This is a genomic window from Streptomyces sp. NPDC032822 (genome assembly GCF_055578825.1).
This window is the reverse complement of record NZ_JBVIOL010000014.1, coordinates 169,458-210,137: the sequence shown is the minus strand read 5'-3', so window position 1 is coordinate 210,137 and position 40,680 is coordinate 169,458. Positions and strand designations below refer to the sequence as shown.

General features: G+C 72.8%; 21 protein-coding genes and 1 pseudogene (1 of these 22 cut by a window edge). 14 read left to right on the top strand and 8 right to left on the bottom strand.

Annotated elements, in window-relative coordinates; translation table 11 throughout:
• Positions 1-161, top strand: a pseudogene (locus ACZ5VD_RS32840) (IS5/IS1182 family transposase); the annotation flags it as partial.
• A gap of 50 nt (positions 162-211) precedes the next feature.
• On the opposite strand, the gene ACZ5VD_RS32835 reads toward ACZ5VD_RS32840, so the two are convergent.
• Together ACZ5VD_RS32835 and ACZ5VD_RS32830 are read right to left on the bottom strand one after the other, a co-directional pair.
• Positions 212-436, bottom strand: a complete 225-nt coding sequence (locus ACZ5VD_RS32835) for a twin-arginine translocase TatA/TatE family subunit (protein WP_468551566.1) — start codon at positions 434-436, stop codon at positions 212-214.
• Between the two features lie 306 nt (positions 437-742).
• Positions 743-1,723, bottom strand: a complete 981-nt coding sequence (locus tag ACZ5VD_RS32830) for a Clp protease N-terminal domain-containing protein (RefSeq protein WP_468684265.1) — start codon at positions 1,721-1,723, stop codon at positions 743-745.
• Positions 1,724-1,791: 68 nt separating this feature from the next.
• On the opposite strand from ACZ5VD_RS32830, the gene ACZ5VD_RS32825 reads away from it, so the two are divergent.
• The 5 genes from ACZ5VD_RS32825 to ACZ5VD_RS32805 all read left to right on the top strand — a co-directional run bounded on the left by ACZ5VD_RS32825 (position 1,792) and on the right by ACZ5VD_RS32805 (position 6,473).
• Complete coding sequence (locus tag ACZ5VD_RS32825) at positions 1,792-2,151, top strand: excisionase (protein WP_468551564.1); 360 nt, start codon at positions 1,792-1,794, stop codon at positions 2,149-2,151.
• Positions 2,152-2,342: 191 nt separating this feature from the next.
• Entirely contained in the window at positions 2,343-2,789 is a 447-nt protein-coding gene (locus ACZ5VD_RS32820; RefSeq protein WP_468551563.1) for a nitroreductase family deazaflavin-dependent oxidoreductase, read from the top strand.
• Between the two features lie 194 nt (positions 2,790-2,983).
• A complete protein-coding gene (locus ACZ5VD_RS32815) occupies positions 2,984-3,238 on the top strand; it encodes an EF-hand domain-containing protein (RefSeq protein ID WP_468551562.1) in 255 nt (84 codons plus the stop codon).
• Positions 3,239-3,316: 78 nt separating this feature from the next.
• Positions 3,317-4,795: a glutamate-cysteine ligase family protein gene (locus ACZ5VD_RS32810; protein ID WP_468551561.1), complete on the top strand. Its 1,479-nt coding sequence runs from the start codon at positions 3,317-3,319 to the stop codon at positions 4,793-4,795.
• 145 nt (positions 4,796-4,940) lie between these two features.
• Positions 4,941-6,473: a carboxylesterase/lipase family protein gene (locus ACZ5VD_RS32805; RefSeq protein ID WP_468551560.1), complete on the top strand. Its 1,533-nt coding sequence runs from the start codon at positions 4,941-4,943 to the stop codon at positions 6,471-6,473.
• Positions 6,474-6,492: 19 nt separating this feature from the next.
• Here the strand turns inward: ACZ5VD_RS32805 and ACZ5VD_RS32800 are convergent, their stop codons facing one another.
• Positions 6,493-8,058: an amidohydrolase gene (locus ACZ5VD_RS32800; protein WP_468551559.1), complete on the bottom strand. Its 1,566-nt coding sequence runs from the start codon at positions 8,056-8,058 to the stop codon at positions 6,493-6,495.
• A 225-nt stretch (positions 8,059-8,283) separates the two neighbouring features.
• Between ACZ5VD_RS32800 and ACZ5VD_RS32795 the strand changes: the two genes are divergently transcribed.
• From ACZ5VD_RS32795 to ACZ5VD_RS32785, 3 genes are read left to right on the top strand one after another with little or no spacing between them, the layout of a single operon-like run.
• Positions 8,284-10,005 carry an ABC transporter ATP-binding protein gene (locus ACZ5VD_RS32795; RefSeq protein ID WP_468551558.1) on the top strand — a complete coding sequence of 574 codons (1,722 nt, stop codon included), beginning with the start codon at positions 8,284-8,286 and terminating at the stop codon, positions 10,003-10,005.
• On the top strand, positions 10,002-11,885 hold the full coding sequence (locus ACZ5VD_RS32790) for an ABC transporter ATP-binding protein (RefSeq protein WP_468551557.1): 1,884 nt from the start codon (positions 10,002-10,004) through the stop codon (positions 11,883-11,885). Before ACZ5VD_RS32795 ends, ACZ5VD_RS32790 begins: the two co-directional genes overlap by 4 nt.
• Before the next feature lie 13 nt (positions 11,886-11,898).
• Positions 11,899-12,972 (top strand): iron-siderophore ABC transporter substrate-binding protein, encoded by a 1,074-nt coding sequence (locus ACZ5VD_RS32785; RefSeq protein ID WP_468551556.1) that lies wholly within the window; start codon positions 11,899-11,901, stop codon positions 12,970-12,972.
• 59 nt (positions 12,973-13,031) lie between these two features.
• On the opposite strand, the gene ACZ5VD_RS32780 is transcribed toward ACZ5VD_RS32785, so the two are convergent.
• Both ACZ5VD_RS32780 and ACZ5VD_RS32775 read right to left on the bottom strand, forming a co-directional pair.
• Positions 13,032-13,241 (bottom strand): MbtH family protein, encoded by a 210-nt coding sequence (locus ACZ5VD_RS32780; RefSeq protein ID WP_468551555.1) that lies wholly within the window; start codon positions 13,239-13,241, stop codon positions 13,032-13,034.
• Between the two features lie 14 nt (positions 13,242-13,255).
• Complete coding sequence (locus ACZ5VD_RS32775; RefSeq protein WP_468551554.1) at positions 13,256-32,275, bottom strand: amino acid adenylation domain-containing protein; 19,020 nt, start codon at positions 32,273-32,275, stop codon at positions 13,256-13,258.
• Between the two features lie 180 nt (positions 32,276-32,455).
• Here ACZ5VD_RS32775 and ACZ5VD_RS32770 point away from each other — a divergent pair, with 180 nt between their 5' ends.
• From ACZ5VD_RS32770 to ACZ5VD_RS32760, 3 genes are all read left to right on the top strand, one after another.
• Complete coding sequence (locus tag ACZ5VD_RS32770) at positions 32,456-33,496, top strand: FecCD family ABC transporter permease (protein WP_468551553.1); 1,041 nt, start codon at positions 32,456-32,458, stop codon at positions 33,494-33,496.
• Between the two features lie 122 nt (positions 33,497-33,618).
• The gene (locus ACZ5VD_RS32765) at positions 33,619-34,728 is read left to right on the top strand and encodes a FecCD family ABC transporter permease (RefSeq protein ID WP_468551552.1); all 1,110 of its coding nucleotides are present in this window, start codon (positions 33,619-33,621) and stop codon (positions 34,726-34,728) included.
• Positions 34,729-34,732: 4 nt separating this feature from the next.
• Positions 34,733-35,599 (top strand): ABC transporter ATP-binding protein, encoded by an 867-nt coding sequence (locus tag ACZ5VD_RS32760; protein WP_468551551.1) that lies wholly within the window; start codon positions 34,733-34,735, stop codon positions 35,597-35,599.
• Between the two features lie 56 nt (positions 35,600-35,655).
• On the opposite strand, the gene ACZ5VD_RS32755 is transcribed toward ACZ5VD_RS32760, so the two are convergent.
• A complete protein-coding gene (locus tag ACZ5VD_RS32755) occupies positions 35,656-36,603 on the bottom strand; it encodes a methionyl-tRNA formyltransferase (RefSeq protein ID WP_468551550.1) in 948 nt (315 codons plus the stop codon).
• Positions 36,604-36,722: 119 nt separating this feature from the next.
• Here ACZ5VD_RS32755 and ACZ5VD_RS32750 point away from each other — a divergent pair, with 119 nt between their 5' ends.
• Complete coding sequence (locus ACZ5VD_RS32750) at positions 36,723-38,111, top strand: lysine N(6)-hydroxylase/L-ornithine N(5)-oxygenase family protein (protein WP_468684264.1); 1,389 nt, start codon at positions 36,723-36,725, stop codon at positions 38,109-38,111.
• Positions 38,112-38,120: 9 nt separating this feature from the next.
• Positions 38,121-38,903, top strand: a complete 783-nt coding sequence (locus ACZ5VD_RS32745; RefSeq protein WP_468551548.1) for an ABC transporter permease — start codon at positions 38,121-38,123, stop codon at positions 38,901-38,903.
• A gap of 17 nt (positions 38,904-38,920) precedes the next feature.
• On the opposite strand, the gene ACZ5VD_RS32740 is transcribed toward ACZ5VD_RS32745, so the two are convergent.
• Together ACZ5VD_RS32740 and ACZ5VD_RS32735 are read right to left on the bottom strand one after the other, a co-directional pair.
• Positions 38,921-39,916, bottom strand: a complete 996-nt coding sequence (locus tag ACZ5VD_RS32740; RefSeq protein ID WP_468551547.1) for an ABC transporter substrate-binding protein — start codon at positions 39,914-39,916, stop codon at positions 38,921-38,923.
• An 8-nt stretch (positions 39,917-39,924) separates the two neighbouring features.
• On the bottom strand, positions 39,925-40,680 hold the 3' portion of the coding sequence (locus tag ACZ5VD_RS32735; protein WP_468551546.1) for an ABC transporter ATP-binding protein. Its footprint extends 15 nt past the window's final position; 756 of the gene's 771 nt are visible here — the last part of the coding sequence; its start codon lies off the right edge, out of view — the gene reads right to left on this strand; its stop codon occupies positions 39,925-39,927.

Below are 40,680 nucleotides of genomic sequence, written 5' to 3'. Positions count from 1 at the left end.
TTTACCAGGAGCGGAACACGGTCGAGCGGCTCATCAACAAGCTGAAGGCCTGGCGGGGCATCGCCACTCGATACGACAAGTCGCCCGAGAGCTACCTCGCCGGCCTCCACCTCCGTGCCTCAATGATCTGGATCAACGACCTGCTGGAGGCAACTGGCTGATCACAACGTCACACAGGCCCTAGAACGAGCGCGGGTGCGGACGCAGCACCTCAGGAACGCGCGGTCGGGTCGTTCCGCTCGACGACCGTGCCCTGGACGACGTGCCCCGGCCCGGTCGGCGTGTCGGAGGCGTCCTGTTCCTTCAGCGCCTTGGCCTCGCTCTTGAAGATCCGGGCCGCCTTGCCCGCCGAACGCGTCAACTCGGGCAGCTTCTTGATGCCGAGCACCACGATGACGACAACTAGGATCAAGGCCACTTCACTCAAGCCGAACATCGTGCCTGCTCTCTCCCGGTGGCGGACGGCCACCGATACGGCGGACCGGCGGCACATTCGCATCTACAGTGCTGTAGAAGTGTCTCCTGAAACGTGATCGCGCAACAAGCCCGCCCGGCCATCTCGCCCCGCGGCGGCGTGGGTCCGCAGGTCGGACCGGGCGCGCCGCGGGGCGCGTGGTGCCTTCGATGTGCCGTGTCGCCTGTGCGTGGGAGGTCGATCCGTGGTGCGTGCGGGTCGGCACCGCCACCCGCAGCCGGACCGATCCCCGGTGTCACCGGCCGCACCTTCGCGACCGCCCGCTGATCAGCCGGTCCGTCGGCGGAGCCGGGGCGCGAGGATCGTGCGCACGACCTTGGCCACGTTGCCCGCGGCGGATCCACCCTCTTCTTCGGGTTCCGGTTCCAGCACCCGCTGGATCTGCAGCAGCAGTTGGTTGGTCGACCGCCAGAGCGGGACGAACATGCCGGCGACCGGCCCGACGCCCTGGATCGGGCCGCTGGACAGTTCGGTGACCTTCTTGGCGAGCGTGACCGTTGCCGGATCCCGCAGGATCAGGTGCACCTCGTCGTCGACCAGCCGGATTTCCATCCTGCGCGCGGCGGCCTCCTCCGGGCTCGCGTCCGTGGTCGTCTCCGGATCCAGTTCGTCGATCTTGGCGGCGACCGCGTCCGGGTCGACCCCGAGTTCGCGCAGCACCCGGGCCGCCATGCTGTTCTCCGCCCGCAGCATCGCCTCCAGCAGGTGATGGCTGCCGACCGGTGCGCCACCGGCCAGCGCGCTGGCGGCCGACACGGTGTCCTCGGTGGCCGGTGTGCCGGCCGGCCAGGAGCCGGCCGCGACGTCCTGCGATCCCTCCGATGCCGCCAGCACCGCGGCACGGATGTCGCCGATCGGGTCGATCCGCTCGGCGAGCACCTGCGCGCCGATGCCCTCACCCTCCCTGACCAGGGCGAGCAGGATGTGCTCGGTGCCGATGTAGGTGTGGTGCAGCTGCTGCGCCTCGCGCAGGGCGAGTTCCAGCGTCTTCTTCGCGCTCGGCGCGAACGGGATGTGCCCGCTCAGCTCCTGCGTGCCGGGCTTGGCCAGCGCGATGACGTCGGCCTGCGCCGTCTCCTTGTCGTACCCGAGCTGCTGCAGGACCTTCGCCGCCATCGTGTCCGAGGCGTCGAGCAGCCCCAACAGGATGTGCTCCGTGCCGATGTAGTGGTGCCTGAGCAGCCTCGCCTCCTCCTGAGCCGTCACGACCACCTTGCGGGCTTCCACCGTGAACCGTTCAAAAGTCATGCTTCCATGCTCCCAACCCTGTCAATACACTGCTATTGACAGGGTCACTGTGCTGAAGGGAGGGTGCGATGGAGACACCGTCGGACTGGGAGGACCGCCTCGCGCGCTGGCAGAGCGAGCTGGAGCTGTTCGAGCAGCTGGACGAGACGCCCTGGGTCACGCTGGCCAAGGCGGAGGCCGAGACCGGCGTCTCCCGCTCGGCCCTGCGGTCCTGGTACCGCAACGGCGAGATCCGGTCCCGGCTGGTGGACGGGCCGAACGGGCCGCAGCGCCTGGTCCAGCTGAACGCGGTGATCGAGCGCGCCGCCGCGTCACCGCGCATCCAGCGCCGGGCGGAACGGGAGGTCAGCCTGGAAGCCCAGGTCACCCTGTTGCGGCACCGGGTCGACCAGCTTGAGCTGCGGCTGGCCGCACTGGAGCGAAAGTGACCGCCCTCACCGACATGGCGGTGTCGAGAACGTCGCGTCGGCTCCGTCCCAGGGGTACGAGCGGCCACGACGGGCCGCGCGACACAGGAGGACTGGATCACGTGGGCGGCGCGGCCGGGGAACTCAACCGAGGCTGATCGCCGGACAGCGCGTTCCGTACCAGGTTTCCGTTCCCGAAAGGACCGTCCGTCATGGCTGTCGCCGATGACCTCGACCACGCCACCGACTCGCAATGGGACTGGGTCGCCGAGCAGACCCGTACGTATCTGGCCTCGGGTGGCACCGAGGGACACGAGTCGAACGGCGTGTTCACGCTCGTGCTCGCCACGACCGGGCGCAGGACCGGCATCGCGCGCCGCACCTGCCTGATCTACGGCACCGCGGGCGAGGACTTCGTCGTCGTCGCCTCCAAAGGGGGTGCCGACGAGCATCCGGCGTGGTTCGAGAACCTCAAGGCGGACCCGAGCGTCGGGGTGCAGGTCGGCGCCCGTCGGTTCACCGCTCGCGCCCGGGTCGCGTCCCCGGCCGAACGGGAGTCCCTCTGGCTCCTCATGGCGAGCATCTTCCCGCTGTACGACGAGTACGCGCGCAAGACCGCCCGCGAGATCCCGATCGTCCTGCTCACCCCGCAGGACTGACCCCGGCAACCGACCCGAGCGCACGCGTCGGAGCCCGGTGATCGTGTGGTGGTGGTCGGGGTCGTCAGCGGTGGCGCCGGGCGGGGCCGACGGAGGTGTCGGGGGCGGGGAACCGGGGCCGGGGCGGACGCGTTGTGGTCTGGGAGCGGGGTGGGCCGGCCCACCCCGCCGGCAACGGGGAACGAGGGCGACACATGAGCGACAAGGCGCGGAAGCTGTTCGAGGCGCTGGATCTCGACCACGACGGGACACTCACCCGCGAAGAGGTGATCAGCGCCCTGCGGACGAAGGGGCCGTCCCTGGCCGCGTCGGGGGATCTGCCGTTCTGGGGTGTGGGTGACGCCGACGCCTCCTCCGCGCTGTTCGACGCCGCCGACCAGAACGGGGACGCCGTCCTGACCCTGGAGGAGTTCACGGTGGTGGTGGACCGCCGTTTCGGCTGGCGCTGACATCCCGCCTGGTCGGGCGCGCCGCGTGGTGCGACGCTGGAGGGGAGAGGTGTCGAGGAGCCGCACCCTGGAGGACCGATGGGACGAGACGTCCCGGCGCTGGTCTTCACCCGCGAGGACCGCCGCCGGTACCGGACCAAGATGCAGGAGTGCCTCGACGCCTTCGCGCAGATGCTGCGCGAGTCACGGTTCGAGTCCGAGCGGCCGCAGGTCGGGCTGGAGATCGAACTGAACCTGGTCGACGACGAGGCGGAGCCGGCCATGCGCAACGTCGATGTGCTGGAGTCCATCGCGGACCCCGCCTGGTCGACCGAGCTGGGCCGGTTCAACCTGGAGATCAATGTGCCGCCCCGCCGTCTGACGGAGGGCGGCCCCGATGCGTGGGAGTCGGAGATCCGTGCCGCGCTGAATCACGCCGAAGAGCGCGCCAGGGCCGTCGGTGGGCATCTGATCATGATCGGCATCCTTCCCACGCTGCGGCAGGAGGACATCGGCGAGGCGGCGCTGTCGGAGAACCCGCGCTACCGGCTGCTCAACGACCAGGTGTTCGCCGCCCGGGGCGAGGATCTGCGGATCGAGGTGGACGGCGTGGACCGGCTGCGGATCTACGCGGACACGATCACTCCGGAAGCCGCCTGCACCAGCACGCAGTTCCATCTCCAGGTCTCCCCCGAGGAGTTCCCCGCCTACTGGAACGCGGCGCAGGCCATCGCCGGAGTCCAGGTCGCGCTGGCGGCGAACTCGCCGTTCCTGTTCGACAGGGAACTGTGGCACGAGACCCGTATCCCGCTGTTCGAGCAGGCGACCGACACCCGCCCGCAGGAGATCAAGGAGCAGGGCGTCCGGCCGCGGGTGTGGTTCGGGGAGCGGTGGATCACCAGTGTCTTCGACCTGTTCGAGGAGAACCTGCGCTACTTCCCCGCGATGCTGCCCCTGTGCGACGAGCAGGACCCGGTGGAGACCCTGGACCAGGGCGGCATCCCCGAACTCGCCGAACTCACCCTGCACAACGGCACGATCTACCGCTGGAACCGCCCGGTCTACGCCGTCGCCCACGATCTGCCGCACGTGCGGGTCGAGAACCGGGTGCTGCCCGCCGGCCCGACCGCCGCCGACACCCTGGCCAACGGCGCCTTCTACTACGGTCTGACCCGCGCCCTGGTGGACGAGGAGCGGCCGGTGTGGTCCCGGATGTCCTTCTCGGCCGCCGAGGAGAACCTGCACACCGCGGCCCGGCACGGCATCGACGCGCCCCTGTACTGGCCGGGGATGGGCGAGGTGCCGGTGCCCGAACTCGTCCTGCGGCGGCTGTTGCCGCTGGCGCACGAGGGGCTGGAGCGCTCGGGCATGGACGCGGCCTGGCGCGAGCCGCTGCTCGGCATCATCGAGCAGCGGTGCGTCACGGGCCGCAACGGGGCGGTGTGGCAGAAGGAGATGTTCCGCCATCTCACCGCCACCACACGGGCCGGCCGCCACGAGGCCCTGCGGCAGATGACTCAGCTGTACAGCGCGTACATGCATCTCAACGCCCCGGTCCACACCTGGCCGGTGGACTGACCCGTTAATCGTTGGCGTGCGTCCGGACGCGGCGGGATGATCCGGGGGTCCGGGCGGACACCCGCCTGTGTGATCACGTGACGCCTGCCCGGATCCGCCGGCGCAGATCCACGGGGCCGGATCCATCTGTCCAGGGGGAGCTGTGATGCCCGAAGTGCGTACGGCGGCCGGCGTGTTGCGCGGCGACCGGGAGGAGGGTGTCGCGGTCTTCCGTGGCATCCCGTTCGCGGAGCCGCCGGTCGGGCCGCTGCGGTTCGCCGCACCGCGGCCGGTGCGGGGATGGGACGGGGTACGAGAGGCGCTGTCGTACGGTCCGCCACCCCCTCAGGGCGGTCATTTCGGCATGGACGTGCTGGCGCGGGACGCGGTGGACGACGACTGGCTGACCCTCAACGTCTGGTCCCCCGAGTACGAGCCCGAGCCAGGGTCGGGGTCGAGGTCGGCGCCGGGCACGGGGCTGCCGGTGATGGTCTGGATCCAGGGTGGCGCGTACACGATCGGTATGTCCGGTCTTCCCGAGTACGACGGCGCTCGCCTCGCGCGGGACGGCGGTGTCGTCGTGGTGACGTTCAACTACCGGGTGGGTCTGGAGGGTTTCGGGCAGATCGAGGGGGCTCCGGCCAACCGGGGTCTGCTCGACCAGGTCGCCGCGCTGGAGTGGGTGCGGGACAACATCCGGGATTTCGGCGGCGATCCGGGCCGGGTCACGGTGTTCGGGCAGTCGGCGGGCGGCGGATCGGTCGCCGCGCTGTTGGCGATGCCACGGGCGGCGGGGCTCTTCGGCCGGGCGGTCGCGCAGAGTGCGCAGGGCACGTTCTTCTCTGAGGAGCTCGCCTCCGACATCGCCGTCGCCTGCGCCGACGAGCTGGGGCTGAGGCCCACGGCGGCCGACCTGTCCACGGTGGAGCCGGCCCTGCTGTCCGCCGCCGGTGACGCGGTCGGCGCCAAGGTGGGCCGGTGGGCGGAGCGGTGGGGTCCGGTCGCGCACCGGTCGGTCCTGTTCTCGCCGGTCGTCGAGGGTGACGTCCTCCCGGTCACGCCCTGGCAGGCTCTGGCCGACGGCGCCGGCCGGGACGTGGAACTCCTCGTCGGCCACACACGGGACGAACAGCGGCTGCTCACCGCGCTCGACGGACTGCTCGGCCAGGTGACGCGGGAGCAGGCGGCGACCGCCCTGCGCGTCTTCGCACCGGGTCCGGACGGCGCACGCCGGTACAGGGAGGGCTTTCCGGCCGCGGGGCCGGACGAGCTGTACGAACTGGTCCAGTCCGACTGGGTGTTCCGCATGCCCACCCTCCACCTCGCCGAGGCCCAGAGCGCCGCGGGCGGCCTGGCCCACGTCTACGAGCTGACCTGGGCCGCTCCGGGCATGGGCGGTGCCCTCGGCGCCTGCCACGGCCTCGACGTGCCGCTCGTCTTCGGCAATCTGGACCGCGGTCAGCCCGCCATGCTGATCGGCGAGGACCCGTCCCCGGAGGCGGCGGCACTGTCCGCCCGGATCCGCGCCGCGTGGACGGCGTTCGCCACCCACGGTGACCCCGGCTGGCCCGCGTACGACACCGGACAGCGCCTCGTCCAGCTCTTCGACACCGCCCCGGAGGTCACCCCGTACCCGGAGGAGACCTCGCGTCTCATCTGGCAGGACCACGCCTTTCCCGTGCTGCCGCTGCTCGGTTGAGCCGGGCGGCGGGGCCCGGTCAGGGCTGCTCGTCGTCGCCCTCCAGGAACGTCCCCACGACCTCGATGTCACCGATCCGGGACGGATCCACGCGGGTCGGGTCGTCCCCGAGCAGGACCAGGTCCGCCCGCTTGCCGGGGGTGAGGCTACCGGCGTCGGACTCCCAGTGGCAGGCGTGCGCGGCGTCGACGGTGTAGGCGCGCAGGGCGGCCTCCACGTCGATCGCCTCGCCCGCGCCGATGGCCCGGCCCGACAGGGAGGTGCGTTCGGCCATGAACTGGATGGCGCGCAGGGGTGCGCCGTCGGCGACGGGACGGTCGGAGCTGCCGACGAGGCGTACGCCGTGGTCGAGGAAGGCGCGGCCCCGGTAGAGCCAGTCCGCCCGCTCCTCCCCCATGATCGTGGCGTAGTCGTCCCCGTAGTGGCGCAGGAAGTTCGGCTGGACGACGACCGTCACGCCGAGGGCCGCGAGGCGGGGCAGCTGGTCGGGGCGGACCAGGCCCGCGTGCTCGATACGGTGCCGTGCCCGGGGGCGCGGGCGGATCTTCTGCGCCTTCTCCAGGGCGTCGAGGGCGACGTCGACGGCACGGTCGCCGATGGCGTGGACCGCGAGCTGCCAGCCCGCGAGGTGCCCTTCGACGATGGCGTCCTCCAACACCTTGGGTTCGTCCTGGAGTTGGCCGAGTGTGTCGGTTCCCGCGTAGGGGCTGGTGAGTGCCGCGGTGCGGGCCATCATGCCGCCGTCGGTGAAGATCTTCAGGGCGCCCAGCGAGAGGGCGCCGTCGCCGAATCCCGTGCGCAGGCCCAGGCTCAGCGCCCGGTCGGTGGTGTCCTCGGGGGCGGCGCGTACGGGGTCGAGGGCGTCGGCCGCGGCCATGAGCTGGACGCGGACCGGCAACCGGCCGGACTCGTGGGCGAGTTGGTATGCGGCGGCCTCGACGGGGGTGCGTCCGAAGAGCCGGCCGCCCACGCCGGCCTCGGCACAGGCCGTCACGCCTTCGGAGCGGCAGACGCGGCCCGCGCGTTCGATGGCCGCGGCCAGTTCGTCGAGCGAGTGCGGAGGCCTGACCTTGAGCGCCTCGCCCATCGCCTGTTCGACGAGGAAGCCGTCGACGTGGGGCGTGCCGGCGGGCAGGCGTTCCAGCACGGCCGAGTTCACCAGGCAGGCGTGGCCGGAGATGTGGCCCAGGTACACCGTGCGGCCGTCGCTGACGGTGTCGAGGTCCCGCGCGGTCAACGGGCGGTCCAGGGTGCGCTGGTCGTAGCCGCCGAAGTCCACCCAGGTGCCGGCGGGCACGCGGGCCACCGCGTCCGCGACGACCCGCAGCACGTCGTCCGCACGGGTGCTCGGGGCGACATCGGGTGCCGCGGCCTTGAGCCCCGTCCAGGTGAGGTGCACATGGGCGTCGATGAAGCCGGGGAGCACCACGGCCCCGCCCAGGTCACGGGTCCGCCGTGCGGGAAGCCCCGCCACGTCCTCGTCGAGGCCGACGACACGTCCCCGCCAGATGCCGAGTTCGCGGGCGACGGGACGGGACGGATCCATCGTGATGATGTGGGCGTTGGTGATCCGCGTGGAGAGCAAGAACGGCTCCTTCAGGTCCTCCCGGGCGAACGGCCGTTCCCCGGGCCCGGGATACGCAGGTTAGGGTCACCTTATAAGCAGGTCGCGAAGGCGTCCTGCCGGTGGGCCCGGGCACCTGTGGACGGCTCACCAAAGGGCTAGCCGAGCAGGGAAATGGAAGTTAGCCTTACCTAAGTCTGTGATCAGAATGCTCGAACACGGTGAGTCATCGGTGCAGGGGGACGAGTGGGCAAGGCGGATCCGCCCGGCCGGAAGGTGCTGTGGCGCTCCGTGCGCGAGCAGCGCCGTGATGTGGTCGTCGGTGCGGTGCTGGGCATGGGACATCAGACCGGCGAGGCCCTCGTCCCGGTCTTCATCGGGCTCGCGATCGACGAGGGTGTCGTGGACGGCGACATTCCCGGGCTGTTGTCGTGGCTCGGGATCCTCGCCGTCGTCTACGTGGGCCTCTCCTTCAGCTTCCGCTTCAGCGCGCGGGCCGGCGAACGTGCCTCGCTGACCGCCGCCCACCGGCTCCGGTCCGAGGTCGTCGGCCGCGTCCTCGCGCCTGAGGGCGGGGCGGAGGAAGGCCGGTTGTCCGGCGAGCTGGCGAACATCGCGACGGAGGACGCCAAGCGGGTCGGTGCCGTCACCATGGCCCTCATCGTCGGTATCGCGGCCGCGACGGGCATCGTCGTCGGAGCCGTCGTGCTGCTGCGCGTGTCGCTGCCGCTCGGTCTGCTCGTGCTGCTGGGCACCCCGCTGCTGCTGTGGCTCGTCCATCTGCTGAGCAAGCCCCTGGAGCGGCGCAGCGAGACCGAGCAGGAACAGGCCGCGCGGGCCTCGGGTGTGGCCGCGGACCTCGTGGCGGGACTGCGGGTCCTCAAGGGCATCGGCGCCGAGCCCGCGGCCGTCTCCCGCTACCGGCGCATCAGCCGGCGGTCGCTGACGGCCACGTTGCGCGCGGCGCGCGCCGAGGCCTGGCAGAGCGCGGTCGTGACCATTCTGACCGGCACGTTCCTGGCCGTGATCGCACTCGTGGGCGGGCGGCTCGCGGCACGCGGTGACATCGGCATCGGCGAACTCGTCTCGTCCGTCGCGCTCGCCCTCTTCCTCATCGGCCCGCTCTCCGAGTTCTCGTGGGTCAACGCCGAGCTGGCCCAGGGCCGGGCCTCCGCCGCCCGGATCGCCGGCGTCCTGGAGGCCCCCCGGTCCGTGTCCCCGGGCACCTCGTCCGACAACGCCGCGGAACCGCGGTCCGACGACCGTCCCGGGCTGCCGCTGCGACTGCGCGGCCTGGGGTACGGCACACTGCGCAACCTCGATCTCGACATCGCCGCCGGGGAGACGGTCGGCGTCGTCACCACCGACCCGGCCGACGCGTCGGCGCTGCTGCGCTGCCTCGGCCGGCGCGGCGATCCCGACGCCGGGACCGTCGAACTGGACGGGACCGAACTGGCCGCGCTGGGCCTGGCCCGGCTGCGCGGCACACTGCTGGTCGCGGAGCACGACGCGGACCTGTTCGAGGGCACCCTCCTGGAGAACGTCACCGCCGCCGCGCCCGCCGGACCGGGTTCGCGGGTCGCCGCCGTGCTCACCGCCTCCGCGACGGACGAGGTGGTGCGCACCCTGCCGGACGGCGCCGACACCGCCGTCACCGCGCGCGGACACTCGCTCTCCGGCGGACAGCGGCAGCGGGTGGCCCTGGCGAGGGCTCTCGCCACCGACGCGCCGGTCCTCGTCCTGCATGAACCGACCACGGCCGTCGACGCCGTCACGGAGGTCCGTATCGCCGCCGGGATCAAGGACGTCCGCGAGGGCCGCACCACCGTGTTGGTGACGAACAGCCCCGCGCTGCTCGCCGTCACCGACCGGGTCGTCCTCCTCGACGGCGGCCGGCTCACCGCGACCGGCGCCCACGAACAGCTCGTCCACGACTGTGCGACGTACCGGACGGCGGTCCTGGCATGACCGAGTCCCCAGGCCGCCCTCCGGCCACCGAACCTCAAGGGCCGCTCCAGGTCGACACCGAGCTGCGGGGCGCGCCCACGCTGCTGCCCGTCGCCACGCCCGCCCGCACCCGCGCCGCGGTCGCCGAACTGGTGCGCCCGCAGCGGCGGTTGGCCCTGACGGCGTTCACCGTGATGGTCGTCTCGACCGCCGTGGGGCTGCTCGTGCAGCCGCTGCTGGGGCGGATCGTCGACCTGGCCGCCGACCGCGGGTCCGTCGACGCCGTCACCACGACCGCCGCGCTGCTGGTCGCCGTCGCCGTCGCGCAGGGCGTCACCTCCGGGCTCGGGCTGTCGCTGATCTCCCGGCTCGGTGAGACGACGCTCGCCAGGCTGCGCGAGAAGTTCGTCGAGCGGGCCCTCGATCTGCCCCTGGAGCGGGTGGAGAAGGCCGGCGCCGGGGATCTCACCGCCCGCGTCACCGCCGACGTGTCGCTCATCGCGGACGCCGTGCGCAGCGCGCTGCCCGAACTGGCCCGCTCACTGCTGACCATCGTCCTCACCCTGGGCGCGCTGGCCCTGCTCGACTGGCGGTTCCTGCTGGCCGCGTTGCTCGCGGTGCCCGTGCAGGTCGCGACCGCGCGCTGGTACGTCGCCCATGCCGTGCCCCTCTATGCCCGCCAGCGGGTGGCGGGCAGCGCCCAGCAGCAGCAGTTGCTCGACACCGTCGGGGGCAGTTCGACCGTGCGGGCGTTCCGGCTGGAGCGGGAGCACACCGAGCGGGTCACCGAGCGGTCCTGGTCCCTGGTGTCGTTGATGATGCAGGGCGTCCGGCTCGTGCTGGGCTTCTACAGCCGGCTGCACGTGGCCGAGTACATCGGGCTCGCGGCCGTCCTCGTCACCGGCTGCTGGCTGGTGAGCCGGGACGCCGCGTCCGTCGGCACGGCGACCGCCGCGGCCCTGTACTTCCACAGTCTGTTCGGTCCCGTGAACTCGGCCCTCGTCCTCCTGGACGACGCCCAGTCGGCGACGGCGGGCCTGGCCCGGCTGGTCGGGGTGACCGACCAGCCGCCCCCCGCGGCACCGGCCCGGCCGGCCGCGTCCGGCGCGGTCGAGGTCGTCGTGCGCGGACTCGGCCACGCCTACCGCGCCGGACATCCCGTGCTGTCCGACGTCGACCTGACGATCCGGCACGGGGAGCGGGTGGCGCTCGTCGGCGCCAGCGGGGCCGGCAAGACCACCCTGGCCCGGCTGGTCGCGGGCATCCAGCGGCCCACCGAGGGCAGCGTCCTGGTCGGCGGGGTGCCGCCGGCCGAGCTCGGACCGGCCGCCGCGGGCCGGACGATCGCCCTGCTCACCCAGGAGACGCACGTCTTCGCGGGCCCGCTGGCGGACGACCTGCGACTCGCCCGCCCGGACGCCACCGACGACGAGCTGCGCTCCGCGCTCGCCCGCGTGGACGCCCTGGACTGGGCGGAGGCCCTGCCCGACGGCCTGGACACGGTGGTCGGCGACGGCGGCCACCGGCTCAGCGGCGCCCGCACCCAGGCCCTGGCGCTGGCCCGGCTGGTGCTCGCCGATCCGCCGCTGGTGATCCTCGACGAGGCCACCGCCGAGGCGGGCAGCGCGGGCGCCCGCGATCTGGAGAAGGCCGTCGCCCGTGCCGTGGACGGCCGGACCGCGCTGATCGTCGCCCACCGCCTCAGCCAGGCCGCGACCGCCGACCGCATCGTCGTCATGGACTCGGGCCGCGTCGTCGAGAGCGGCACGCACGACGAACTGCGCGCCTCCCAGGGCCCGTACGCGACGCTGTGGCAGGCCTGGTCCGACACCCGCGACACCGACTCCAGGCCCCAGCCCCACTCCCCCACATCCACTGCCCGGCACCACAGGAATCCGTAAAGAAGGACCACCGATGCCCCGCTTCCGCTTCCGCAGAGCGCCACGGACGGCCGCCGCGCTCGTCTCCGCCCTGGTCATCCTCGCCACCGCCACCGCCTGCGGTGGCGACGACGACTCCGGTTCGTCGAACGCCGGCTCGGAGGCGGGTTCCTCCGGGACGTCCGCCTTCCCGGTCACCCTCACGCACAAGTTCGGCTCCACGACGATCAAGTCGGAGCCGAAGCGGATCGTCACCGTCGGCCTCACCGACCAGGACGCGGTCCTCGCCCTCGGCAAGGTGCCGGTCGGCACCACCGAGTGGCTCGGCGGCTACAAGGGCGCGATCGGCCCGTGGGCGTCCGACAAGCTGGGCGGGGCGAAGGCGCCGACGGTCCTCAAGGACACGGGCACCGGACCGCAGGTGGAGAAGATCGCCGCGCTGCGGCCGGACCTGATCCTGTCCGTGTACGGCGGGATCACCAAGGAGCAGTACGAGTCGCTGTCCAAGTTCGCGCCCGTGGTCGCCCAGCCGAAGGAGTACAACGACTACGGCGTGCCGTGGCAGGAGCAGACCGAGACGATCGGCAAGGCCCTCGGCAAGTCCGCGGAGGCCTCCGCGGCCGTGAAGGCGACCGAGGCCAAGATCGCGGCGACCGTCGGGGAGCACCCCGAGTTCAAGGGGAAGAGCGCCGTGATGGCCACCCCGTACGAGGGCATGTTCGTCTACGGCAGCCAGGACGTGCGCTCCCGGGTCCTCACCGACCTCGGGTTCTCCCTGCCCACGGACCTGGACAAGGTGATCGGGGACCAGTTCGGCGCGAACATCAGCAAGGAGCGCACCGATCTGCTCGACCAGGACGCGATCGTGTGGATCGTCGGCGACACCACCAAGGACGCCGCCAAGCTCCACAAGGACGCCTCGTACAAGGACCTGAAGGTGGTCTCCCAGGGGCGTGAGGTGTTCATCGCCGAGAGCTCGGACTACGGCAACGCCACGTCCTTCGTGTCGGTGCTGAGCCTGCCGTATCTGGTGGAGCGGCTGGCGCCGCAGCTGGCGGCGGCCGTGGACGGCAAGCCGGCCACGAAGGTGGAGCAGCCCGCGTCCTGACCGGGCGTCGCACACACGAGGAGGGGGCCCGGCGTCATCGCCGGGCCCCCTCCTCGTGTTCAGCCGTCCATCGAGTCGGCCAGGCTGCGCGGGCGCATGTCGGTCCAGTGGGTCTCCACGTGGTCCAGGCACGCCTGCCGGGAGTCGGGCCCGTGGACGGTCCGCCAGCCGGCCGGCACATCCACGAAGTCCGGCCACAGGCTGTGCTGGTTCTCGTCGTTGACGAGCACCAGGTAGACGCCCTCGGGGTCCTCGAACGGGTTGCTCATTCCATTCCTCTTTCTCACTCGGGGTTCCGCTCCGCCCACGCGAGAAGCCCCTGAAGGGCCCGGAACCAGGTCTCGGCGAGATCCTGGACCGTCTCGCGCGGCAACAGCCCCTCCAGATACGACCAGTGCGCGGACAGCACCGGCCCGTCCGCCCGGTCCTCGGTCACCACGTTGATGCTCAGGGCGTGGCCCTCGCGCATCGCCGCCTCCGCGCCGATGTCGGCCGCGTCCTCCTCGGGCGCGTACGACCAGTCCGTCTCCTCCGGGATGCCGAACCGGCCCAGGTAGTTGAACTCCACCCTGGCCGGCTCATGGCCCGCCAGCACCTCCCGCGTACGGGGGTTGAGGTGCCGGAGCAGGCCGTAGCCGACGCCGTTCGCCGGCAACGACGCCAGGTGCTCGCGCACCCGCCGTACGGCTTCCGCCGCCGCCCGGCCGCCCCCGAAGGCCTCGGCCGTGTCGACCGGACCCGGATCGAGCCGGACCGGGAAGACGCTGGTGAACCAGCCGACCGTACGGGACAGATCGATCCCGTCGCCGCCCACCTCCTCCTCGCGGCCGTGTCCTTCGAGGTCGACGAGGATCGAACTGTCCGAACTCCCCGACCTGCGCCGCCAGTCGGCGAAGGCCAGCGCCAGCCCGGCCAGCAGGACGTCGCCCACGGCGGCGCCGAACGCGGCGGGCACCGCCGACAGCAGCGGACCGGTGTGTTCGGCGGGCAGGCGCAGCACGACCTCGCGCTGGGTGGCGGCGGTGTCGCGGTCGGGGTCGCGTTCCCGGGTGAGCGGGAGGGGTTCGGTGCCGCCGCCGTCGAGGATCCGTGTCCACACGGGGAGTTCGGCCTCCCGTTCCGGCGCCTGGGCCAGCTCGGTGAGCAGCCGCGACCAGCGGGCGAACGACGTCTCGACGGGGACGAGGCCGACCGGCCGGCCGGCGCGGACGTCCTGCCAGGCCGCCGCGAGGTCGGGCAGCAGCACCCGCCAGGACACGCCGTCCACGACGAGGTGGTGGCCCATCAGGAGCAGGCGTCCGGGGGCGTCGCCCGCGTCGAACCACACGGCCCGGACCATGGCGCCCGCGTCCGGGTCGAGCGACTCCCGTGCCGCGTGGGTGTGTTCGCGTACGGTCTCGCCCAGCGCGGCGGCGTCCGAACCGGAGACGTCGACGCGTTCGATCCACCCGGCCGCGTCGAGCGTGCCGACGGGCGGCACGTGCAGCGACCAGTCCGCGGTGTCCTCGCGGGAGGGGCGGACCAGGGTGGCGCGGAGCAGGTCGTGCCGGTCGGCGAGTGCCTGGAGGACTGCGGTGAGGCCGGGCAGGTCCAGGGCCGCGGGCGTGCGGACCAGCGCCGCCTGGTGGTAGGTGGCGAAGGGGCCGCCCAGTTCGCGCAGCCAGTGCATCACGGGGGTGAGCGGCACGCTGCCGGTGCCGTCGTCCGCGGGGCGGGCCACGGTCGCGTCGGCCGCCTCGGCGACGGTGCCCAGCGCGGCCACCGTGCGGTGGCGGAACACCTGCCGCGGGGTGACCCTGAGGCCCGCCGCGCGGGCCCGGCCCACGAGTTGCATGGCGACGATGCTGTCACCGCCGAGGGCGAAGAAGTCGTCGTCCACACCGACCCGTTCGAGACCCAGGACCTCGGCGAAGACCGTGCAGAGCAGGTCCTCCACGGGGGTGGCGGGTGCCCGTCCGGAGGACAGGGCGGCAAAGTCGGGCGCCGGCAGGGCGGCCCGGTCCAGCTTGCCGTTGGCCAGTCGCGGGAGGCGTGGCAGCGCGACGACGGCCGCCGGGACCATGTGGTCCGGGAGGCGGGCGGCGACGTGGGCGCGGAGCAGCGCGGGGTCGGGTGCCGTGCCGAGGGCCGGGACGACATAGGCGACGAGGAGCTTGCGCGGGCCGTCCTGATGGACCGTCACCAGGGCCTGGCCGGCCTCGGGGTGGGTGGTGAGCGCGGCCTCGATCTCGGCGGGTTCGATCCGGAAGCCGCGGATCTTGACCTGGTCGTCGGCGCGGCCGAGGTAGTCGAGGCGTCCGTCGGCGGTCCAGCGGGCCAGGTCTCCGGTGCGGTACAGGCGTGTTCCGGGCGGGCCGAACGGGTCGGCCACGAACCGCTCGGCGGTGAGGCCGGGGCTGCCCAGGTAGCCGCGGGCGAGACCGCCGCCGGCGAGGTACAGCTCGCCGGGGACGCCGGGCGGCATCGGCCGCATGCGGTCGTCGAGGACGTAGGCGCGCGTGCCGGTCACCGGCCGTCCCACGAGGGGGCGTTCGCTGTCGCGGACGCGTGCCACGAGGGCGTCCACGGTCGACTCGGTCGGCCCGTACAGGTTGAACGCCTCGGTGCCGCGCAGTGCGGCCAGCCGCTTCCAGAGGGCTGCGGGGACGGCCTCGCCGCCCACGCCGACGACCGCGAGGGGGCAGTCGCCGTCGCGCAGCAGGCCGCTGTCGGTCATCTGCGCGAAGAACGAGGGGGTGACCTCCAGGAAGTCGAGGCGGTGCCGGAGCACGGCCTCGGTGACCAGTTCGGGGTCGCGTCGCACCTCTTCGGACAGCACGTGGACGCAGTGTCCGTCCAGCAGCCACAGCTGGGGCTGCCAGGAGGCGTCGAAGAAGAACGACCAGGCGTGGCCGACGCGCAGATGCCGTCGCCCGGCGGCCTCGATCGCGGGGGCGTAGAGCGTCTCGCGGTGGCTGTGGAAGAGGTTGCCGAGGCTCTCGTGGGTGACGACCACACCCTTGGGGCGGCCGGTGGAGCCCGAGGTGTAGATGACGTACGCCGGGTGACGGGGCGTCAGCGGCGCGGTGCGGTCGGCGTCGGTGAGGGCGGCCGGGTCCTGGGCGGCGACGCGTTCCGCCGTCGCGGGGTCGTCGAGCAGCAGGGGTGCGGTGCCGGGTGGCAGGGTGGCGGCCAGTTCGCGGGTGGTGAGGGTGAGGACGGGGCGGGCGTCGGCGAGGACGTCCGCGGTGCGTTCCACGGGTGCGTCCGGGTCCAGCGGCAGATAGGCGGCGCCCGCCTTGTGGACCGCGAGGACGGCCGTCAGGAACCGTGCGGTGCGGGGCAGCGCGAGGGCAACCGACCGCTCGGGTCCGGCGCCCCTCTCGACCAGCAGGCGGGCCAACCGGTTGGCGTCGGCGTCGAGTTCGGCGAAGGTCAGCTCGATGCCGTCGGAGGCGACCGCGGGCAGGTCCGCGTGCCGTCGTGCCTGTTCCTCGAAGAGGGCGGGCACGGTGGTCGGTTCGCCGGTGAGCGGCCTGCCGTGCCAGCCGCCGACGAGCCGGGCCCGCTCGTCGGGGTCGAGGATGTCGATCCGGCCGACCGTGGTGTCCGGGTCGGTGGTCACGGCGCGCAGGACGCGTCGCAGCCGGTCCGCGAAGGACTGCGCGGTGGTGTGGTCGAAGAGGTCGGCGCTGTACTCCAGGACGCCGTCCACACCTCCGCCGTCGCCGCGTTCCACGAAGTCGAAGGACAGGTCGAACTTGGCGGACGTCTGCGCCACGTCGTCCCGGCGGGCGTCCATTCCGGGCAGTCCCGTGTCGTCCCCGCCGGACGCCAGGTAGACCACCATCACCTGGAACAGCGGGTGCCGGGCGAGCGACCGGGCCGGGTTCAGCGCCTCCACCAGCCGCTCGAAGGGCACGTCCTGGTGGTCGAACGCGGCCAGGTCGGACTCCCGGACACGCGAGAGGAGCTCCCGGAACGTCGGTTCGCCGGACGTGTCGGTGCGCAGCACCAGTGTGTTGAGGAAGAACCCGACCAGCTCGTCCAGGCCCGCGTCGCTCCGGCCGGAGATGGGGCTGCCGATGGGGATGTCGTGGCCGGCGCCGAGGCGGGTGAGCAGGGTGGCCACGGCGGCCTGGAGCACCATGAAGACGCTCACCCCGTTGTCGCGCGCCAACCGGTGCAGGGCGGCGCCCAGTTCGGCGTCGAGCGAGAGGTCGGCCGCACCGCCGCGGTAGGTCGCCTCCAGCGGGCGGGCCCGATCCACGGGCAGCGCGAGCTCCTCGGGCAGACCGGCCAACGCCTCCTTCCAGTAAGCGATCTGCCGGGCCGACAGACTGGAGGGGTCCTTCTCGTCGCCGAGAACCTCCCGCTGCCACAGCGTGTAGTCGGCGTACTGGACCGGCAGCGGCGCCCACTCGGGAGCCTTCCCGGCCGTACGGGCCGTGTACGCGAGGGCGAGGTCCCGGTTCAGCGGGCCCTCCGACCACTCGTCCCCGGCGATGTGGTGCAGGAGCAGCAGGAGGGTCCACTCCTCCTCGCCGGTGCGGAACACATGCACGCGGAGCGGGAGTTCACGGTCCAGCTCGAACCCGTACGCACCGGCCTCCGCCAGCAGTTCCGGCAGCAGGTCGTCGTCCGTGTCGGTCAGTTCGAAGGGGACGCGGACCTCGTCGGGCGCCAGGACGAGCTGGTGGGCGCGGCCCTCGTCGTCGGGGAAGACCGTGCGCAGCGTCTCGTGGCGCACGACGACGTCGTGCACGGCGGCGCGCAGCGCCCCGACGTCGAGACGTCCGGTCAGCCGCCAGGCCGAGGGGATGTTGTACGTCGCGCTGGGGCCCTCCACCTGGTACAGCACCCACAGACGCTGCTGGGCGGAGGACAGGGGCAGCCGGGCGGGGCGTTCCCGGACCGTGAGCGGCGGGCGGGTCGTGACCACCGAGTCCGTGAGGTGCCGGGCGAGCCGGGCCGGCGTCGGGGCGTCGAAGACCGTACGCAGCGACACCTCGGCGCCGAGCGCGGCCCGGATCCGCGCGGTGAGCCGCATCGCCAGCAGCGAGTGGCCGCCGAGGGCGAAGAAGTCGTCGTCGATGCCCGCTTCGGGTACGTCGAGGACGGCGGCGAAGGCCTCGCACAGGAGGTCCTCGCGCGGGGTGCGGGGCCGGCGGCCGGAGGTGAGCGCGGTGCGGTCGGGGGCGGGCAGCGCCTTCTCGTCGAGCTTGCCGGCGACCGTGCGGGGCAGGGCCGCGACGGTGACGTAGGCCGTCGGCACCATGTGCGCGGGCAGCGCCGCGGCGGTGTGACCGCGCAGCTCCGCCGGGTCGGGGACGCGTCCGGCGGCCGGGAGGACGTAGGCGACCAGCCTGCGCACTCCGGGGGTGTCCTCGCGGACCACCACGGCGGCGGTGGCCACGTCGGGGTGGGTGGCCAGCAGTGCCTCGATCTCGCCGGGTTCGATGCGGAAGCCGCGCAGTTTGACCTGTCCGTCGGCCCGGCCGAGGAACTCCAGGGACCCGTCACGGCGGCGTCGGACGAGGTCGCCGGTGCGGTACATGCGGCTGCCGGGCGCACCGAACGGGTCGGCCGTGAACCGCTCGGCGGTCGGGCCCGGCCGGTTGAGGTAGCCGCGGGCCAGGCCCTCGCCGGCGAGATACAGCTCGCCACTGACGCCCACGGGGACGGGCCGCAGGGCGTCGTCGAGGACATGGGCGCGGATGTTGTCGAGTGGCGCGGCCCGGCGTCCTGAGGCGTCGCTGTGCCAGCCGTAGGCATCGACGGCGCTCTCGGTGGGTCCGTACAGGTCGTGGACCTGAGTGCCGGGCAGGGCGCAGAGCCGCTCCCACAGCGGGGCCGGGGTCGCCTCGCCGCCGACGGCGATGACGCCGGGGAGGTGGGCGCCGGACTCCAGGAAGCCGTGGTGGATCAGCTCGCGGAGGTAGGTCGGGGTGACGTCGAGGAAGTCGATCCGCTCCCGGCCCAGATAGGCGAGCAGCGCGGCCGGGTCGGCCATGACGGCCTCGTCGGTGACGTGCAGTTCGTGCCCCGCGAGGAGCCAGATCAGCGGCTCCCAGGAGCCGTCGAAACTGAACGAGGCCGCGTGCACGGCCCGTAGCCCGGTGCGGCCGAGGGACTGTTCGGCGGGCCGGATGAGGTCGTCGAGGTGGGCGGCGAAGAAGTTGCCGAGCCCGCGGTGGGTGCCGATGACGCCCTTGGGGATGCCGGTGGAGCCGGAGGTGAAGATGAGGTAGGCGGCGCCGGAGGGGGCGGGAGGTGCGGCGGCCGGGGCGTCCGCGGTGGTGAGGGCGGCGGAGGCCTCGGTCGTCAGGTCCGGGGCTGGGGCGGTCGCGAGGTCGCTCTCGTCGAGCAGGACCAGCGGGTGTCCGGCCGGCAGTCTCGGTGCCAGTTCCGCGGTGGTGAGGACGCACAGCGGGGCCGCGTCGCCGAGCATGAACTCCAGCCGGTCGGCCGGGTATTCGGGGTCGAGCGGCAGATAGGCGGCACCGGACTTCAGGACGCCGAGGAGGGCCGGGACCATCAGGTGGCGGGGCAGGGCGAGTCCGATCGCCCGCTCGGCGCCGGCGCCCCTGCCGCGCAGGAACCGGGCGACGGCGTCCACGCGCGCGCCCAGTTCCCGGAAGGTGTACCGGGACTTCCCGGTGGTGAGGGCGGGCGCGTCGGGCCGGGCGCGGACGACGTCGTCGAGGATCTCCGTGACGGACCGGGTCTCCACGGGCCGGGAGGTGTCGTTCCAGTCGGTCGCGGCGGCCGTCTCCTCCGCGGCCGTCAGGACGTGCAGGGAGCGCAGGGGCCGGGCGGGATCCGCGGCGACCTGCTCCAGGAGGTTCAGCAGCCGCTCGGCGAGCCCGGTGGCGGTCTCCTCGTCGGTGAGGTCGGTGGCGTACTCCAGCAGGAGGGCCATGTCCTGGCCGGGGCCGTGGTCGACGAAGGTGAAGTCCAGGTCGAACTTGGCCCTGCCGTTGTCCATGTCGAACCACTCGGTGGACAGACCGAACAGGTCGGGGTCGCCGTCGGGCCGGTGGTGGTAGCCGAGCATGACCTGGAAGAGCGGGTTGCGGTCGGCGGTACGCGCCGGGTTGACGGCCTCGACGACCCGGTCGAACGGCACGTCCTGGTGCTCGAACGCGGCCAGGGCGGCTTCCCGGACTCGTCCGAGGAGCGTCTCGAAGGACGGGGTGCCGGTCAGGTCGGTGCGCAGGACGAGCGTGTTGACGAAGAAGCCGACGAGGTCGTCCGCCGCGCTGTCGGTACGACCCGCGATGGGCGCGCCGAGCGGGATGTCGTCCCCGGCGCCGAGCCGGTGCAGCAGCGCGGCGGTGGCGGCCTGGAACAGCATGAACATACTGACCTGGTGGGTGCCGGCGAGGTCCCGCAGCGCGTCCGAGAGGGTGTCCGGGAGCGCGGCGCGGACGACGGCCCCGTGGCCGGTGGTCCGGGCGGCCCCCGGGCGGTCCAGGGGCAGCGGGATCTCCTCCGGGAGTCCGCTCAGGGCGTGCGTCCAGTAGGCGAGTTGCCGCTCCTCGACCTCGGCGAGCAGCCGTTCCTGCCACAGGGTGTAGTCGGCGTACTGCACCGGCAGCGGTGCCCACTTGGGGGTCCGGCCCGTGCTGCGGGCGGTGTACGCGTGGTGGAGGTCGGCGAGGAAGGGACGGTCGGACCACTCGTCGGTGGTGATGTGGTGCAGTACGACGGCCACGACATGGTCGTCGTCCGCCAGCCGCAGCACCTCGGCGCGCACCGGGAGGTCCGCGCTCAGGTCGAACGGACGGCGCTGGGTCTCCTCGATCCAGTCCGCCAGTCCGGTCCCGGGCCCCGATGAGAGGCGGACCTCCGGTTCGGCCTCCCCCGGTGCCGCGATCCACTGGTACGGCTCACCGTCGGCCTCAAGGAACCTGGTGCGCAACGCCTCATGACGGTCCGTCACATCACGCAGGGCGGTGCGGAGGGCGTCGACGTCCAGGGCGCCCCGGAGCCGGAACACCAGCGGGAAGTTGTACGCGACGCCGTCCCCGGTGATCCGCTCCACGAGCCACAGTCGGCGCTGGGCGGCCGCCAGGGGGATGCGGGCGGGCCGTTCGACGGCGGGCTCCAGGACCGGGCGGGCCGGGTGACCGGCCGCCGCCCGCAGCGCCAGGGTCTCGGGGGTGGGCGCCTCGAACAGGTCGCGGATCGCCAGTTCGGCGCCCAGCTCGGTGCGGGCCCGGCTGATCAGCCGGGTCGCCAGCAGCGAATGGCCGCCCAGGTCGAAGAAGTTGTCCTCCGCGCCGGTCCGGGGCAGCCCCAGTACCTCGGCGAACAGCCGGCACAGCACCTCCTCGACGGGGGTGCGCGGACCGCGCCCCGCCGACAGGGCGACCGCGGGCTCGGCGTCCGGCAGCGCGCGCACGTCGAGCTTGCCGTTGTCGTTCATCGGCAGCCGTGGCAGCACCACGAAGGCGGACGGCACCATGTAGGCGGGCAGTCGCTGCCCGAGGTCGTCGCGGAGCCGCCTGATGAGCGCGGTGTGGCCGCGTCCGGCGGCCGGGGTGTTGGCGAACGGGGCGTCACCGCGGTCGGTGCGCGGCCGATAGAGGCCTGCGGTGCGCGGGTTCCGGGTGCCGGGGACGAACACGGCGTCGTAGCGGCCGGGTTCGTCGGACCAGGTGGTCAGGAGCCGGTAGCCGCGTGCCTCTGCCGTCTCCCTGAGGTCCTCCGGTTCCACACCCGTCGGGGCCACGGCCGTCGGGCGCCCGGTGTCCAGGGCGCGCAGAGCGGCGAGGTCGGCGGCCGTGCGGGCGTCCGGGATGTTCCGCACCCGGAGCGGTCCGGTGCCGTCGAGGCGGGCGAGCGGCGCGTCCGGCCCGGTCCAGTCGACGACGGGGGCGCCCGCCAACGACAGGCCCTCCCCCTCGTACAGCACGACGTCGTACCGGTAGCGGGTCAGCTCGTTGTGGTGGCGGCCGGTCTTGGTGCGCAGGTCGACGCCGACACCGAGGGTGGTGAACCAGTCCGGGTCGACGAGGAGTTCCTTCTCCAGGGCGAGGCCACGCTCCACGGCCCGGCGCAGCGCCCCGGGGTCGGTGTCCTCGCCGGCGCGGGCGGTCTGGACGCCGGACTGGAAGACGCGGGCCTGGCGCAGGTCGCGCACGTCGCCGAGGAACAGGGAGCCGCCGGGTGCGAGCAGGCCGAGCGCGCCACGGACGACCTGGTGCAGGTGATCCAGGCTCGGGAAGTACTGGACGACGGAGTTGATGACGATCGTGTCGAAGAAGCCGTCCGGCAGACCGTCGGTCGTCTCCGCGGCCTGGCAGCGCAGTTCGACCTTGCGGGCCAGTTCCGGGTCGGCCCGCAGTTCGTCGCCGAGCTTGCGAATGACGGGGGCGGCGAAGTCGGTCGCCCAGTAGGCCTCGGCGTCCGGGGCGAGCCGGGACAGCAGCAGACCGGAGCCGACGCCGATCTCCAGGATCCGGCGGGGCCGCAGCTCGCGGATGCGGGCCACGGTGGCCTCGCGCCACTCGCGCATGTGCGCCACGGGGATCGGGGTGCCGTCGTAGGAGCTGTCCCAGCCGGCGAAGTCCTCGGTGTTCAGGGCCGTGCCGATCTCGGTGTACTCGGCGGAGTAGATCTCCCGCCACTCCCCGATCTGCTCCCGCTCGGCCGACTCGCGCACCTCGGCGTCGGGTTCGGCGGGGACGACATAGCTCACGAGCCGCTGGGTGCCGGGGGCGCTGGTGTCGTCGCGGGCGATGACGGCGGCCTGGGAGACCTCGGGGTGCTGGGCGAGGGCGGTCTCGATCTCGCCCAGCTCGACGCGGTAGCCGCGGATCTTGACCTGGTCGTCGGTGCGGCCGAGGAAGTCCAGGTTGCCGTCGGGGCGTCGGCGAACCAGGTCGCCGGTGCGGTACACGCGCTCGCCGGGCAGCCCGTACGGGTCGGCGACGAACCGTTCGGCGGTCAGGCCGGGCCGGCCGAGGTAGCCGCGTGCCAGACCCACGCCGGCGATGTACAGCTCGCCCGCGACGCCGTCGGGCACGGGGCGCAGCCAGGTGTCGAGGATGCGGGCGCGGGTGGCGCGGATGGGCTTGCCGACGGTCGGGGTGGCGCTGTCGTGGGTGCCGCCGCCGAGGGTGTTGATGGTGTACTCGGTGGGGCCGTACAGGTTGTAGCCGTAGGTGCCCTCGGTGTCCCTCAGGGTGTTCCACACGGTCTCGGTGACGGCCTCCCCGCCGAGCAGCACCAGGGGCGGCCGGTGGCCCTCCAACAGGCCCTCCTCGATGAGGAGATGGGCGTACGTCGGGGTCACGTTGACGACGTCGACGCGGTGTTCCTCGCAGTACGCCACCAGCGCGGTGGCGTCTCGCCGCAACTCCTCGTCACAGATGTGCACCTCGTGTCCCTCGACGAGCCAGAGCAGCTCCTCCCAGGACATGTCGAAGGCGAAGGACACGGTGTGCGCGATGCGCAGTCGCCGTCCGCCGGCCGAGGCGATGGCCGGGGCGAAGATCTCCTTCTGGTGGTTGAGCTGCATGTTGGTGAGGCCGGCGTACGGGGTGACCACGCCCTTGGGGCGGCCGGTGGAGCCGGAGGTGTAGATGACGTAGGCGGGGTGGTCGAGACGGAAGGACACCTCGACGGGCGTCTCGGGCAGGGCGGCCAGCTCGGTGGCCGTGTCCGGGTCGTCGAGGAGCAGCCGCGGGATGTCTCCCGTGAGGGTGTCCGACACCGCCCGGTTCGACAGGAGGAGCAGGGGGCGGGCGTCGGCCAGCATCAGGGAGAGCCGCTCGGCGGGGTGGTCGAGTTCCAGCGGCAGGTAGGCGGCGCCGGTGCGCAGCACGGCGAACAGGGCCACCACCGTGTCGAGGGAACGCGGCAGGCCGAGGGCGACGACCTGCTCGGGGCCCGCGCCGCGGGAGATCAGCAGGCGTGCCATGCGGTTGCAGCGGGCGTCGAGTTCGGCGTAGGTGAGGGTGTCCGGGCCGAAGACGAGGGCCGTGTCGTCGGGGGTGCGGGCGGCCTGGGCGGCGAGCATGTCGGCGACGGTCTCGTGCGGCACGGGCTGCCGGTTGTCGGCGTCCTCGCGGGCCAGCAGGGCGGCCTCGTCCGGGAGTTCGGTGGCGAGTGAGCCGACGGGGGCGGCCGGGTCGGCCACCAGGCGGGCGACGAGGAGCACGAACCGGTCCAGCAAGCCGCGCGCCCGGGTGTCGTCGAGCAGGTCGGGGCGGTAGGCGAGGGTGACGCGGACGCGCTCGCCGGGGGTGACGACCAGGTTGGCCGGGTAGTGGGTGGCGTCCACGTTGGCGACGGCGGTGGCGCCGTGCCGCTCCCGCAGTTCGGCGAGCCGTTCGTCGGTGTCGGCGTTGCGCAGCACGAAGAGGGTGTCGAAGAGCCGGCGGTGGCCCGTCTCGGCCTGGAGCACGCCGAGGCCCAGGTACTCGTACGGCATCAGTGCCAGTCGCTCGCCCTGGATGCGTCGGAGCAGGTCGAGGACGGGCTCGCGCGGGTCGAAGGCGACGCGGGCGGGCACGGTGTTGAGGAACATGCCGATGACGTTCTCGACGTCCGGCACCTCGCTGGGGCGTCCGGCGACGGTCGTACCGAAGGCGATGTCGGTCCGGCCGGTCGCGGCGGCCAGGGCCAGGCCCCAGGCCGCGTTGAGGACCGTGTTCAGGGTGAGGCCGTGCCGCCGGGCGGTGTCGCGCAGCCGGTCCCCCACCTCGGGGGCGAGGACGGTGTCGAGGTGCTCGGGGATCACCGGTTCCAGGCCGCGGTCGGAGACCGTGGGCGTCAGCAGCGTGGGCTCCTCGAACCCGGCCAGGGCGGTGCGCCAGGCCCCGGTGGCCTCCGTGTCGTCCTGGCGCTCCAGCCAGGTCAGGTAGTCGCGGTAGGAGCCGGGCCGGGCGAGCCCCTCGGGGTCTCCCCCGTTCTCGTACAGCGCGAACAGCTGGTCCAGGAACAGCCAGGCGGACCAGCCGTCCCACAGGATCAGGTGACGGCCGATCACCAGGCGGTCGCCGCGCCCGGCGCCGAGCCGCACGAGCAGCAGCCGGAACAGCAGCGGGCGGGTGAGGTCGAAGCGGCGGGAGCGTTCCTCGTCCATCAACTCCCGCATCCGGGCGTCCTGTTCGGCGCTCGGCAGGACGGAGAGGTCGACCTCGGTGAGTGGGATCTCCGCGTCGCGCACGATGAACTGCACCGGCTGGCGCAGCCCTTCGCTGGTGAACCCGGCGCGCAGGCTGGGGTTGCGGGCGATCAGGGTACGGGCGGCGGTCAGCAGCCGTCCGGTGTCGACGCGTTCGGCGAAGTCGAAGGACTCGTGGACGGTGTAGACGTCGAGGGTGCCGTCGTCGTAGGTGGAGTGGAAGAACAGGCCTTCCTGGAGCGGTGCCAGCGGCCACACGTCCTCGACCCGGCCGGGGGCCAGCCGTTCGACTCGGGCGCGTTCCTCCTCGGTGACGGTGAAGGCGGGGGCGGCCTCGACGGTCTGTACCCGGTCCACGGTCGCGGCGGCGGCGAGCGCGGCCGGGGTGCGGTGCTCGAAGACGTCCCGCGGGTCGAGGGCGAGACCGGCGCGGCGGGCCCGGCTGGAGACGGCGATGGAGCTGATGCTGTCGCCGCCGAGCAGGAAGAAGTCGTCGTCCACACCGGCGTCGGGCAGTTTCAGTACGGCGGCGAAGATCTCGGTGAGGAGTTGTTCGCGCGGATCGCGCGGGGCGCGGGCCTCCGCGCGGACGGTCTGCGGGGCGGGCAGCGCGGCCCGGTCCAGCTTGCCGCTCGGGGTGAGCGGGAGGGCGTCGAGGACCACCCAGGCGCCCGGGACCAGGGCCGCGGGGAGCGTGGCGGCGAGCGCGTCACGGAGCACGGTCGCCTCCGGGACGGCCGCGGCCGGGACGACGTAGGCGACGAGGGCGTTGTCCCGGACCGTCACGGCGGACTGCGCCACCTCGGACAGGGCGGTCAACGCGGCCTCGATCTCGCCGAGTTCGACGCGGTTGCCGCGCAGCTTGACCTGTCGGTCGGTACGGCCCAGATACTCGACGACCCCGTCGGGACGTCGGCGGACCAGGTCGCCGGTGCGGTACATGCGGGTTCCGGGCGGGCCGTAGGGGTCGGCCGTGAAGCGCTCGGCGGTCAGGGCGGGTCGGGCGTGGTAGCCGCGGGCGAGTTGTACGCCGGTCAGGTACAGCTCGCCGGGGACGTCGTCGGGGACCGGGCGCAGGCAGGAGTCGAGGACGCGCAGTCCGGTGTTCCAGACCGGGCGCCCGATGGGCACGGAGGGGCCCTGGTCGGCGGTGTCGGTGCTTTCACAGGGATGGTGGGTGACGTCGACGGCCGCCTCGGTCGGGCCGTAGAGGTTGTGCAGGGGGACGCCGGTGAGCCTGTGCCAGCGGGCGGCGGCGGCGGCCGGGAGTGCCTCGCCGCTGCTGAACACGCGGCGCAGCGGGGCGGCCCACGCGGGGTCCTCGGTGACCTCGTCGGACTGAAGGAACGCCTCCAGCATGGACGGCACGAAGTGCAGGGTGGTGACGCGTTCGGCGCGGACGAGCCCGGCCAGGTAGGCCGGGTCACGGTGGCCGTCGGGGCGGGCGAGGACCACGGCGGCGCCTTCGAGGAGCGGCCAGAAGAACTCCCAGACGGAGACGTCGAAGGCGGACGGGGTCTTCTGCAGCACCCGGTCGTCGGCGCGCAGACCGTAGGCGCCCTGCATCCAGGCGAGGCGGTTGACGATCGAGCGGTGGGTGACGACGACGCCCTTGGGGCGGCCGGTGGAGCCGGAGGTGTAGATGAGGTACGCCGGGTCGTCGGGGCCCGCCGGACGCGGGGCGGTCCCGGTCCCCGAAGGCGCTTCCTCGGCGGCGTCCAGGAGCAGGACGCGCGCGTCGTCGGTCTCCGGGAGCCGGTCGGCGCTCCCGGCGAGCGTGATCACGGTCCCCGCGCCGGAGTCGGCGAGCATGTGGGCCACCCGGTCGGCCGGGTAGTCCAGGTCGAGCGGCAGATAGGCCGCCCCCGACTTCAGTACGCCGAGCAGGGCCACCACGAGTGCGGCCGAGCGGGGTACGGCGACCGCGACGAACTCGCCGGGACGGGCGCCCCGGTCGCGCAGCCGGGTGGCCAACACCTCGGCACGGGCGTCGAGTTCGGCGTAGGTGAGCCGTTCGGTGGCGAAGACGACGGCCGTCGCGTCCGGGGTGCGGCCCACCTGGTCCGTGAACGCCCGGGCGAGGGTGGTCTCCGGGACGTCCCGTTCCACGCCGTGCGGGTGGGCGCGCAGGGCCTCGTCGGACGTCAGCAGGTCCAGGGAGGCGGCGGGCCGGGCCGGGTCCTCGGCGATGGCCTCCAGGACGCGGGCGAGCCGGTCGCCGAGGGTACGGACCCGGTCGGCGTCGAGGCGGTCGGCGTGGTGCTTGAGCCGCAGGTCGAGGCGTCTGCCCGGCTTGACGACGAGGGCGAGGGGATAGTGGACGGTGTCGTTGAAGGCGTCGGCGGTGATGCGTACGGTGCCGGAGGCGTCACGGAGGTCGGCCTCGGCGGGGTAGTTCTCGAACACCACGAGGGTGTCGAAGAGTTCGCCCGTGCCGGCGTGACCGGAGATCCGCTGGATCTCGGCCAGCCCCAGGTGCTGGTGGTCCAGCAGACGTGCCTGTTCGTCCTGGAGACGGGTCAGGAGTTCACCGAAGGTCTCCCTGGGTGACCACCGCAGGCGGGTGGGCAGGGTGTTGATGAACAGGCCCACCATCGAGGCGATGCCGTCGACCTCGCCGTCGCGGCCGGAGACCGTGGTGCCGAACACCACGTCGTCACGGCCCGTGAGCCGGCCGAGCAGCAGCCCCCAGGCGGCCTGTACGACGGTGCCCAGGGTGACGCCGTGTTCGCGGGCGCGGTCCGCGAGCAGCGCGGTGGTCCGCTCGGGCAGCTCCACACGGACGTGCGCGGGCCGTACGGGGCTCTCGGTGGGCGGCGCGGTGACGAGGCGGGTGGGCTCGTCCAGGCCCGCGAGGGCGGTGCGCCAGGTGTCGCGGGCCGCGTCGTGGTCCTGCCCGGCGAGGCGGCGCAGGAAGGCGCGGTAGGGGGTGACGTCCGCGAGCGGAGGCGTGTCGGTGCCGTAGAACGCCATGAGTTCGCGGTGCAGGACGGGCAGCGACCAGCCGTCGGCGATGATGTGATGGAACGTCAGGACCAGGCGGCTGCGGTGGGCGCCGAGGCGGATCAGCGCGCAGCGCAGCAGCGGCGGCGCGGACAGGTCGAAGCCCGCGGCGCGTTCCTCCTCGGCGACGGTCTCTCCGAGGGGGTCGCGGTCCGTGCGGTCCTGGGTGGACAGGTCGACCTCGCGCCAGGGCAGTTCGGCGTCCCTGGTGATGATCTGCACGGGGGTGCCGTCGGAGCGGCGGCGGAAGGCGGCCCGCAGGGGTGCGTGGCGGTCCAGGAGGTGTTGGGCGGCGCGGCGCAGGGTGGGCCCGTCGACCGGTCCGGTGAGGTCGATGACCTGCTGGACGACGTAGGTGTCGCCCACGGCGCGGTCGGTGCCGCAGGTCGGCGCTGTCGTGGCGGTCAGGGCGTGGAAGAAGAAGCCCTGCTGGAGGGGGGTGAGGGGCAGGAGTTCCTCGATGTCGAGCGGGAACCGGCCCTGGATCTCGGCCAGTTCGGCCGCGTCCGCCTCGACGAGGGGGGCGTCGGTGGCCGTGCCGTCCGCGGTGCGGGTGACGGCGGCCTGTGCGAGGGCCTCGGCCGTGCGGTGGCGGAACACGTCCCGGGTGGTGAGGGTGAGGCCCGCCTCCCGGGCCCGGACCAGCAGGTGGATGGCGGTGATGCTGTCGCCGCCGAGCGCGAGGAAGTCGTCCTCGGCGGTCACCGAGTCCAGGCCCAGCACCTCGGCGTACAGACCGCACAGGAGCCGCTCGCGCGGAGTCTGCGGGGGCCGTCCGGAACTCAGGGCCGCGTAGTCCGGGGCGGGCAGGGCCCGTTCGTCGATCTTGCCGCTGGGGGTGACCGGAAGGGCGTGCAGGGGCACGAACGCGGACGGGACCATGTAGTCGGGCAGCCAGGCGCCGGCGTGCCCGCGCAGGGTCCGCATCAGGGCCGTGACGTCGCGGAAGGGAGCGGGACGGTTGGCGTGGGCGTAGCCGCCGGCGGGGCGGTAGAGGCCGGTGACGGGGACGTCCGTGTCCGGGGTGAGGGCGGTGTCGGGGGTGAGCACGGCGTCGAACGCGCCGTCGTCGGAGGCGCCGTTCCATGTCGTCACGGCGCGGTAGCCGTGGGCGGCGGCGAGGGCGTGCAGTTCCTCGGGGTCGGTGCCGGCGGCGGATTCCCGGCTGCTGCCGTCGAGGGCGCGCAGGGCGGCGAGGTCGTCGGTGATGCGGGCGTTGGGCACACCGGTGATCCGCAGCCGGGCCGGGCGTGCGGTCAGCAGCCCGGTGAGTGAGGTGAGACCGGCGCCGGCCTCGCTCCACGGGACCTCGCGTTCGTCCGGCGCGGGGGGCGCGGGCGGGCCGGGGCGCAGGACGACGTCGTAGCGGTAGCGGCTCAGTTCGTTGTGGTGGGCGGCCCGCTTGAGTCGGATGTCGGCGTCGAAACCGTCGAGGGTGGCGAAGAAGTCCGGGTCGAGGAGGAGTTCGCCCTCCCAGCGCACCGAGCGCTCGACGGCCTCGCGCAGGGCGCTCTTGTCCTCGGGGTCGGGGCCGTCGGTGGCGCGCCGGGTCTCCACCGCCGCGCGCAGGGTGCGCAGCAGCCGCAGGTTGCGGACGTCTCCGACGAGGATCCGTCCGCCGGGTGCGAGGAGCGTGGTGGCCCGGTGCAGGACGTCGGCGAGGTAGTCGGCGCTCGGGAAGTACTGGGCGACGGAGTTGAGGACGATCGTGTCGAAGAAGCCGGTGGGCAGGCCGTCGGTGTCGTGGGCGGGGCGGGCGCTCAGCTCGACCTTGGCGGCGAGTTCGGGGACCGTACCGACCTGGGCGCGCAGCGCGGCGATCGCCTCGTGCGAGAGGTCGGTGCCCCAGTAGGCCTCGCAGTCGGGCGCGACGGCGGACAGGATCAGGCCGCTGCCGACGCCGATCTCCAGCACCCGGCGGACGTCGCCGAGTTCACGGATCCGGTCGACGGTCGCCGTGCGCCACTCGCGCATCTCCTCGACGGGGATGGGCTTGCCGTCGTACATGCTGTTCCAGCCCGCGAAGTTCTCGCGGAAGCCGTCCGCGCTCTCCCGCCGCCCCTCGGATCCGGCGGCGCGGTAGAGGAGTTCGTGCAGTTCCCGCCACTCCTCGACCTGCCCGTCCGCGTCGTCTCCGCGGGGGGTGTCGAGGGCCGGGACGACGTAGGCGGCGAGTCTGCGGTCGCCGGGCCGGTCCTCACGGGCGACCACGGTGACCTGGTCGACGGCCGGGTGGGCGCGCAGGACGGACTCGATCTCGCCCGGTTCGATGCGGAAGCCGCGGATCTTGATCTGGGTGTCGGCGCGGCCCAGGAACTCCAGGCGTCCGTCGGCCCGCCAGCGGACCAGGTCACCGGTGCGGTACAGCCGCTCTCCGGGGGCGGCGGCGATGCCGTCGGGGGCGGCGACGAACCGTTCGGCGGTCAGGTCCGGTCGGCCGACGTAACCGCGGGCGAGTCCGGCGCCGCCGAGGTAGAGCTCACCCGTGACGCCCGCGGGGACGGGGCCGAGGCGGGCGTCCAGGACGAAGGCGCGGGTGCCCGGGTCGGGTACGCCGATCGGGACGACGGAGCCGGCCGGGATGTCCGGGTCGCACAGGCCCAGGGTGGAGTTGGTGGTGGCCTCGGTGGGGCCGTAGGCGTTGAACATCATCCGGCCGCGGGCGTAACGGCCCACCAGCTCCGGGGAGACCCGCTCGGTGCCCGCCAACAGGGTCGCGGTGGGCGGGAGTCGCACGTCGTCGGGCATCGCGGCGAGCAGGGCGGGCGGCAGGATCATGAAGGTGATGCCGTGCCGGTCGGCGTAGTCGGCCAGCGGCGCGGCGGGCACCCGCAGTTCGGCGGGTACGACGACGAGCCGGCCGCCGGAGAGCAGGCCGAGGCACAGGTCCCAGAAGGCGACGTCGAAGCTGGGCGAGGCGAACTGCAGCACCCGGCTGTGCGGACCGATGCCGAAACGTTCACTCTGGGTGGCGATGAGCTTCGCGACCCCGCTGTGGGCGAGGACGACACCCTTGGGGCGTCCCGTGGAGCCCGAGGTGTAGATGACGTAGGCGGCGTTGAGGACGGTGAGGGGCGCCCCCCGGTCCGCGTCGGTCGGGTCGTGCGCCGGACGGTTCGCCAACTCCCCCGCCGTGTCCTGGGCGTCGAGCGCCAGCGTGGTCAGGGCGGGCCGCTCGGGCAGGTCCCGTGCGGTCTCCTCGTCGGTGACCAGGCAGACGGGGGCGGCGTCGTCGAGCATGTAGGCGATGCGGTCGGCGGGGTAGTCGTGGTCGATCGGCAGATAGGCCGCGCCGGACTTGAGGACGGCGACCTCGGCGACGATCAATTCGGCGGAGCGCGGCAGCGCCAGCGCGACGATGCGTTCGGGACCGGCGCCCCGGGCGATCAGGGCGTGGGCGAGCCGGTTGGCGCGCTCGTCGAGTTCGGCGTACGTCAGCCGCTCGTCCTCGAAGACCAGGGCGACCTCGTCCGGGCGGGCGCGGACCTGCTCGGCGAACAGGGCGGGCCAGGTGCCTTCGGGGACCGTGTGCGCGGTGGCGTTCCACTCGACGACGACCTGGCGGTACTCGTCGGGGTCCATCAGGGCGAGCCCGACCACGGAGGTGTCGGGCCGGGCCAGCGCGTCGGCCAGGAGAGTCCGGTAGTGGCCGAGGAGCCGCTCCACCGTCGTACCGTCGAAGAGCGCCGGGTCGTACGTCGCCCGGACGGCGCCCTCGGCCACCTCCAGCGACAGGTCGACCGGGCCGGGCAGTTCCCCGGCGGGATGGCGGGCGGTGCCGAACGCGACATTGACGAACAGTCCGCCGCCCCTGGTCGGCCGGGGCGCCAGTTCGTCGACGATGACCTCCACGGGCGCCCAGTGGACGGCCGCCTCCTCCTGCGCCTGTGTCACCCTCCGCACCAGTTCCCGGACGGTGGGTTCGTGGTCGACGGACACCCGCACCGGCAGCCCGTTCTGGCCCACGGTGAGATCCACGGCTCCGCTGTAGCGGTGCAGCAGCGCGACGAAGGCGGCGAGCAGCACGGCGTCCGGGGCCTCGGGCAGGCCGTCGAGGGCGCGGTGCTCGCGCCGGGGGTCCGGCTCCGGCGGGTGCGGCCGGTCGAAGGGCAGCGCGGTCGCGGGCGGAAGGGGGGTGAGCGTTCGCCGCCAATAGGCCAGGAGTTCTTCGGACCCGCACACAGTTACGTGCCTCCCCAGGCGTCGTCCCGGCCCTGAGCCGGAGGAACGGCGCCATACTAAGGTAAGGGTTACCTAATTCACAGGGTGCCCACAGAGGCAGCCCTGGCAACGGACCCCGATGGGGGACAACGGGTGACCTCGCCTCTACAGTTAAGGCAAGCCTGACCAAAGGAAGTTCACGTGGGGACCTCGCCGGTCCGGGCGGCCACCAGCCCCCGCGCAGTCCTGCTGCTCGCACTGCCGTGCGCGGCGCTCCTCGGGCTGTGCGCCCTGTCGATGGCGTACGGCGCACTCTCCGTACCCCTCGACCAGGTCTGGAACACCCTTGTCGGCCATCCCCCCAGCGCCCGCGTCGACACCGTGATCTGGTCCGTACGGCTGCCGCGCACCGCGCTCGCCCTGGCCACCGGGGCCGCGCTCGGACTCTCCGGCGCGCTGATGCAGGCGCTGACCCGCAACCCCCTGGCGGATCCCGGGATCCTCGGGGTGAGCGCGGGCGCCGCCTTCGCCGTCGTCCTCTCGGTCGGCGTTCTCGGCATCGGCTCCCTCTACGGCTACATCTGGTTCGCCTTCGCCGGCGCACTGGGGGCGAGTGTGCTGGTCTACGTCCTGGGCGGGCTCGGCCGCTCCGGCTCGACGCCGGTCAAACTCGCCCTGGCCGGCGTGGCGGTGACCTCGGTGCTCTTCTCGCTGACCAGCGCGGTCGCGCTGACCGACCCGGACGCCCTGAACCGCTACCGCTTCTGGTCGGCGGGCTCACTCGCCGACCAGGACACCCAGGTCCTGCTGCGGGTCCTGCCGTTCCTCGCCGTGGGTGCCGTGCTCGCCCTGGCCTGCGCGCCGTCCCTCAACAGCCTGGCGCTGGGCGACGACGTCGCCACCTCGCTCGGGCTCAAGCTCGGGCTGCTGCGCATCCAGGGCGTGGTCGCCGTCACCCTGCTGACCGGTGGAGCCGTCGCCGTGATCGGCCCCGTGGTCTTCGTCGGCCTGGTCGTGCCGCACATCGCGCGCGTTCTCGCCCAGTACGCGGGCGTCGGCCCCGACCACCGCTGGCTGCTGCCCCTGTCGGCCGTGCTCGCCCCCTGTCTGCTGCTGGCCGCGGACATCACGGGCCGGCTGATCGACCGCCCGATCGAGATCCAGGCCGGTGTCCTGGTCGCCTTCATCGGCGGCCCGTTCTTCATCGCGCTGGTCCGCCGTCGTCGACTCGCGGAGCTGTGAGCGATGGCGACCGCGGCTGCCGAACGGCGCACCGGACAGAACCGGCAGACGGCCACCCCTGCCTCGGTGGGCATCGCGCCCGCCCTCCCCTCCGGCCGACCGACCCCGTGGAGCCGTAAGCCATGACGACCGAGCTCACACCGGCGGCCGGCCGGCCGGGCCCCGGGGACCGGACGCCGTCGCGGCGCACCGCCGGGCGGGTCACCTTCCGGCTGGCCACCCCACCCGTGTCCGGGCTGCTGCGCCCCCGGCTGCTGGCCGTCTCACTGGTCCTGGCCGCCCTCGCGTTCCTGGCGTTCTGCGTGGAGACCGCGGTCGGGGACCTCCCCCTGTCGCTGGCCGACGTGACGCGGGCCCTGGTGGGCGGGGGCGATCCCGGCACCCGGCTCATCGTCCACGAACTGCGCCTGCCGCGCTCCCTGGCGGGGCTGCTGGTCGGCGTCGCCTTCGGGGTGTCGGGCGCCCTGCTCCAGGCGATGACGCACAACCCGCTCGCCAGTCCCGACATGATGGGCATCACGCAGGGCGCCGGCGTGGCCGTGGTCGCCGGCATCGTCCTCGGCTGGGACGGCGGGCTCGGCACCCAGGCACTCGGCCTGTTCGGCGCGCTGACCGCGGCGCTCCTCGTGTACGCGCTGGCCTGGAAACGGGGTACCACCGGCTACCGGATCGTCCTGGTCGGCGTCGGGGTGTCGTGGATCTGCACCAGCGCCACCGACTACCTGATGGCCCGCGGCCAGCGCTTCCAGGCGCAGTCCGCGCTCGGCTGGCTGGTCGGCAACCTCAACGGCCGTACCTGGAGCCAGATCAGCCCCCTGGCCATCGCCCTGGCCGTGCTGCTGCCGGCGGCGCTGCTGCTCGGCCGGCTGATGCGCACCCTGGAGCTCGGGGACGACGTGGCGCGCGGCCTGGGCACCCGGGTGCAGACGGTACGGGTGGCGGTGCTGCTCGTCGCGGTCGGACTCGTGGCCTTCGGGACGTCGACCGCGGGCCCGGTCGCCTTCGTGGCGCTCGCCGCCCCGCAGGTGGCCCAGCGCCTGGCGGGTACGGCGTTCCCGCCCCCCTTCGCGGCGGGACTGACCGGTGCCGTGATGGTGCTCGGGTCCGACCTCGTCGCCCGCGAACTGATCCCGGACACCGAGTTGCCGGTCGGGATCGTGACGGGAGTGCTCGGCGCTCCCGTGCTGCTGTGGCTGCTCGTCCGCGCCAACCGCGCAGGTTCAGGAGGCTGAAGACGTGTCATCGACGCACGAAGGGCTCGCCGACGGCCCCGAACTACGGGCGCGGGGACTGCGCCTGGCCTACGACGACCGGGTGGTCGTGGAGGATCTGGACCTCGTGGTCCCCTCCGGCCGGATCACCGCGATCGTCGGGGCCAACGCCTGCGGGAAGTCGACCCTGTTGCGCGCGCTGGCCCGGCTGCTCACGCCCAAGGCGGGCGCCGTGCACCTGGACGGGCGCGCGGTGCACTCGATCCCGACCCGGGTCCTCGCCCAACGGCTCGGCATCCTGCCACAGGGCCCGGTCGCCCCCGAGGGGCTGACCGTGGTCGACCTGGTGGGCCGGGGCCGCGCCCCGCACCAGACATGGTGGCGGCAGTGGTCGGCGGCCGACGAGGAGGCCGTGCACGAGGCGTTGCGGGCCACGGACATGAGCGACCTCGCGCACCGGGCCGTCGACGAACTCTCCGGCGGCCAGCGGCAGCGGGCCTGGATCGCGATGGCGGTCGCCCAGGGCACCCCGGTGATGCTGCTGGACGAGCCGACCACATATCTCGACCTGGCGCACCAGATCGACGTCCTCGACCTGATCACGGACCTCAACCGGCTCCAGGGCAGGACCGTCGTCATGGTGCTGCACGACCTCAACCAGGCGTGCCGGTACGCCGACCACATCGTCGCCATGAAGGCGGGCCGCATCGTGGCGGAGGGCACCCCGTCGCAGGTCATCACCGCCCCGGTCGTCGAGGACGTGTTCGGGCTGCGCTGTGTGGTCGGGGACGATCCGGTCAGCCGGACCCCGATGGTCATCCCGATGAGCCGTCACCACGAGGGCGGCGACCCGGCGTCCGACAGCGCCCCGGCCGCGGTCACCGGCGCATAGGAACGAGGACGGCGGGACCCGGAGGTCCCGCCGTCCTCATGGCCTGTCGGCACGGCTCACGGGTGAGGCGTCAGATATCCGCCCATCGTGCTGAAGTAGTCGGTCGCCGCGTACTCGGTGCCGTCCTCGGTGCGCACCCGCTTCACCACGAGACCGGGCAGCTTGCCCGAACGCGCCTGCGCGCCCGCCACGATGACGATCCCCTCGCCCTCCCGGATGAAGATCCGCCCCGGTGTCCCGCCGTACCGCCCCTCGGAGACGGCCGCCGAGAGAATCCGGACGCGCTCGCCCCGGTGATGGGTGAAGGCGTTGGGGTACGGGTCGGACTGGGCCCGTACGAACCGTTCCAGGTCCTCGGCCGGCCAGGTCCAGTCGATCCGGCTGTCCTCCAGCGCCCGCTTGTGGAAGAAGCTCGACCGGGAGCGGTCCTGCGCCTTCCACACCGCCCGCCCGGAGGCGATGAGATCGAGGGACTCGGTGACGAGCGGACCGATCAGGTCGACCGTGCGGTGGAACAGGTCCGTCGCGGTGTCCTCGGGACCGACCCGCACGGCACGCTGCAACAGCACGTCACCCATGTCGAGTTCGGCGTCCATGCGGTGCGCGGTGACGCCGACCTCCGGTTCCCCGTTGATGAGGGCCCAGATCAGCGGGGAGAAACCGGCGTACGTCGGCAGCAGCGAGTCATGGATGTTGAGTGTGCCGTGCGGCGGCAGGTCGAAGATCTCGGGCGGCAGCCAGGTGCGCCAGTTGTTCGCCACGATGATGTCCGGCGCCGCGTCCTTGATCGCGCCGAGCAGCTCCTCGTCCCCCGGACGGTTGCGCAACAGCACGGGTACACCGTGCTTTTCGGCCAGGTCGGCGACCGAGTCGCTCCAGATCTTCTCGTACGCGTGCTCGCTCCTGGGATGGGTGACGACCAGGACCACTTCGTGCTCGGAGTCCAGCAGAGCCTGCAGCGTCCGGTGTCCCCAGGTCTGGTACCCGAACATGACGACCCGCATGTGAGCCCTCCTCAGCCATTGCTAGGTAAGGCTTACCTTATCTAACATGTGCCTGCTTAGGGGAGCCTGTGTCGTTTCTTTCGCAACACTGTGCCCCCTCTACCGAAGGTGATGACGCGGTGACGACAGTGCGCAGCGGGGCGGACTCCATGTACGACGTAGTAGGCATCGGCTTCGGCCCCTCGAATCTGGCACTCGCCATTGCACTCCACGAGCACAACTCGGCGGCACCCGAAGGAAAACGGCTTCGCGCCGCGTTCCTGGAGAAGCAGCCGCGGTTCGGCTGGCACCGGGGCATGCTCATCGACGACGCCACCATGCAGGTCTCCTTCCTCAAGGACCTGGTGACGATGCGTGACCCCACCAGCGACTTCAGCTTCCTGTGCTACCTGCGCGAACAGGGCAGGCTCGTCGACTTCCTCAACCAGAAGACCCTCTTCCCGCTGCGCATCGAGTTCCACGACTACTTCGAGTGGGCGGCCTCACGCGTGGAACACCTCGTCGCGTACGCGTCCGAGGTCGTCTCCGTACGCCCGGTCACCGAGGACGGCGAGGTGCGCTGGTTCGAGGTCGCCAGCCGGGACCCCGCCGCCCCGGAACGGCTCACCGTACGCCGCACCCGCACGCTGTGCGTGGCCACGGGCCTGGAACCGCATCTGCCGCCCGACGCCGTCCTGTCCGAACGGGTCTGGCACAACAGCGAGTTGCTGCCCCGCGTCGACCAGGTCGTGCGCTCCGGCAGGCCGGTGCGCCGCGCCGTCGTCCTCGGCGCGGGCCAGAGTGCCGCCGAGGCCGTCGACTACCTCCATCGCAGCTTCCCCGACGCCGAGGTCTGCTCCGTCTTCGCGAAGTACGGCTACACCCCGGCCGACGACAGCCCGTTCGCCAACCGGATCTTCGACCCGGAGGCCGTCGACCTGTTCTACGGCGCGCCGGCCGCCGTGAAGCAATCCCTGCACGACTACCACCGCAGCACCAACTACTCGGTGGTCGACATGGACTTGATCGAGTCCCTGTCCCGGACGATGTACCAGGAGAAGGTCCAGGGCAGACAACGGCTGCGGATGCTCAACGTGTCCCGGATCCGCGAGGTCGCGGCCCGCGCCGACGACGTGGAGGTGACCGTCGAGTTCCTGCCGACGGGCGAACGGGCCGCCCTCTCGGCCGATCTGCTCGTGTACGCGACCGGCTACCAGCCCCGCGGCATCGGCGGCAATCTCGGCGAGGTCGCCAAGCTCTGCCTGCGCGACGAGGAGGACACCCTGCGGGTCGGCCGTGACCACCGCGTCGAGACCGCGCCCAACGTGAGCGCCGACATCTACCTCCAGGGCGGCACCGAGCACACCCACGGCCTCACCTCGACCCTCCTGTCCACCACGGCCGTCCGGGCCGGGGAGATCTACGCGTCCCTGCTCGCGCGCCACTCCTCGACGGAGACACCGGGAACACCCGTGCCATCGGACGCACCCGACGCGCCGGCGACCCGGCAGCCGGACGCGGTCGGCTAGGACGGCCCCGTGCCTCGGCTCGCCGCGGAGACGCTGCTGCCGGTCGACACGACGCTCGCGGTGGCGCTCGCGGTCCTGCTGCTCGCCGCCACCGCGGTCGCCGCCCGGTTCCGGCTGTCCCCGGACGGCTCGTACGGGCGGGCCCGCGAGATCGTGACGGCGGGCATCCGGGCGGCCCTCCAACTGGCCGCGGTGGCCCTGGTGATCGGATGGGCCGTAGGCCACACCGCGGCGCTGGTCGGGTTCCTGCTCCTGATGTTCGCCGTGGCGACCCGTACGGCGGGCCGGCGCATCACCACGAACGGCACCTGGTGGTGGGCGGCCCTGCCGATCGCGGCCCCGGTGGCCCCGGTCGTCGCGGGCCTGGTGTCGGCCGGGATGCTGACCGTGCCCGGCATCGCCGTCGTGCCCGTGAGCGGCATCCTCATCGGCGGCGCGCTCACCGCGACCGTGCTCGCCGGACGGCGCTGTCTGGACGAACTCACCGGGCGGCACGGCGAGGTCGAGGCCGGTCTGGCGCTCGGCCTGCCGGAGCGCGACGCGCGGCTCGAAGTGGCCCGGGCCGCCGCGTCGGACGCCCTGCTGCCGGCCCTCGACCAGACCCGGACGGTCGGCCTGGTCACGCTGCCGGGAGCGTTCGTCGGGATGCTCCTCGCCGACGCCTCACCCGTGCGGGCGGGCGCCGTCCAGGTGTTCGTCCTCGTCGCGCTGCTCGCCGTCGAGACGCTCTCCGTCGCCCTGACCCTCGAACTCGTCGCCCGCCGCGGACTCCACCGCGACACCGAGCGGTGACGACCGGAGGGCCGCCGTCACTCCTGTCCGGCCACCGTGCGCAGGTACGCGCCGAGGCGGGCTATCGCGGAGGGGTTGCGGGGGCTCTCGACCAGGTCGACGTAGTCGAGCACGAAGATCTGCCGGTGCTTGATCGCGGAGACGTTGCGCAAAGGGGCGTAGGACAGCAGGAACTTCTTCTTCTGTTCGGCGCTCACGTCCCCGTAGTCGCAGATCACGATGACGTCCGGGTCCCGCTCGACGACGCTCTCCCAGCCGACGGTGGTCCAGGAGTCGTCGACGTCGTGCATCACGTTGACCCCGCCGGCCTTGGTGATGATCTCCTCGGGGGCGGCGTAGCGGCCGGAGGTGAAGGGCTGGTCCTGGCCGCTGTCGTAGAGGAAGACCTTGGGCTTCTTCGCGGGTGCCTCGGCCCGCACACCGGCGATCTGCTGCTTGAAGTCGGCGATCAGCGTGGCGGCGCGCTTCTCCACGCCGAACAGCTTTCCCAGGTTGGTGAGGTCGGCGTACAGCGCGTCCAGGGGCGGCATGATGCCGCGTGAGGTCTTGGTGCGGCCGTTGCGGCAGGACTCGGTGAGGGTGTAGGTGGGGATGCCGAGCTTCTTGAGGGCGTCGGGCGTGAAGCCGTTGTCGTCACGGAAGCCGTAGTTCCAGCCGGCGAAGACGAGGTCGGCGCGGGCGTCGACGACGTTCTCCCTGGTGAGCTGGTCCTTGGAGAGCCACTTCACCTGTTCGTAGCCCTCCTTCCAGGGCACGTCGGTCAGGTCGCCCTTGTCGTCGGGCATGGCGAACCCGGCCATCCGCTTCTCCAGACCGAGGGCGAACATCAGCTCCGTGATGCCGACGTCGTTGGTGACCACGCGCTCGGGAACCTTCTCGTAGGTCACCTTCTGCCCGCAGTTGGTGAGGGTGACCGCCCCGGAGGACCTGGCGTCCTTGGACGCCTCGACACTCGCGCCGCACCCGGTGGCGGTCGCGGCGAGACAGAGGGCGGCGGCAAGCAGCTTGCGCATGGGGGTCCTTACGGGGTGGTGGGCGGAAGCAGGTCGAACAGGAGCTGGAGCGCGCCGCTCTCGGGATGCCGTACGGGATGCGCGCGGACCCCGAACACCTCGGCGAGCAGGACGGGTCGAAGCACGTCGTGCGGTGGCCCGGAGGCGACGATCCGGCCCGCGTCGATGACGTACAGGAGGTCGCAGTGCGCGGCGGCCAGGTTGAGGTCGTGCAGGGCGGCCAGCACGGTGGGGCCGCTGCCGCGGACCAGTGACAGGACGTCCAACTGGTGGGCGATGTCGAGGTGGTTGGTGGGTTCGTCGAGGACGAGGACCCGGGGCTGCTGGGCGAGCGCGCGGGCGATGAGGACGCGCTGCTTCTCGCCGCCGGACAGGGCGAGGAACCCGCGCCCGGCGAGGTGGTCCACCCCGGTCCTGAGCATGGCCCGCGCGCAGATCTCCTCGTCGGAGGCGGCCGTACGGTCCCGGTGCGGCAGCCGTCCCATGGCGACCACCTCGGCGACGGTGAAGTCGAACTCGGCCGACGACTCCTGCGGCAGCGCCGCCAGCACACGGGCCGCCGCACGGGGCGGCAGGGCGTGCACGTCGTCCCCGTCGAGACGCACCACGCCCGCGGCCGGGCGCAGCGCCCGGTACACACAGCGCAGCAGCGTCGACTTGCCACTGCCGTTCGGGCCGACGAGCCCCACGAACGCCCCGCTGTCCACGGTGAGCCGGAGGTCGTCGACGATCCTGGTCCCACCCGCCTCGACCGTCACCGCGTC

Coding starts and splice junctions, on each gene's coding strand:
- ACZ5VD_RS32835 (WP_468551566.1), bottom strand. CDS start 436: ATGTTCGGCTTGAGTGAAGTGGCCTTGATCCTAGTTGTCGTCATCGTG.
- ACZ5VD_RS32830 (WP_468684265.1), bottom strand. CDS start 1,723: ATGACTTTTGAACGGTTCACGGTGGAAGCCCGCAAGGTGGTCGTGACG.
- ACZ5VD_RS32825 (WP_468551564.1), top strand. CDS start 1,792: ATGGAGACACCGTCGGACTGGGAGGACCGCCTCGCGCGCTGGCAGAGC.
- ACZ5VD_RS32820 (WP_468551563.1), top strand. CDS start 2,343: ATGGCTGTCGCCGATGACCTCGACCACGCCACCGACTCGCAATGGGAC.
- ACZ5VD_RS32815 (WP_468551562.1), top strand. CDS start 2,984: ATGAGCGACAAGGCGCGGAAGCTGTTCGAGGCGCTGGATCTCGACCAC.
- ACZ5VD_RS32810 (WP_468551561.1), top strand. CDS start 3,317: ATGGGACGAGACGTCCCGGCGCTGGTCTTCACCCGCGAGGACCGCCGC.
- ACZ5VD_RS32805 (WP_468551560.1), top strand. CDS start 4,941: ATGCCCGAAGTGCGTACGGCGGCCGGCGTGTTGCGCGGCGACCGGGAG.
- ACZ5VD_RS32790 (WP_468551557.1), top strand. CDS start 10,002: ATGACCGAGTCCCCAGGCCGCCCTCCGGCCACCGAACCTCAAGGGCCG.
- ACZ5VD_RS32785 (WP_468551556.1), top strand. CDS start 11,899: ATGCCCCGCTTCCGCTTCCGCAGAGCGCCACGGACGGCCGCCGCGCTC.
- ACZ5VD_RS32780 (WP_468551555.1), bottom strand. CDS start 13,241: ATGAGCAACCCGTTCGAGGACCCCGAGGGCGTCTACCTGGTGCTCGTC.
- ACZ5VD_RS32765 (WP_468551552.1), top strand. CDS start 33,619: ATGACGACCGAGCTCACACCGGCGGCCGGCCGGCCGGGCCCCGGGGAC.
- ACZ5VD_RS32755 (WP_468551550.1), bottom strand. CDS start 36,603: ATGCGGGTCGTCATGTTCGGGTACCAGACCTGGGGACACCGGACGCTG.
- ACZ5VD_RS32740 (WP_468551547.1), bottom strand. CDS start 39,916: ATGCGCAAGCTGCTTGCCGCCGCCCTCTGTCTCGCCGCGACCGCCACC.